Source organism: Kitasatospora sp. NPDC029367 (assembly GCF_055569135.1).
In genome coordinates, this window is sequence record NZ_JBVHYH010000042.1 from 1 (window position 1) to 57,671 (window position 57,671).

40 protein-coding genes and 2 pseudogenes (1 of these 42 running past the window's edge) are annotated in these 57,671 nt (G+C 72.3%); 18 read left to right on the forward strand and 24 right to left on the reverse strand.

Annotated features, from left to right (window positions below):
* Positions 1–141: 141 nt before the first annotated feature.
* Entirely contained in the window at positions 142–3,153 is a 3,012-nt protein-coding gene (uvrA, locus tag ACZ4W5_RS22320; RefSeq protein WP_465656418.1) for an excinuclease ABC subunit UvrA, read from the reverse strand.
* A gap of 268 nt (positions 3,154–3,421) precedes the next feature.
* Here uvrA and ACZ4W5_RS22325 point away from each other — a divergent pair, with 268 nt between their 5' ends.
* Both ACZ4W5_RS22325 and ACZ4W5_RS22330 read left to right on the forward strand, forming a co-directional pair.
* Positions 3,422–4,156, forward strand: a complete 735-nt coding sequence (locus ACZ4W5_RS22325; protein ID WP_465656420.1) for a maleylpyruvate isomerase family mycothiol-dependent enzyme — start codon at positions 3,422–3,424, stop codon at positions 4,154–4,156.
* Between the two features lie 57 nt (positions 4,157–4,213).
* A complete protein-coding gene (locus ACZ4W5_RS22330; protein WP_465656422.1) occupies positions 4,214–4,867 on the forward strand; it encodes an MBL fold metallo-hydrolase in 654 nt (217 codons plus the stop codon).
* Positions 4,868–4,938: 71 nt separating this feature from the next.
* Here the strand turns inward: ACZ4W5_RS22330 and ACZ4W5_RS22335 are convergent, their stop codons facing one another.
* From ACZ4W5_RS22335 to zapE, 5 genes are all read right to left on the reverse strand, one after another.
* The gene (locus tag ACZ4W5_RS22335; protein WP_360236076.1) at positions 4,939–5,919 is read right to left on the reverse strand and encodes a TerC family protein; all 981 of its coding nucleotides are present in this window, start codon (positions 5,917–5,919) and stop codon (positions 4,939–4,941) included.
* A 191-nt stretch (positions 5,920–6,110) separates the two neighbouring features.
* Positions 6,111–6,689: a TerD family protein gene (locus ACZ4W5_RS22340; RefSeq protein ID WP_360236073.1), complete on the reverse strand. Its 579-nt coding sequence runs from the start codon at positions 6,687–6,689 to the stop codon at positions 6,111–6,113.
* A 247-nt stretch (positions 6,690–6,936) separates the two neighbouring features.
* Positions 6,937–9,027 (reverse strand): excinuclease ABC subunit UvrB, encoded by a 2,091-nt coding sequence (uvrB, locus tag ACZ4W5_RS22345; protein ID WP_465656424.1) that lies wholly within the window; start codon positions 9,025–9,027, stop codon positions 6,937–6,939.
* A gap of 30 nt (positions 9,028–9,057) precedes the next feature.
* Entirely contained in the window at positions 9,058–9,513 is a 456-nt protein-coding gene (locus tag ACZ4W5_RS22350; RefSeq protein WP_465656426.1) for a hypothetical protein, read from the reverse strand.
* A 2-nt stretch (positions 9,514–9,515) separates the two neighbouring features.
* A complete protein-coding gene (zapE, locus tag ACZ4W5_RS22355; protein ID WP_465656458.1) occupies positions 9,516–10,559 on the reverse strand; it encodes a cell division protein ZapE in 1,044 nt (347 codons plus the stop codon).
* A gap of 175 nt (positions 10,560–10,734) precedes the next feature.
* Between zapE and ACZ4W5_RS22360 the strand changes: the two genes are divergently transcribed.
* The 4 genes from ACZ4W5_RS22360 to msrB all read left to right on the forward strand — a co-directional run bounded on the left by ACZ4W5_RS22360 (position 10,735) and on the right by msrB (position 13,985).
* Positions 10,735–11,526, forward strand: a complete 792-nt coding sequence (locus ACZ4W5_RS22360; protein ID WP_360236064.1) for a pyrimidine reductase family protein — start codon at positions 10,735–10,737, stop codon at positions 11,524–11,526.
* 51 nt (positions 11,527–11,577) lie between these two features.
* Positions 11,578–12,039, forward strand: coding sequence for an indole-3-glycerol phosphate synthase (locus tag ACZ4W5_RS22365; protein ID WP_360236061.1), 462 nt, complete (start codon positions 11,578–11,580; stop codon positions 12,037–12,039).
* A 124-nt stretch (positions 12,040–12,163) separates the two neighbouring features.
* Positions 12,164–13,552, forward strand: coding sequence for a UDP-N-acetylmuramate--L-alanine ligase (gene murC, locus ACZ4W5_RS22370; RefSeq protein ID WP_360236400.1), 1,389 nt, complete (start codon positions 12,164–12,166; stop codon positions 13,550–13,552).
* A gap of 22 nt (positions 13,553–13,574) precedes the next feature.
* The gene (msrB, locus tag ACZ4W5_RS22375) at positions 13,575–13,985 is read left to right on the forward strand and encodes a peptide-methionine (R)-S-oxide reductase MsrB (protein WP_360236058.1); all 411 of its coding nucleotides are present in this window, start codon (positions 13,575–13,577) and stop codon (positions 13,983–13,985) included.
* Positions 13,986–14,047: 62 nt separating this feature from the next.
* Here msrB and ACZ4W5_RS22380 read toward each other — a convergent pair whose 3' ends face one another.
* The 8 genes from ACZ4W5_RS22380 to ACZ4W5_RS22415 all read right to left on the reverse strand — a co-directional run bounded on the left by ACZ4W5_RS22380 (position 14,048) and on the right by ACZ4W5_RS22415 (position 21,829).
* Positions 14,048–15,241 (reverse strand): cytochrome P450, encoded by a 1,194-nt coding sequence (locus ACZ4W5_RS22380; RefSeq protein ID WP_465656429.1) that lies wholly within the window; start codon positions 15,239–15,241, stop codon positions 14,048–14,050.
* Positions 15,238–15,798: a GTP-binding protein gene (locus ACZ4W5_RS22385; RefSeq protein WP_360236397.1), complete on the reverse strand. Its 561-nt coding sequence runs from the start codon at positions 15,796–15,798 to the stop codon at positions 15,238–15,240. Before ACZ4W5_RS22385 ends, ACZ4W5_RS22380 begins: the two co-directional genes overlap by 4 nt.
* 190 nt (positions 15,799–15,988) lie before the next feature.
* Positions 15,989–16,342 (reverse strand): DUF742 domain-containing protein, encoded by a 354-nt coding sequence (locus ACZ4W5_RS22390; protein ID WP_360236052.1) that lies wholly within the window; start codon positions 16,340–16,342, stop codon positions 15,989–15,991.
* A complete protein-coding gene (locus ACZ4W5_RS22395) occupies positions 16,339–16,785 on the reverse strand; it encodes a roadblock/LC7 domain-containing protein (RefSeq protein WP_360236049.1) in 447 nt (148 codons plus the stop codon). The genes ACZ4W5_RS22390 and ACZ4W5_RS22395 overlap by 4 nt, the downstream gene beginning before the upstream one ends.
* Positions 16,782–18,641, reverse strand: coding sequence for an ATP-binding protein (locus tag ACZ4W5_RS22400; protein ID WP_360236046.1), 1,860 nt, complete (start codon positions 18,639–18,641; stop codon positions 16,782–16,784). Before ACZ4W5_RS22400 ends, ACZ4W5_RS22395 begins: the two co-directional genes overlap by 4 nt.
* 209 nt (positions 18,642–18,850) lie before the next feature.
* Positions 18,851–19,861, reverse strand: coding sequence for an MBL fold metallo-hydrolase (locus ACZ4W5_RS22405; RefSeq protein ID WP_360236043.1), 1,011 nt, complete (start codon positions 19,859–19,861; stop codon positions 18,851–18,853).
* Between the two features lie 121 nt (positions 19,862–19,982).
* Positions 19,983–20,786: a hypothetical protein gene (locus ACZ4W5_RS22410; RefSeq protein ID WP_360236040.1), complete on the reverse strand. Its 804-nt coding sequence runs from the start codon at positions 20,784–20,786 to the stop codon at positions 19,983–19,985.
* 116 nt (positions 20,787–20,902) lie between these two features.
* Positions 20,903–21,829, reverse strand: a complete 927-nt coding sequence (locus tag ACZ4W5_RS22415; RefSeq protein ID WP_360236037.1) for a GNAT family N-acetyltransferase — start codon at positions 21,827–21,829, stop codon at positions 20,903–20,905.
* 309 nt (positions 21,830–22,138) lie between these two features.
* On the opposite strand from ACZ4W5_RS22415, the pseudogene ACZ4W5_RS22420 reads away from it, so the two are divergent.
* The 3 genes and pseudogenes from ACZ4W5_RS22420 (at position 22,139) to ACZ4W5_RS22430 (ending at position 25,438) form a co-directional block, all read left to right on the forward strand.
* Positions 22,139–23,466: pseudogene (locus tag ACZ4W5_RS22420) on the forward strand (MbnB/TglH/ChrH family RiPP precursor modification enzyme).
* A 28-nt stretch (positions 23,467–23,494) separates the two neighbouring features.
* Positions 23,495–24,586 carry a TIGR04222 domain-containing membrane protein gene (locus ACZ4W5_RS22425; protein WP_360236034.1) on the forward strand — a complete coding sequence of 364 codons (1,092 nt, stop codon included), beginning with the start codon at positions 23,495–23,497 and terminating at the stop codon, positions 24,584–24,586.
* Positions 24,587–24,655: 69 nt separating this feature from the next.
* Positions 24,656–25,438 carry a TIGR04222 domain-containing membrane protein gene (locus tag ACZ4W5_RS22430; RefSeq protein ID WP_360236031.1) on the forward strand — a complete coding sequence of 261 codons (783 nt, stop codon included), beginning with the start codon at positions 24,656–24,658 and terminating at the stop codon, positions 25,436–25,438.
* Between the two features lie 78 nt (positions 25,439–25,516).
* Here ACZ4W5_RS22430 and hemQ read toward each other — a convergent pair whose 3' ends face one another.
* The 3 genes from hemQ to ACZ4W5_RS22445 are packed head-to-tail and all read right to left on the reverse strand — an operon-like array spanning position 25,517 to position 28,308.
* Positions 25,517–26,242, reverse strand: coding sequence for a hydrogen peroxide-dependent heme synthase (hemQ, locus tag ACZ4W5_RS22435; RefSeq protein ID WP_350509318.1), 726 nt, complete (start codon positions 26,240–26,242; stop codon positions 25,517–25,519).
* The gene (gene hemG, locus ACZ4W5_RS22440) at positions 26,239–27,681 is read right to left on the reverse strand and encodes a protoporphyrinogen oxidase (protein WP_465656434.1); all 1,443 of its coding nucleotides are present in this window, start codon (positions 27,679–27,681) and stop codon (positions 26,239–26,241) included. The genes hemQ and hemG overlap by 4 nt, the downstream gene beginning before the upstream one ends.
* A 33-nt stretch (positions 27,682–27,714) precedes the next feature.
* Positions 27,715–28,308, reverse strand: a complete 594-nt coding sequence (locus ACZ4W5_RS22445; RefSeq protein WP_360236025.1) for a Uma2 family endonuclease — start codon at positions 28,306–28,308, stop codon at positions 27,715–27,717.
* Positions 28,309–28,363: 55 nt separating this feature from the next.
* On the opposite strand from ACZ4W5_RS22445, the pseudogene ACZ4W5_RS22450 reads away from it, so the two are divergent.
* A pseudogene (locus ACZ4W5_RS22450) lies at positions 28,364–28,615 on the forward strand (2-thiouracil desulfurase family protein); the annotation flags it as partial.
* A gap of 45 nt (positions 28,616–28,660) precedes the next feature.
* Here ACZ4W5_RS22450 and hemE read toward each other — a convergent pair.
* Positions 28,661–29,764 (reverse strand): uroporphyrinogen decarboxylase, encoded by a 1,104-nt coding sequence (gene hemE, locus ACZ4W5_RS22455; RefSeq protein WP_465656436.1) that lies wholly within the window; start codon positions 29,762–29,764, stop codon positions 28,661–28,663.
* Between the two features lie 145 nt (positions 29,765–29,909).
* On the opposite strand from hemE, the gene ACZ4W5_RS22460 reads away from it, so the two are divergent.
* From ACZ4W5_RS22460 to ACZ4W5_RS22480, 5 genes are all read left to right on the forward strand, one after another.
* Positions 29,910–30,569 carry a DUF3000 domain-containing protein gene (locus ACZ4W5_RS22460; RefSeq protein WP_360236022.1) on the forward strand — a complete coding sequence of 220 codons (660 nt, stop codon included), beginning with the start codon at positions 29,910–29,912 and terminating at the stop codon, positions 30,567–30,569.
* Between the two features lie 319 nt (positions 30,570–30,888).
* Positions 30,889–31,605 carry a response regulator transcription factor gene (locus ACZ4W5_RS22465; RefSeq protein ID WP_350511717.1) on the forward strand — a complete coding sequence of 239 codons (717 nt, stop codon included), beginning with the start codon at positions 30,889–30,891 and terminating at the stop codon, positions 31,603–31,605.
* A gap of 243 nt (positions 31,606–31,848) precedes the next feature.
* Entirely contained in the window at positions 31,849–33,111 is a 1,263-nt protein-coding gene (locus ACZ4W5_RS22470) for an HRDC domain-containing protein (RefSeq protein WP_465656438.1), read from the forward strand.
* Between the two features lie 276 nt (positions 33,112–33,387).
* A complete protein-coding gene (locus tag ACZ4W5_RS22475; RefSeq protein ID WP_360243902.1) occupies positions 33,388–34,632 on the forward strand; it encodes a thiolase family protein in 1,245 nt (414 codons plus the stop codon).
* A 2-nt stretch (positions 34,633–34,634) separates the two neighbouring features.
* Complete coding sequence (locus ACZ4W5_RS22480) at positions 34,635–36,782, forward strand: 3-hydroxyacyl-CoA dehydrogenase NAD-binding domain-containing protein (protein WP_360243905.1); 2,148 nt, start codon at positions 34,635–34,637, stop codon at positions 36,780–36,782.
* 99 nt (positions 36,783–36,881) lie between these two features.
* Here the strand turns inward: ACZ4W5_RS22480 and ACZ4W5_RS22485 are convergent, their stop codons facing one another.
* From ACZ4W5_RS22485 to ACZ4W5_RS22495, 3 genes are all read right to left on the reverse strand, one after another.
* Positions 36,882–38,408, reverse strand: coding sequence for an ArnT family glycosyltransferase (locus ACZ4W5_RS22485; RefSeq protein WP_360243908.1), 1,527 nt, complete (start codon positions 38,406–38,408; stop codon positions 36,882–36,884).
* A gap of 181 nt (positions 38,409–38,589) precedes the next feature.
* Entirely contained in the window at positions 38,590–40,494 is a 1,905-nt protein-coding gene (dxs, locus tag ACZ4W5_RS22490) for a 1-deoxy-D-xylulose-5-phosphate synthase (RefSeq protein ID WP_360243911.1), read from the reverse strand.
* Between the two features lie 289 nt (positions 40,495–40,783).
* Positions 40,784–41,962: an ROK family transcriptional regulator gene (locus ACZ4W5_RS22495; protein WP_360243914.1), complete on the reverse strand. Its 1,179-nt coding sequence runs from the start codon at positions 41,960–41,962 to the stop codon at positions 40,784–40,786.
* 601 nt (positions 41,963–42,563) lie between these two features.
* Here ACZ4W5_RS22495 and ACZ4W5_RS22500 point away from each other — a divergent pair.
* Positions 42,564–44,096: an outer membrane protein assembly factor BamB family protein gene (locus ACZ4W5_RS22500; protein ID WP_465656441.1), complete on the forward strand. Its 1,533-nt coding sequence runs from the start codon at positions 42,564–42,566 to the stop codon at positions 44,094–44,096.
* Positions 44,097–44,270: 174 nt separating this feature from the next.
* Positions 44,271–46,853, forward strand: a complete 2,583-nt coding sequence (gene pepN / locus ACZ4W5_RS22505; protein ID WP_465656443.1) for an aminopeptidase N — start codon at positions 44,271–44,273, stop codon at positions 46,851–46,853.
* Between the two features lie 131 nt (positions 46,854–46,984).
* Here pepN and ACZ4W5_RS22510 read toward each other — a convergent pair whose 3' ends face one another.
* From ACZ4W5_RS22510 to ACZ4W5_RS22520, 3 genes are all read right to left on the reverse strand, one after another.
* On the reverse strand, positions 46,985–47,209 hold the full coding sequence (locus ACZ4W5_RS22510; RefSeq protein ID WP_360243922.1) for a hypothetical protein: 225 nt from the start codon (positions 47,207–47,209) through the stop codon (positions 46,985–46,987).
* An 82-nt stretch (positions 47,210–47,291) separates the two neighbouring features.
* The gene (gene malQ, locus ACZ4W5_RS22515) at positions 47,292–49,442 is read right to left on the reverse strand and encodes a 4-alpha-glucanotransferase (protein WP_465656445.1); all 2,151 of its coding nucleotides are present in this window, start codon (positions 49,440–49,442) and stop codon (positions 47,292–47,294) included.
* Positions 49,443–49,923: 481 nt separating this feature from the next.
* Entirely contained in the window at positions 49,924–57,219 is a 7,296-nt protein-coding gene (locus ACZ4W5_RS22520) for an RHS repeat-associated core domain-containing protein (RefSeq protein ID WP_465656447.1), read from the reverse strand.
* A gap of 379 nt (positions 57,220–57,598) precedes the next feature.
* On the opposite strand from ACZ4W5_RS22520, the gene ACZ4W5_RS22525 reads away from it, so the two are divergent.
* Positions 57,599–57,671, forward strand: the 5' end (the start) of a protein-coding gene (locus ACZ4W5_RS22525; RefSeq protein ID WP_465656449.1) for a ricin-type beta-trefoil lectin domain protein. The gene runs 4,286 nt beyond the window's last position; the window shows 73 of its 4,359 coding nt (coding positions 1–73); its start codon is at positions 57,599–57,601; the stop codon falls past the right edge of the window.

Below are 57,671 nucleotides of genomic sequence, written 5' to 3' on the forward strand. Positions count from 1 at the left end.
TGGGGGGCGTTGGGGGGTTGGGCTGTTCTGGGGGGTTGCTGTGGTGGGGGGGGCCCGGGGCTTCTCCTCCCCCCCCCCCCCCCCTGTTGGTGGCGTGCCGGGAGCCGTCGTCAGGTCCGGGAGCGGCGGGGCGGCTCGGGCCTACTTCTTCGCCGCGGCGGCCCGCTTGGCCGGGGCCTTCTTGGCGGCCGCCGTCCTGGCGGGCGCCTTGGCGGCCGTCGTCTTCGCGTCCGTCGTCTTCGCGGCGGGCGCGGTGGCGGCCTTCTTGGCGGGTGCCTTCCTGGCGGGAGCCGCGACCGGGGCGTCGGCGAAGTCGCCCGGCAGGATGTCCCGCAGGAACTTGCCGGTGTGGCTCTCCGGGACGGCCGCGATCTGCTCCGGGGTGCCCTCGGCGACCACCGTGCCGCCGCCGGAGCCGCCCTCGGGGCCCATGTCGACGACCCAGTCGGCGGTCTTGATCACGTCGAGGTTGTGCTCGATCACGATCACCGTGTTGCCCTTGTCGACCAGCCCGCTGAGCACCTTGATCAGCTTGCTGATGTCCTCGAAGTGCAGGCCGGTGGTGGGCTCGTCCAGCACGTAGACCGTCCGCCCGGTGGAGCGCTTCTGCAGCTCGGAGGCGAGCTTGACGCGCTGCGCCTCGCCGCCCGAGAGCGTCGGCGCGGACTGGCCGAGCCGGACGTAGCCGAGGCCGACGTCGTTGAGCGTCCGCAGGTGGCGGGCGATCGCCGGGACGGCCTCGAAGAAGGCCAGCCCCTCCTCGATCGGCATGTCCAGCACCTCGGCGATGGACTTGCCCTTGTAGTGGACCTCCAGCGTCTCCCGGTTGTACCGGGCGCCGTGGCACACCTCGCACGGGACGTAGACGTCCGGCAGGAAGTTCATCTCGATCTTGATGGTGCCGTCACCGGTGCAGTTCTCGCAGCGGCCGCCCTTGACGTTGAAGGAGAACCGGCCGGGCAGGTAGCCCCGGACCTTGGCCTCCTGGGTCTCCGCGAAGAGCCGGCGGACGTGGTCGAACACCCCGGTGTAGGTGGCCGGGTTGGAGCGCGGGGTGCGGCCGATCGGCGACTGGTCGACGTGCACCACCTTGTCCACCAGGTCGGTGCCGGTGATCCGGGTGTGCCGGCCGGGCACGCTGCGGGCGCCGTTCAGCTCCCGGGCGAGGTGGGTGTAGAGGATGTCGTTGACCAGCGTCGACTTGCCGGAGCCGGAGACGCCGGTGATCGCCGTGAAGGTGCCGAGCGGGAAGCCGACCGTGACGTCCTTGAGGTTGTGCTCGCGGGCGCCGTGCACCGTCAGCTGGCGCTTCCTGTCCCGGTCGCGGCGGGCGGCCGGGATCGGGATGGAGCGCCTGCCGGAGAGGTACTGCCCGGTCAGCGACTCCTTGTTGGCCAACAGCCCCTTCAACGCGCCGGAGTGCACGACCTTGCCGCCGTGCTCACCGGCGCCCGGGCCGATGTCCACCACCCAGTCCGCGGTCTTGATGGTGTCCTCGTCGTGCTCGACCACGATCAGGGTGTTGCCGATGTCGCGCAGCCGCACCAGCGTCTCGATCAGCCGGTGGTTGTCCCGCTGGTGCAGGCCGATGGACGGCTCGTCCAGCACGTACAGCACGCCGACCAGGCCGGAGCCGATCTGCGTGGCCAGCCGGATGCGCTGGGCCTCGCCGCCGGACAGGGTGCCGGCCGCGCGGTCCAGCGAGAGGTAGTCCAGGCCGACGTCGACCAGGAAGCGCAGCCGCTCGTTGACCTCCTTGAGGACCCGCTCGGCGATCTGCTTGTCCCGGTCGTTGAGCTTCATCGCGCCCAGGAACTCGGCGCAGTCGCTGATCGACATCGAGGAGACGTCGGCGATCGACCTGTCCTCGACGGTGACCGCGAGCACCACCGGCTTGAGCCGGGTGCCCTGGCAGGTCGGGCAGGGCACCTCGCGCATGTAGCCCTCGAAGCGCTCGCGGCTGCTGTCGCTCTCCGCCTCGGTGTGCCGGCGCTGGATGAACGGGACGGCGCCCTCGAAGCCGGTGCTGTACGAGCGCTCGCGGCCGAAGCGGTTGCGGTAGCGGACCTGCACCTGGTGCTTGTGCCCGTACATCAGCGCCTTCTTGGCGCGGGCGGGCAGCCCGGCCCAGGGGATGTCGGTGCGGAAGCCGAGTTCCTCGCCGAGCGCGTCGATCAGGCGCTGGAAGTACTCCTTGGCGTGCCCGGCCGACCACGGGTGGATCGCGCCCTCGTCGAGCGAGCGCTCGACGTCCGGCACGACCAGCTCCGGGTCCACCTCCATCCGGTTGCCCAGGCCCGAGCAGTCCGGGCAGGCGCCGAACGGCGAGTTGAAGGAGAACGAGCGCGGCTCCAGCTCCTCGAACGACACGTCGTCGTACGGGCAGTAGAGGTGCTCGGAGTACATCCGCTCGCGCTCCGGGTCGCCCTCGGGGAGGTCGACGAAGTCGAGCACGACCATGCCGCCGGACAGCCGCAGGGCCGTCTCCACCGAGTCGGTGAGCCGCCGCTTGGCGCTCTCCTTGACGGTCAGGCGGTCGACGACCACCTCGACGGTGTGCTTCTCCTGTTTCTTGAGCTTCGGCGGCTCGGCGAGCTGGATCGTCTCGCCGTCGACCCGGGCGCGCGAGTAGCCCTTGGACTGGAGGTCGGCGAAGAGGTCGACGAACTCGCCCTTGCGCTCGCGCACCACCGGGCTGAGCACCTGGAACCGGGTGCCCTCGGTGAGCTCCAGCACCTTGTCGACGATCGCCTGCGGCGACTGCTTGGCGATCGGGCGGCCGCAGTGCGGGCAGTGCGGCTTGCCGATCCGGGCGAACAGCAGGCGCAGGTAGTCGTAGACCTCGGTGATGGTGCCGACGGTCGAGCGGGGGTTGCGGTTGGTCGACTTCTGGTCGATCGAGACGGCCGGGGAGAGGCCTTCGATGAAGTCGACGTCGGGCTTGTCCATCTGCCCGAGGAACTGCCGGGCGTACGAGGACAGCGACTCGACGTAGCGGCGCTGGCCCTCGGCGAAGATCGTGTCGAAGGCGAGCGAGGACTTGCCGGAGCCGGAGAGGCCCGTGAAGACGATGAGGGAGTCGCGGGGCAGGTCGAGCGAGACGTTCTTGAGGTTGTGCTCGCGAGCACCGCGGACGATGAGGCGGTCGGCCACTGCTTCTGGCGCCTTTCTCCGGACGAGAGGGCTTGCGGTGTGTGGGGTGTTCTTCTTCCAGGATGCGGCAGCCAGCCTATAGCTCAGACGTTCGAATCTCGACTTCGTCCAGCGGAGTCCACCCGAACGAGTGAGAGCGCCCGCCGGGCCGTCCGTATCCGGACCGAAAAACCCCTGCTCAGGGCCGGGGACCGGGCGGTAGCGTCGGCTGGTCAACGAGCGAGGCCCCCTCCGGGCAACGCACCGCCCCGTACAGAAGGCAGATCCGATGACCGACCCGCAGTCCGCAGCCGCGATCGCCGCCGAGCACCTGGCCCTGGTGGAGGACGGCACCCGGGCACTGCTGGAGACCGTCGCCGGGCTGGCGCCCGAGGCCCTCGCCGAGCCCTCCGCGCTCCCCGGCTGGACCCGCGGCCATGTGCTCGCCCACGTCTCCCGCAACGCCGACTCCCTGGTCAACCTGCTGACCGGCGCCCGCACCGGCACCGACATCCCGCAGTACGCCAGCGAGCACGCCCGCGAGGACGGCATCCAGGAGGGCGCCGGCCGCCCGCTGGAGGCCCAGCTCGCCGACCTGCGCGAGTCCCACCAGCGCTTCCTCGCGGCCGCCGCGCTGATGGCCTCCGAGGACTGGGCCGCCGAGGTGCGCCACCGCTCGGGCGCGGTCTTCCCGGCCTGCGACCTGGTCTGGAAGCGCCTCGGCGAGCTGGAGTACCACCTGGTCGACCTGGACGGCGGCTACGGCCCCGCCGAGTGGCCGGAGCTCTTCGCCGTCACCGAGTTCCGCAAGCTCGCCACCAAGCTGGCCGGGGCCGACCTGCCCGCCGTCGAGCTGGTCGCCGAGGACACCGGGGACAAGGGCCTGATCGGCACCGGAGCGGCCGCCCTCACCGTCCGCGGCCCCGTCCGCGCCCTGCTCGCCTGGCTCTCCGGCCGCTCCGCCGGCACCGACCTGGCCCGCACCCCCGACACCGCCCTCCCCCAGCTTCCCCCGCTGGGCTGAGGGCGCGAGGATGATCCCGAACCCTGTTTCAGTCGGACCCTGACGAGGAGCGGACGGATGACGTACCACGGAGCGGTCAAGGTCGGCGGGCCGCCGGACGTGCGCGAACTGGCCCACCTGATCATCACCAAGGTGGCCGTGGGCCCGTACGACAACAACGCGTACCTGCTGCGCTGCCGGGCCACCGACGAGCAGCTGCTGATCGACGCGGCCGCCGACGCGCCGGTGCTGCTGGAGACGGTCGGCGACGACCTGGCGACCGTGGTCACCACCCACCGGCACCACGACCACTGGGGCGCGCTGGCCGAGGTGGTCGCCACCACCGGGGCCCGCACCGCCGCCGGGGAGCACGACGCCGAGGGCATCGACGTGCCGACCGAGCTGCGGCTCGCGGACGGCGACACCCTGCGGGTCGGCGAGGTCGGGCTCACCGTCCGGCACCTGGTCGGGCACACCCCCGGCGCGATCGTGCTCATCTACGACGACCCCCAGGGCCACCCGCACGTCTTCACCGGCGACTGCCTCTTCCCGGGCGGCGTCGGCAACACCTGGGGCGACCCGGAGGCCTTCAAGACCCTCTTCCGGGACGTCAACGAGAAGATCTTCGACGCCCTGCCGGACGAGGCCTGGGTCTACCCCGGCCACGGCAACGACACCACCCTCGGCACCGAGCGCCCACACCTCGACGAGTGGCGCGAGCGCGGCTGGTAGCCCTCCCCCGGACGCGGCGGGGCCCCGCGACGCAGTGCGCGTCGCGGGGCCCCTTCGCGTCGTTCGACGGGTCAGGCGTCCAGCTTCTCGGGCTCGCGCTCGGCCTGCTCCTGCTTCTTGGAGGCCATCAGGCTGGTCACCGTGGTGACTGCCAGCACCACCACGATGAAGCCCAGGGAGAACGGGATGCCGATCTCCGGGACGTTCGCACCGGCCTCGTGGGCGGCGTGCAGGACCAGCTTCACGCCGATGAAGCCGAGGATCACCGACAGGCCGTAGCTCAGGTGGACCAGCTTCTTGAGCAGGCCACCGATCAGGAAGTACAGCTGGCGCAGCCCCATCAGGGCGAAGGCGTTGGCGGTGAAGACCACGTACGGGTCCTGGGTGAGGCCGAAGATGGCCGGGATCGAGTCCAGGGCGAACAGCACGTCCGTCGTACCGATCGCCAGCATCACGATCAGCATCGGGGTGATCAGCCGGCGGCCGTGCTCCCGGACGAACAGCTTGGTGCCGCGGTAGTCGTCGGTGGCCGGGAAGCGCCGGGTGATCGACTTGAGCAGCCGGTTCTCCTCGAACTCCTCCTCTTCCTCGTCGGCCCTGGCCTCCTTGATCAGCTTCCAGGCCGTCCAGATCAGGAAGGCGCCGAAGATGAAGAACACCCAGGAGAACTGCGTCACCAGCGCCGCACCACCGGCGATGAACACCGCCCGCAGCACCAGCGCGATGATCACACCGAACATCAGCACACGCTGCTGGTAGATCCGGGGCACCGCGAACTTGCCCATGATCAGGATGAACACGAAGAGGTTGTCGACACTGAGCGACTTCTCGGTGATGTACCCCGCGAAGAACTCACCGGCCGGCTGCGCGCCGGAGTGCCACCAGAGGAAACCGCCGAAGAGCAGCGCCAGCACGACCCAGACGGCCGTCCAGATCCCGGCCTCCTTGATCGAGACCTCGTGCGGCTTGCGCCCCCCGATGAAGAAGTCCGCCACGATCAGTGCGATCAGCACACCGATCGTGGTGACCCACATGGTGATGGAAACGTCCACTACTGCTCCTCCGGCAGGTAGGCGAGACAGTCATCGTCACTGCCGGAGGTCTCTTCCGCCCTTCGGGCCAGCGCCCCGGGGTGCCACGACGGGCATCCGTGATGACGGGGTCGGCTGTCGAGGAATACTCCCCTCCGCTGCCATCGAGAGTAACAGGAGAGGCAAGGAAAGGTAAAGAAGGTAAAGAACCGTCAGAGGAACGGCTCGATCGCCGGCAGCAGGTCCTGGAAGGTCCGCCCCTTCGCCGGGGCGCCGATCGCCTGCATCTCCCAGCCGCCGTTGCCGTCCCGGACCACCTTCGCCATGATCTGCCCGGTGTGCGGCCCGCCACCCGCCAACTCGTACCGGGCCAGCTCCACCCCGGTCGCCTCGTCCACCAGTCGGCAGTGCGCCTGGCTCACCTCGGCGAAGGTCTGCCCGGTGTACGAGCTGACCGTGAACACCACCTGGGTGATGTGCGGCGGCACGTGCAGCAGGTCGACCAGGATCGCCTCGTCGTCCTCGTCCCCGGAGCCGCCCTCCAGGTTGTCCCCGGTGTGCCGCACCGAGCCGTCGGTGGACTCCAGGTGCTGGAAGAACACCACGTCGGACGGGGTCCGCTCGGCGTACAGCAGGGCGGAGGCGTCCAGGTCGATCTTCCTGGTCCGGCTGCCGAACAGGCCCCGCTTGGGCGCGGCCTGCCAGCCCAGCCCCATCCGCACCACGGTCAGGGCCGCGCCCGCCCCCTTCTGGAGGCTGACCCGCTGCCCCTTGGCAAGGTTCACCGACACGACGTTGTCCTCTCTGCCGGCCGCGCGGTCGCTGCCGCACGGCTCCCCGGTGGAACACCCCGTCGCCGTCCCCCGGCTGAGGCCCCCTCTGCTTCCGGCCCGCGACCCCGTCCCGAGGGCGCGATGCCGCAGGCCAGCCTAGGGCCTGCGGCACCCGCGACTCCTCCGGGTTACCCGGTTTGTGGCAAGGATGAGACACCGCGGGGCTTGACCGGTGCCGAACCGGCCAAGCCCCGTACGGCGGGCCTCAGGCCACGCCCGCCTCGCGCATCTGCCGCAGCTCCTTCTTCAACTCCTTGACCTCGTCGCGCAGCCGCGCCGCGACCTCGAACTGGAGGTCCGCGGCGGCCGTGTGCATCCGGTCCGTCATCTCCTGGATCAGCTCCGCCAGCTCGGCGGCCGGCAGCGACTTGGCCGGCTTGCGCCCCGCGCCCAGCGCCGGCACCGGGGCCTTGCCCTTGCCCTGGCCCCGGTAGCCGCTGGAGAGCAGCTCGTCGGTGTCCACGTCCTCCCGGGCGAGGGTGTCCAGGATGTCGCCGATCTTCTTCCGCAGCGGCTGCGGGTCGATCCCGTGCTCCTTGTTGTAGGACTGCTGCACGGCCCGGCGCCGGTTGGTCTCGTCGATCGCCTTCTCCATCGACGGGGTGATCCGGTCCGCGTACATGTGCACCTGGCCGGAGACGTTGCGGGCCGCGCGGCCGATCGTCTGGATGAGCGAGGTGCCGGAGCGCAGGAAGCCCTCCTTGTCCGCGTCCAGGATCGCCACCAGCGACACCTCGGGCAGGTCCAGGCCCTCCCGCAGCAGGTTGATGCCGACCAGCACGTCGTACTTGCCCGCCCGCAGCTCGCGCAGCAGCTCCACCCGGCGCAGGGTGTCCACGTCGCTGTGCAGGTACCGGACCCGGATGTCCAGGCCCAGCATGTAGTCGGTGAGGTCCTCGGCCATCTTCTTGGTCAGCGTGGTGACCAGGACGCGCTCGTCCCGCTCGACCCGCTTGCGGACCTCGTGCACCAGGTCGTCGATCTGGCCCTCGGTCGGCTTGACGATCACCTCGGGGTCGATCAGCCCGGTCGGGCGGATGATCTGCTCGACCTGGCCGTCGCCGCGCGACAGCTCGTACGCGCCGGGCGTCGCCGACAGGTACACCGTCTGCCCGATCCGCCCCAGGAACTCCTCCCACTTGAGCGGGCGGTTGTCCATCGCCGAGGGCAGCCGGAACCCGTGCTCGACCAGCGTGCGCTTGCGCGAGGCGTCGCCCTCGTACATCGCGCCGATCTGCGGGACGGTGACGTGCGACTCGTCGATGACCAGGAGGAAGTCCTCCGGGAAGTAGTCCAGCAGGGTGTTCGGCGGGGAGCCGGGCTCGCGGCCGTCGAAGTGCATCGAGTAGTTCTCGACGCCCGAGCAGGTGCCGATCTGGCGCAGCATCTCGATGTCGTAGGTGGTGCGCATGCGCAGCCGCTGGGCCTCCAGCAGCTTGCCCTGCTTCTCCAGCCTCCCGAGCGTCTGCTCCAGCTCCTGCTCGATGCCGGTGATCGCCCGCTCCATGCGCTCGGGGCCGGCCACGTAGTGCGAGGCGGGGAAGACGTAGATCTGCTCGTCCTGGCTGATGATCTCGCCGGTGAGCGGGTGCAGGGTGTAGAGCGACTCGATCTCGTCGCCGAACATCTCGATCCGGACGGCGAGCTCCTCGTAGACCGGGAAGATCTCGATGGTGTCGCCGCGGACCCGGAAGGTGCCGCGGGTGAAGGCCACGTCGTTGCGGGCGTACTGGATGTCGACGAAGCGGCGCAGCAGAACGTCGCGGTCGATCTCCTGGCCGACCTTGAGCGGGACCATCCGGTCCACGTACTCCTGCGGGGTGCCGAGGCCGTAGATGCAGGAGACGGAAGCGACCACGATCACGTCACGGCGGGTGAGCAGCGAGTTGGTGGCCGAGTGGCGCAGCCGCTCGACCTCCTCGTTGATCGAGGAGTCCTTCTCGATGTAGGTGTCCGTCTGCGGGACGTACGCCTCCGGCTGGTAGTAGTCGTAGTACGAGACGAAGTACTCGACCGCGTTGTTCGGCAGCAGCTCGCGGAACTCGTTCGCCAGCTGCGCGGCCAGCGTCTTGTTCGGCGCCATCACCAGGGTGGGGCGCTGCAGCTTCTCGATCATCCAGGCCGTGGTGGCCGACTTGCCGGTACCGGTGGCACCGAGCAGCACGACGTCCTTCTCCCCCGCCCTGATCCGCCGTTCCAGTTCGGCGATCGCCGCCGGCTGGTCACCGTTGGGTTGGTAGGGGCTGACGACCTCGAAGGGCGCCACGGACCGCTCAATACTCGTGATGGGACGCACGCCTCCACCGTACGACCCACCAGTGACAAATCAGTCCCGTCCGCAGAAGACGCAGGCCGGATACCAGGGCAGGGGGGTCAGGACGCGGTGGCGGCGGCAGGTGGCGGCCATGAACTCGGTGGGAGGCGCCGGGCGGGGGCGGGTGTGTTCGAGCATTCGGCGGAAGGCGCGCAGGTAGCCCTCGGCGTACGGGGGGTCGTAGCCCAGTTCGTCCCAGCGATGGCGGGTGAGCGCCAGATCGACGACGGCGAGCGCGAAGGCCCGGTTGCGGTCGGGGTCGGCGCCCCAGTACAGCTCGTCCAGGTCGAGGCCGACCATGCCGCGGCCCATCAGGTTCTGGTCCTGGCGGACGAGCTCGGCGGCGAAGGCGTGGTGCCAGTCCTCCCGGGCCAGAGCGGTGACCGCGAGCATCAGGACCTCGACCAGCACCTCGGTGGCGCCGTTGCGCAGGTCCAGTTCGTGGCCGCCGCCCGTGAAGAGGTTCACCGCTACTTGGCGCTGTCGCGGGCCAGGGCGACCAGGCGGGAGATGGCGCGCAGGTACTTCTTGCGGTAGCCGCCGCGCAGCATGTCCTCCGGGAAGACCTGGTCGAAGGGCAGGCCGGAGGCGGTGATGGGCAGCTCGCGGTCGTACATCCGGTCGGCGAGGACGACCAGGCGCAGCGCGGTGGACTGGTCGTCGACCTGGCGCACGCCCCGCAGGCAGACCGCGCTGACGTCGTCCAGCAGCGCGCCGTAGCGGCTGGGGTGGACGGCGGAGAGGTGGGCGAGCAGGGCGTCGAAGTCGTCCAGCGAGGCGCCGGGGGTGCGGGCGGCGACGGCCTCGACGGTGTCGTCGGGGTACGGCGGCGGGGCGTCGGGCAGGCCGCGGTGGCGGTAGTCCTGGCCGTCGATCCGCATCGGGCGGAAGTGGGCGGACAGGCCCTGGATCTCGCGCAGGAAGTCGGCGGCGGCGAAGCGGCCCTCGCCGAGCTTCTCCGGCAGGGTGTTCGAGGTGGCGCACAGCTTGACGCCGTTCTCGACCAGCCGGCCGAGCAGGGTGGAGACCAGCACGGTGTCGCCCGGGTCGTCCAGTTCGAACTCGTCGATGCAGAGCAGGGTGTGCCCGGAGAGGGTCCGGACGGCCTGCTGGAAGCCGAGCGCGCCGACCAGGTGGGTCAGCTCGACGAAGGTGCCGAAGGCCTTGGGGCCGGGGGCGGCGTGCCAGAGCGAGGCGAGCAGGTGGGTCTTGCCGACGCCGTAGCCACCGTCGAGGTAGACCCCGGCCGGGCCGGTGGGCGCGGGGGCGGAGCGGCGGAACCAGCTGCGCTTGGGCGCGGAACCGTTTCCTCCCCCGAGGGTGCCCGCGAACTGCTCCAGGACCTGGACGGCCTCGTACTGGCTGGGCTGGCTCGGGTCCGGGAGGTACGTCCCGAAGCTCACCGCGGCGAACCGGGGCGGCGGGACCATCTCGGCGACCAGCCGCTCGGCGGGCACGACGGGGCGGCGTTCGGTGAGTGCGATCGGGGCGCCGGCCGGGCTCTCGGCGGCTATCGACTCGGTCGCGGGGGCGGGGTGGGAGGCTGCGGGCACGTTAGTAGAGGGTACGCCTGGTGCCCGCGCCCTCCGAACCCGCTCCCGGCCCGTTCCGGCCGGCCCGCGCCGGCCGCTCCCGGCCGCTCCCCGCAGCACCCGGCCCCGGCCGGCCCCGCGGTGGAAGACTGGGGACATGCAACAGTTGATCAGCCCGCTGGGCGCTCGGGTCGCCGATCCGTCCGACCTGGAATCGCTCGCCGCCGTCTACGCGTACCCCGACCAGGTGAATCGGGGGCGCCCGTGGCTGCGGGCCAACATGGTGGCGGGGCTGGACGGCGGTGCGCGGCTCGACGGCCTGTCCGAGGGCCTGTCCGGGGACGCCGACAAGCGGATCTTCGGCGTGCTGCGGGCCCTGTCCGACGTGGTGCTGGTGGGCGCCGAGACGGTCCGGGCGGAGGGCTACCGGCCGGCCCGGGCCCGGGCGGAGTTCGCGGCCGCGCGGGCCGCGGCGGGGCAGTCCCCGGCCCCGGCGATCGCGATCGTGAGCCGCTCGCTGGACCTCGACCTGGCCGCGCCGCTGTTCACGGAACCGCTGGTCAGGACGGTGGTGATCACCGTCGAGGACGCCCCGCAGGAGCGCCGCCGGGCGGTCGCCGAGGTGGCCGACCTGGTGCTCGCCGGGCGCGGCTCGGTGGACCTGCGGGCGGGCGTGGCGGCCCTGGTGGAGCGGGGCTGGACCCGGCTGCTGACCGAGGGCGGCCCGCGGTTGCTGGGGCAGCTGGCGGCGGCGGGCCTGCTGGACGAGCTGTGCCTGTCGCTGGCCCCGCTGGTCACCGGCGGCGACGCGCCGCGCATCGTCCGCGATGCGGAAATGCCGGACGTGCAGCGGATGCGGCTGGTCTCATTGATCGAGCAGAAAGGATTCCTCTTCACTCGCTACCTGCGTCACCTGGGTTCGGATGACCCCGTGACCCCCCGATCGTGATCCCGTTATGCGATGCCGGGGCCCGGGGGCCGGCCACTGGAAGGGACTCACGTGTTCAAGACGGTACTGATGATCGAAAAGGCGCTCTCGGACGCGGACGTGGAGCTCGTCACCACGCTCCACAGCGACGAGAAGGTGTCCTTCGTCGTCCTGATGCAGCCGCGCGGCAAGCAGGACGAACTGCTGCGGGCGCTCGACGACGTCGCCCTCGGCCACCTCGACAAGGTGGTGCACGAGCACGACGAGTCCGAGAACGCCCCCACGGTGGCCGGCGAATCGCTGGAGCACAGCCTGCGCCACCTGCGCGCGGCCGGGGCGGAGGCGATCGGCGAACTGGTCGAGGAGAAGCCGCTGGACCGGCTGCGCGCGGCGGTCGGGGAACACCGGGCGGACGAGGTGGTGGTGCTCACCTCGCCGCACTTCGTCGAGGAGCTCTTCCACCGCGACTGGGCCTCCCAGGCCCGCCACAAGGTGGGGGTGCCGGTGCTCAGGCTCTTCGCCAGCGACTCCTGACTCCGCCCGCCGGTGGTGCAGAATCGTCCTTGCGGTCCGCCCGCGAGGACGATTCGCATCCCGTCCGCCTGCCCACCAGATCCCGCCCGTACGGAGCCACGCCTTGAACGACGCCGCGCACGACCTGCACGCCCCGCACTTCATCGGCATCGGCGGCGCCGGGATGTCCGGCCTGGCGAAGATCCTCGCGGTGCGCGGTGCCAGCGTCTCCGGCAGTGACTCCAAGGAGTCCGAGACCGTCCTCGCGCTGCGCGCCCTGGGCGCCACCGTGCACGTCGGCCACGCCGCCGAGCACGTGCCGGACGGCGCCAGCAGCATCGTGGTCTCCAGCGCGATCCGCGCCGACAACCCCGAGCTGGTCACCGCCCGCGAGCGCGGCATCCCGGTGGTGCACCGCTCCGACGCGCTGGCCGCGCTGATGGGCGGCCGCCGGGCGCTGGCGGTGGCCGGCACCCACGGCAAGACCACCACCACCAGCATGCTCGCCGTCGCCCTCGGCGAGCTGGGCCTGGAGCCGTCCTACGCGATCGGCGGCGACCTGGACGCGCCCGGCTCCAACGCCCAGCACGGCACCGGCGAGATCTTCGTCGCCGAGGCCGACGAGAGCGACCGCAGCTTCCACAAGTACGCGCCCGAGGTGGCGATCGTGCTCAACGTGGAGCTGGACCACCACGCCAACTACGCCTCGATCGACGAGATCTACGAGTCCTTCGAGACCTTCGTCGGCCGGATCACCCCCGGCGGCACCCTGGTCGTCTCCGCCGACCACGACGGCGCCCGCGAACTGACCTCCCGGGTGGCCGCCCGCGAGGGCCTCAACGTGGTCACCGTCGGCGCCGCCGAGGACGCCGACCTGCGCGTCCTCTCGGTGGTCGCCCACGGCATGACCAGCGAGGTCACCGTCCTGCTGGACGGCGAGGAGCTGACCTTCACCGTGTCGGTGCCCGGCCGGCACTACGCCCACAACGCGGTGGCCGCGCTGGCCGCCGGCGTCGCCCTGGGCGTCCCGGCCGCCGACCTGGCCAAGGCGCTCGGCGCCTACACCGGCGTGCGCCGCCGGCTCCAGCTCAAGGGCGAGGCGGCCGGCGTCCAGGTGATCGACTCCTACGCCCACCACCCCACCGAGATGACCGCCGACCTGGAGGCGATCCGGGAGGGCCTGGAGGGCGGGGGCCGCGTCCTGGTGGTCTTCCAGCCGCACCTGTTCAGCCGCACCCAGCAGCTCGCCGAGGAGATGGGCCAGGCCCTGGCGCTGGCCGACGCCTCGGTGGTGCTGGACATCTACCCGGCCCGCGAGGACCCGATCCCCGGGGTCACCAGCGAGCTGATCCTCGACGCCGCCCGCCGGGCCGGCGCCGACGTCACCCCCGAGCACGACTTCGCCGCCGCCCCCGCCCTGCTGGCCGGCCTGGCCCGCCCGGGCGACCTGCTGCTCACCATGGGCGCCGGCGACGTCACCAACCTGGGGCCCGAAATTCTCCGGCACCTCGCGAACGTTGCTTCCAACGTCTGACGTACGCCGAGCGGGAGTCGTGATGAGCTACGAGATCGAGAAGACCGAGGCCGAGTGGCGCGCCCAGCTCAGCCCCGAGGAGTACCACGTGCTCCGCGAGGCGGGCACCGAGCGGCCCTTCGTCGGCGAGTACACCGACACCAAGACGGTCGGCGTGTACGCCTGCCGGGCCTGCGGGGCGGAGCTGTTCAGCTCCGAGACCAAGTTCGACAGCCACTGCGGCTGGCCCTCGTACTACGCGCCGCTGGCCGGGGACCGGGTCGAGTACATCGAGGACACCTCGCTCGGCATGCGCCGGGTCGAGGTGCGCTGCGCCCGCTGCGGCGGGCACCTGGGGCACGTCTTCGAGGGCGAGGGCTACGGCACGCCGACGGACCAGCGCTACTGCATCAACAGCGTCTCGCTGACGCTGCGGCCGGCCGAGGAGGGCTGACCGCCGCCCCCGAGGGCCCGGACCGCTGCGGCGGCCGGGCCCTCGGTGCTGTCCGACCCCGGCTAGCCGGCGACCGGCGCGAAGCGGACCGGCAGGTGTACCAGGGCGCGGTGGAACGGGCCCGGGCGCCAGAGCAACTCCCCTGCCGGGGTGGCCAGTTCGAGGTCACTGAGCCGGCTGGTGAGCTGCTCGATGGCGGTGATCGCGATCAGCAGGGCCGGGTCCCGGGCCGGGCAGGCGTGCGGGCCGGCCGCCCAGGCCAGGTGGGCGCTCTCGCCGCTGCGCAGCTCGCCGCCGTCGGTGGCCGGCGCCGCCTGGGAGTTGGCGGCCGCGTACGAGACCAGCACCAGCGAGCCGGCCGCGATCTCGCGGCCGTGGAAGGTGATGTCGTACCGCGGGTAGTGGGCCGAGAGGTTGGCCAGCGGCGGTTCGTGCCACAGCACCTCGTCGATCGCCTGGTGGGCGGTCATCGCGCCGCCGAACAGCGAGCCGGCGTAGCGGGCGTCGGTGAGCAGGCGCAGCAGGGCGTTGCCGATCAGGTTGGTGGTCGGCTCGTGCCCGGCGATCATGGTCAGGGTGATCTGCCGGATCACCTCGTCGTCGTCCAGTCCGACCGGGTGGGTGACGAACCAGGAGGCCAGGTCGTGCCGGGGGCGCTCGCGGCGCTCGGCGACCATCGCGGTGACCACCGCGACGAGCTTGCCGTACGCGGCGCCGGCCCGGGCGCCCGACTCGATCAGCCCGGTGATCGCGGCCACCACCTCGGTGTGCTCCTCCTCCGGCACGCCGAACCCGGTGGTCAGCACGAAGGCGGGCAGCTGGCGGGCGTACTCGGCGATCAGGTCGGCGCTGCCGACCGCGGCGAAGCGGTCGATCAGCCGGTGGGCGACCTCGGCGATCTGGCGCTGCAGCCGGTGCGGTTCGAGCAGGGCCAGGCCGTCGGTGATCACCGCGCGGTAGCGGGCGTGCGTCGCGCCGTCGCTGAACAGCGCGGTGGGGCGGTAGCCGAGCACCGGCAGCAACGGGGAGTCCGGCGGGAGGGTCGCCTGCCAGGCGCGGGAGTCCTTGGAGAAGGTGTCGGTGTCGCGCAGCAGGTCCAGCGCGGCCTGGTAGCCGGTGACCAGCAGGGCCTCGACACCGGGGGCGATCTCGACCGGGGCGACGGCGCCGTGGCGGCGCAGCCGCTCGTACGCCAGCTGGGGGTCGGCGGCGAAGACCGGGCCGTAGATCGGGGTCGGTCGGGTCTCGACGGTCACGGGCGTTCCTGGGGATCGGTGACGGTGACGGGCAGGGTGTCCAGGACGTGCTCGGCCAGGGCGATCAGCGCGTCGAGGCTGCTGCCGCGCTCGCGCGCGTCGCACAGCAGCAGCGGGGTCGCGGCGTGCAGGTCCAGGTGGGCGCGCAGCACCTCGGGCGGGTGCTCCGGGGAGTCCGGGAAGGTGTTGACGGCGACGGCGTACGGCAGGCCCTGCTCCTCGACCATGTCCATGATCTCGAAGGAGTCGGCCAGCCGGCGGGTGTCGGCGAGCACCAGCGCGCCCAGGGCGCCGCGGGCGATGTCCTGCCAGAGCGGGAAGAAGCGGCGCTGGCCGGGGGTGCCGAACAGGTAGAGCACCGTGTTGCCGGGCAGGGTGAGCCGGCCGAAGTCCACCGCGACCGTGGTTGTGGTCTTCTCCGGCAGGCCCGCCAGGTCGTCCACCGGCCGGCCGGTCTCGGTCATCGCCTCCTCGGTGTGCAGGGTGGCGATCTCGGAGAGGGTGCGGATGAGCGTGGTCTTGCCGACCCCGAACGGGCCGGCGACCACCAGTTTCATCAGCAGTTGGTCCCGGTCGGGCAGGTAGCCCACCCGGCTCGACCGCCCGGCCGGGAGGCCGTGGTCGGAACCGGGGACCTGGCTGAGGCCGGGGCCGGGGACCTGGCCGGGGCCGGGGCCGGGGACCTGGCCGGGGCCGGGGCCGGGGACCTGGCCGGGGCCGGGGACCTTGCCGGGGCCGGAACCGGGGTCACCGGAGCGCACGGAGTCCAACGAGGAGCCTCTCGACGATGGAGCGGTCGGTCTGCTGGGCGCGCGGGATCGGCGCGCGGGCGCGCAGGCAGCCCGCCTCGACCAGGTCGGCCGCGAGGAAGACGGTGGCGCTGACCGGCAGGCGCAGGTGCGCGGCGGCCTCCATCACGGTCAGCGCGCCGGGGCGCAGCAGTTCCCAGAGCCGGCGGTGCTCCGGGTCGAGGTCGGCGGGCGGTTCGGCGCGGTCCGCGAACAGGACGGTCAGCCGCTCGAAGCCGTCGGTGCCGGGGCGGCTGCGGCCGCCGGTGGCCAGGTAGGCGGGCACCATCCGCCTGCGGGGGACGGCGCTCATGACCCGGTCGGGGTGCCCTGCGCGCCGGCCTCCTGCTGCCGGGACGGGCTGGCCAGGGCCCGGCCGAGGGCGGCGACCTGGAGCTGCATCTGGTAGGCCACGTTGCCGAGTTGGGCGTCCGGGGCGGTGAACACGGCGAGCGAGGTGTTCTCCCCGGCGGGGACCACGATGGCGTAGCCGAGGTCGGACTCCACCACGGTCTGGGCCAGTCGGGGCCGCTCGACGTCGGTGAAGGCGGTGGTGAAGGCGCGGGCCGCGGCGTGCACGGTGGCGGTCATCGCGGCGACCCGCTCGGCGGAGGCCCGGCCGAGGCTGTCGGAGGCGGCCTCGACGAGGCCGTCACCGGTGGCGACCACCGCGTGCAGCACCCCCGGGAGCTCCAGCAGCGGGTTCAGCACCCAGGAGATCTCTTCGGTGGCGGTCGGGCTGGGCGAGCTGCTCACTGCTCGGCTCCTTCTAAGGTCGGTCCGGTGGTGTGGTCACCGGTGTCGCGGCCGGCGGTGGTGTCGCCGGTGCTGCGGGTCTCGCCGGTACTGCGGGTGTCGCCGGTGCTGCCGGTCCCGTCGGTGCTGGGGGTGTCGCCGGTCGCCGTGCTGCCGGGGGTGCCCGGGGCGGCCTGGGCCGCCGCGGCCCGGCCGGAGTCGGTGCCGCGCTGCAGGGCCTGCCAGTGGGCGGCGGCCCGCTCGGGGGTGCGGACGTACGGTGCGGGCTGCTCCCCCGGGCCGCCCGCGGCCCCGGCGGCGGGTGCCCCGGCGGACGCTCCCCCGGCGGCCGGTGCCCCGGGCGCCGACCCCCGTTCCTCGCCGCCGCGCGGGCGGCGGCGGCGCCGACTGGGCAGGCCGCTGCCGTCCCCGTCGGGGGTGGCCCCCGCCTCCGGGTCGGGCACCACGTGGATGGCCGGCGCCGGGTGCGGCCCGGGCTGGTTGTGGCGGTCGGCGAGCACCGGCGGGCCCTGCTCGTCGGCGTCGCGCATCGGCGGGACGGCCGCGACGGTGGGCGCCGGCGCCGGGCCGCCGCCGGCCCGCAGCGGCAGCGGGGTGAGCACGGACAGCGGCTGCTCGTCGTCCACCGTGGTCACCAGCGCGGCCGGGATGCGCAGGAGGGTCCGCATACCGCCGTACGGCGAGGGCTCGATGTGGCAGGTGAAGCCGTACTGGCGGGCCAGCTTGCCGACCACCGCGAAGCCGGTCTTGGGCGGGTTGCCCAGCTCGGTGAGCAGCACGTCCGCCGGGCCGGCCAGCAGTCGGCGGGCCCGGCGCAGCTGGTCCTCGTCCATGCCGATGCCGCTGTCGTCGACGATCACCAGCGCGCCGCGGCCGCCCTGCTGGACGGTGACCGGGACGTCGGTCTCCGGGTGGGAGTAGGCGGTGGCGTTGGCGAGCAGTTCGGCGATGGCGATGGCGATCGGCTCGGCGGCCCGGGCGACCACGGCCAGCCGCTGCTCGCGCAGGTGGTTGGCGACCTTGATCCGGGCGTAGCCGGGCACCCGGGAGAGCGCGCCGACGACCACCTCGGCGAGCGGGGAGTCGGTCCGGGCCAGGCCCGGCCAGGCCTCGCAGAGCACGGCGACGGTCTGGATCCGGCGCAGCGCGACCTCGTTGCGGAAGTCGACCTCCAGCAGCCGGGGGTCGTCGTTGTCGTGCTGGAGCTGCTGGACCAGGCTCTGGATCTGGTAGAGCAGGGTCTGGATCCGGGAGGTGGCGCCGCGCATGGCGGCCCGGGCGGCGGCGTCGACCCGCTCGCGCTCGTCGGCGAGGGCCGCGGTGGTGGCGTCCAGCACGGACTGCAGCGCCCGGACGCCCTCGGGGCCGACGGCCTGCGGGTCCAGCGGGCCGACCGCCGGGGCGTTGGTGTGGGTCAGCCGGACGGCCGTGGCGACGACCCGTTCCTGGGCGAGGTGGCCGATCTCGGCCAGCAGCGCGGCGGCGGCGCGGTCCGCGGCGGCCAGCCGGGCCTCGGCGGCCGCGGCGCGGGCGTTCGCCTCCCCGATGCCGGCGTTCGCCTCCTTGGCCCGGGCGTTGGCGGCGGCGCCCCGCTGGTCGGCGGCCCGGGTGTGCTCCTCGGCCCGCCTGGTCTGCTCGGCGGCGTTCCGTACGGCCTCCTGGGCCTCGTCCCGCTGGCGTTCCGCGCGGGCGAGTTTGGCCTCGGCGGCGCGGGCCTGCTGCGCGCTCTGGCCGAGCGCGGCCTCGGCGGCCACCGCCCGGCGGACGGCCGCGGCCCGGCCGCGGGCGAGCACGACCGCGGCCGCGGTGGCGGCCAGCGCCAGGACGATCAGCGCGATCAGCGCGATCTGCGTCATCGGGGTCCTCGGGTGTCCTTGCTGCTCGGCCCGGGCCTGCGCCCGGGGTGCGGTTCCGGGCGGAGCTCGGGAGCGGGGTGCGCGCGGGTGCGCTGGTGCGGGTGCGGGAGTGCGGGTGCCGGGCGCGCGCGGGGTCCGGCCGGGGTTGCGGCCGGTGTCCCGGCGGTCGGTACCCGGCGGCCGGTGCCCCGGCGGTCAGTTCCCCGCGGTCAGTTCCCGGCGGAGCGCGGACGCGGGATCCGGGCCGAGTCCTCGGCCAGTTCGCGGGCCACCAGGGCGACCTGGCCCATGGCGTCCAGGATGCCGGGCAGCTCGGAGCCGTCCAGGTGCCGGTACTCGGCCGCGACGGTGAGCACCAGCCGTTCGGGCAGGCCGAGTTCGGGGTGGCGCTGCTCGGCGATCACCCGCCGGGCGGCGTCCAGCGCGGGTATCCCGGCGGCGTGCAGGGTGTGGGCGCGCTCGCGGACGTACGCCAGGTAGCCGATGTGCTCCTGGACGCCCTCGCGGTCGAGCACCGGGCCGTGGCCGGGGACGAAGATCTCCGCGCCGGTGTCCAGGGCCTGTTCGCAGGCGCCGATGACGTTCTCCAGCGGGCCGGCCCAGTGCGAGGGGTGGTCGCCGGGCTGCTCGGGGGTCGAGGAGAAGATCACGTCGCCGGTGAACACGACGCGCTGGTGCGGCAGGTGGACCATCAGGTCGCCGCCGGTGTGGGCGGCGGGCAGGCTGGTGATCCGCACCGGGTAGCGGCCCACCTTGAGCTCCAGCTCGCCGGTGAAGACGGTGTCCGGGTGCACCGGCTCGGTGGTGGACCAGTCGAAGCCCCCGAAGTGCTCGCGGAGGTAGCCGCCGAGCGGGGAGTCCGGGTCGCTGTTGGTGAGCAGGGCGTGCTGCTGCTGGGGGGTGGGCTCCCAGTGGATGTGCTCCAGCGCCTCGCGGGTGGCTATCACCTCGGCGTCGGGGAGCACTCCGGCGCCCCACAGGTGGTCGCCGTTGGCGTGGGTGACGACCACCCGGTCGATCTCGACCCCGGTCGGCAGCAGGCGCCGACTGGCGGCCAGGAACTCCCCGGCCAGTGAGGGGTCGTACGGGGTGTCGATCCAGAGCGCGGTGGTCTCGGAGGCCAGCAGGCCGCAGTTGGCCAGGCCCCAGCCCCGCTTCGGGGGGAGCCACACGTACAGGTCCTCGGCAATCGCGCTCACGTTCGCACGGTTGATCGTCATGCGCGCGATTATGCCCATGTTGTGTCAGGGATGGGGCAAAAGCTGTACGACTAGCTGGAGTTAGTGCCCCGTTCCCTCCCGCACTGTCCGGATTCGCACCACGTGGTCGAGACCAATCGTCTCACGGCTCGGGACGACTCGTGGACACCTCACCCCGGAACCCCGACGGGACGTCGGACCGCTGGGCGGGCAGCACCCGGCAGACCTCGACCGTGACGTCCACCGTGTCCAGCCCGATCACCCGCCCCTCCACCGCGACGAATCCTTTCTCCCCCGAGCGGAACAGCGCCGCCAGCGGGGAACTCCGGTTCGCCGAGGTCAGGGCCTCCACCGCCATCGCCGAACCGAAGGCGAACACCCCGCAGAGCACGACGCAGGGCGCGTGCCGGGGCGTACGGGTGACGAAGATGAAGCCGTGGTCGCGGATCAGCTCCCCGGCCGGGTTGTACAGCGCCTCGAAGGTCATCCCGCCCCAGCGGGCGCGGGCCTCGTCCGGGTACTCGACCGCGAAGTCCGGGAACACCGCGTCCAGCACGCCGCCGGAGTAGGAGTTGACGCCCGGCCCGCCGATCGAGAAGGTCGGCATCCGCGGGTCCTGCGCCCCCGCCACCACCAGCTCGATCGTCGCCTTGCGGTTGACCTTCCGCAGCAGGTCGGTCAGCTCCGCTATCGCCCTGGCCTCGGCCATCGGCACGAACAGCACGTTCTTCGGCCCGCGGCTGGTCAGTTGGCAGCCGTCCGAGGTGAAGGCGAACTCCGCCACCTCCAGGCTCGGGATGACGATCTGCACCCGCCCGTACGGCGCCAGCAGCGCCCGCAGGAAGCCGTAGCGGAGGAACAGCATGGTGCGGGCGAGGGAACGGGCCGCGAGGAAACCGATCACGGCCGGAACCGATGCGATCAGCACCTGGAGCAGGATCTCCATATGATCCCCCGGGGGAAGACTCGACCACGAACTGTGCGCCCTGGTCATGTCCCCGTCCGTGGCCGGAAATACCCCCCTTCGCGGCAAATCGGGGGCTCGGGCCCGCGCGCCCCCCGTCACCCCAGGCGCTTGATCCCCCTGCGCTCCCCCGCGCAGCGCTCGTACCCCAGCCAGGCGTTGATCGCCAGCATCGGCGCGTTGGTGGCGTCGTTGCTGGTGTACGCGCGGCGGTGGCCCGCCGCGGCCGCGCGCCGCAGCGACTCCAGCTTGGCCAGCTTGGCCAGCCCGCGGCCGCGGAACTCCCGGCGGCAGGCGGTGAACCCGGACCAGTAGCGGTCCACCCCGTCGGTCTGCGCCAAGGTGAGGGCCGCCGGCTCGCCGTCCACCACGGCGACCACCGTCAGCCCGAGGTCGAGGTCCGGCCGGGCCCAGTCGCCCCGCAGCCACTCCTCGTAGTCCAGGGCGTCCATCACCACCTCGCCGGGCTCGTCCCGGATCGCGTCCGCCTCCACCAGGAACAGCGGGCGCGGATCGTCCGCCCAGTCGGTGGCCGGGCGCAGCTCGACGCCGGCCGGGCGCGCCGGCGCCGGCGGCAGCGGGAGGGTCAGGTCCCGCCCGCCGAAGTGGGCTTCGCGCCCCAGCTGGTAGCCCCGGGCGGTGCCGAAGGCCAGGGCGGCGGGCTCGTCGTCCAGCCAGGTGTGCAGTTCGGCCACCCCGTGGGCGGTCAGGTGCCGCTCGGCCGCGGCCAGCAAGGCGGTGGCCGCGCCGCGCCGCCGGAACTCCGGCAGCACGCTGCCGTTGGCGTAGCCGACGCCGGTGGTCGTCGTCCCGAGCACCAGTCCGCAGCGCACCGCGCCGACCACCCGGCCGTCCAACTCGGCGACGAAGGTGCGGAAGTGCTCCTCGGGATTGGTCCGGGCGTTCATCCAGAGCAGCGCCTCGGCGCTCATCACCAGGTGCTCGCGGCCGGCCCGGTGGGCGGCCGCCACCGCCTCGGCGTCGGCGGGGCGGAAGTCTCGGATCGTCAGTTCGGTATCAGTCATGGATTCGCACGCTATCCGCGCCCGCCCTCGGCCGCCTCCGAATTTCCCGCCGACGGGCCGCCCGCCTGTGGAGTCGCCCCGGGCGGGGGCCGGAGTCCTCGATCGCCGGGACGGCAAGCTCAAATAATGCTCTGAGAAGACCGGGTGAGGCTTGGCAGCCACCCCGCCCGGGGACATCCTCAGCAACACGGCCACGCGGTCCTGGCGACGACGCCCGCACCGTCCGACGGCCTCCCCACCCGGCCCTCCGAAGGGGGCGAACCGATGACCTCCCCTGCCCTGGACCTGCCCGGCTCCGCCGCCGCCACGGTGGACACCGCCGCTACGGACACCACTGCTACGGACACCGCCTCGCCCCGGCTCGGCGTCGGCCTCGGCTGGCGCAGCGAGATCGACACCGTGGTCGAGCGCCAGCCCGGCCTGGACTGGGTCGAGGTGGTCGCCGAGAACGTCTGCGCCGACCACCTGCCCACCTCGCTCACCGTCCTGCGCGAACGCGGCGTCACCGTCGTCCCGCACGGCGTCGGCCTCGGCCTCGGCGGCGCCGACCGGCCGGACCGGGGCCGGCTCGACAGGCTCGCCGGAACGGCGCTCGCGCTCGGCTCCCCGCTGGTCACCGAGCACCTGGCCTTCGTCCGGGCCGACGGCCTGGAGGCCGGCCACCTGCTGCCCGTCCCGCGTACCCGGGACTCGCTGCGGGTGATCGCCGAGAACGTCCGGATCGCCCAGGACCAGCTCCCGGTGCCGCTCGCCCTGGAGAACATCGCCGCCCAACTCGCCTGGCCCGACGACGAGTTCACCGAGGGCGAGTTCCTCGCCGAACTCGTCGAGCGGACCGGCGTCCGACTGCTGATCGACGTGGCCAACCTGCACACCAACCGGGTCAACCTCGGCACCGACCCGGCCGCCGAGCTCGACCGCCTGCCGCTGGAGGCGCTCGCCTACGTGCACGTCGCCGGCGGCACCCTGGTCGACGGCGTGTGGCACGACACCCACGCCCACCCCGTCACCGAACCGGTGCTGGAGGTCCTGGCCGAACTCTGCGCGCGGGTCGAACCGCCCGGCGTCCTGCTGGAACGGGACGCCGACTTCCCGCCGCCCTCCGAACTGGCCGGTGAACTGGACGCCATCCGTCGGGTGCTGGAGGGGAGCACCCGATGACGCCCGACCTGGACCGCGTCGAGCCGACCCGGCCCGCAGGCGCCGAGGACGCGACCGGTGACCGCACCGAGTGCGCCACCGGCAGCGCCCGGGAGCGCCTGGCCCGGCGCCAGACGGAACTGCTGGCCGCCCTGGTGGCCGGCGGGCCCGTCCCGCCCGGCTTCGACCCGGACCAGGTCCGCGCCCAGTCCACCGGCCTCGCCGCCAAGCGGCGCGACACCACCGCGAAGGTCGCTCCCGACCTGCCCCGCCTGCTCGGGGCGCAGTACGGGCCGCTCTTCCTCGCCTACGCCCGCACCCACCCGCAGACCGGCGGCTACCACGCCGACGCCCGGGCCTTCGCCGCGTGGGTGCTCACCGACGGCGGCCCGTCCGCCGCCGACCACCGCCGCGCCCTGGAGCAGTGGCTCCACCCGGCGCCCGAGCCGCCGCCCGGCCCACTCGCCAGGCTGCGCCGGGCCCTGCGCGGCCACTGATCCGACGTCTCACTCGGGGGAACCGCCCATGTGGCACAACAGCTACTTCCTGATCCCGGCCCTCCTGCTGGTCGCGGCCGCGCTGTACGCCTCCCAGGCCCGGCAGCGGGTCACCCACGTGCCCCGCCCGCAGGGCCTGCCCGGCCGCGGCCTGCCGCTGCTGGACACCGCCTTCCTGGCCGGCGGCCCGGGCCGGGTCTTCGACACCGCGCTGATCCGGATGCACCTCGGCGAGCAGGTCGTGATCAACCGCGCCGGACTGGTCACCCTCACCGGCGCCCGGCCGTACGACGCGGTCGACCAGGCCGTGCACGACGCGGTCGGCCCGACCGGCAGCCGGGAACTCGGTGCGCTGCGCCGCACGGTGACGCGCTCCGCCGCCGTCCAGGAGATCGGCGACCGGCTCGCCGACCGCGGCCTGATGCGCCGTCCGGAACGGCTGCACCGGGCTCGCATGGCACGGCGGCTGCTCTGGCTGGCGATGCTCGACGTCGTGGTCTTCGCCGGGCTCGCCCTGCTGCTGGACGACGGCGCCGCCCTCTACGACCGCCCCAACCTCTGGTACCCGGGCCTGCTGCTGTTCCTCGGCGCCGTCACCCTGCTCGCCACCCGCCCGGCCGACGGCCGGGTCACCCCGGCCGGGCACCGCCAGCTCGCGCTGATGCGGGGCGGCACCCCGTGGACGCCCGGCTCCGGCGTCTCCCCCCGGCTGACGGGCGGCGCGATGCTGGGCGCGGTCGCCCTCGGCGGCCTGGCCGCGGCCGCGCTGGACAACCAGGAGCTGGAGGCCGCGATGCTGGCCGCGGCGGCCGAGGACGAGGCGCTGCGACAGGCCCAGGCGTCCTCGTCCTTCTTCTCCTCGTCGTCCTCGTCGAGCGGGTCCTCGGCCGGCAACTCCTCGTCGAGCGACTCCTCGTGGAGCGGTTCCTCCTGCGGCGCCGCCGCCACCGCCTCGTGCGGCTCCGCCGGCTCCGGCTCCACCCACCACCACTCCTGCGGCTCCTCGCACCACTCCTCGTGCGGTTCCTCGCACTCCAGCAGCTGCGGCTCCTCGCACTCCAGCTGCGGTTCCTCCTCCAGCTGCGGGTCGAGCTGCGGGAGCAGCTGCGGCGGCTCCTGACGTCACAGTTCGGTATCGCGCCCCGGGAAGCCGTTCCCCGCGCCGGGGCGCCAGGCATAGAACAAGCCCATGTGGTTGCTGTTCCTGATACCGGCCTGTGTCGCGGCGGTGCTGTCCTGCCTCCGGCTGGTGCGGATGACCGCCACCGCCGATGCCCTCGCCGACCAGGACGGGCTGCGCCCGCCGGAGGCCGTCGGCATCGGACTGTACGAGACGGCCTACCTGGCCGGCGGCCCGGACCGGGTGGTCGAACTCGCCCTCGTCCTGATGGCCGGCCGCGGCCGCCTGCACCTCGCCCACACCGGCTGGACCACCGTGGTCGACCCCAGGGGCCGCAGCCGGCTGGAACGGGCGGTGATCGCCACCGTCGGCCCCGAGGGCCAGTGCCGTACCGACGAGCTGCGCCGGGCGATGGGCGAGCACCCCACCGTGCTGGAGATCGGCGCCCGGCTGGCGCTGGCCGGCCTGGCCACCCCGGCCCTGGTCCAGCGCAACACCGTGGTGGCGGTGCGCCAGGTCCGGCACGCGATGCTGCTGACGGTGGTGCTGCTGGCCGCCGCGGTCTCGCTCAGCGGCTTCACCGGCGGTGACACCCTCGCCCCGTTCGCCTGGTTCGCGCTGCCGCTGGTGCTCACCGCGGGCACCCTGCTGATGGCCCGGGTCGACGTCTACCCGTACACCCGCTGGGCCTCCCCGACCGGCCAGGAGGTGCTGCGCGAGGTCCGCCCGGCCCGCCAGCACGGCCTCGCCGACGACGAGGAGCGCGAACTGCTCACCGCCGTCGCGATGAACGGCCCCGCCGTGCTCCCCGACGCCCGCCTGCGCGCCGCCCTGCGCCCGCACCGCGGCTGAACCGCGGCCGAACCGCACGAACGCCGGAGGCCGGCTCCCCGCCCGAGCGGGGGGAGCCGGCCTCCGGTGCAACGCGGGTCAGACCAGGCCGTTCAGCAGCTCGCTCACCGGCTTGCGGCGGCCGGTGAAGAACGGCACCTCCTCGCGGACGTGCAGCCGGGCCCGGGAGGGGCGCAGGTCGCGCATCAGGTCGACGATCCGGTGCAGCTCGTCCGCCTCGAAGGCGAGCAGCCACTCGTAGTCGCCGAGCGCGAACGAGGCCACCGTGTTGGCCCGCACGTCCGGGTAGCCGCGGGCCATCTGGCCGTGCTCGGCGAGCATCGCGCGCCGCTCGGCGTCCGGCAGCAGGTACCACTCGTAGGAGCGGACGAAGGGGTACACGCAGACGTAGTCGCGCGGGCGCTCGTCGGCGAGGAAGGCCGGGATGTGCGACTTGTTGAACTCGGCCGGGCGGTGCAGCGCCATGTTGGACCAGACCGGCTCCAGCTGGCGGCCCAGGCCGGTACGGCGGAAGCGGTTGTACGCCTCCTGGAGGTCGTCCGAGTCCTCGGCGTGCCACCAGATCATCAGGTCGGCGTCCGCGCGCAGCCCGGACACGTCGTAGGTGCCCCGGATCGTCACGTCCTTGGCGTCCAGCTGCGCGAACAGCTCGTCCACCTCGGCGGCGAGGGCGGTGCGGTCCTCGGGCAGGGCGCCCTTGAGCTTGAACACCGACCACATGGTGTAGCGGATGACCTGGTTCAGGTCGCGTGCCTTCTTCTTCTCGGGCCGCTGCTCGGGCTCCCGCTCAACGCTCTCAGTCATGCGCCCATTGTCCTCTCCGTGGAACCGTCCCCGGTCGCCGGGGTCGACGGTCTGTCGATGTGCTCGCCGACGGCCGCCACCGCGGCGGCCGCCGAAGCGATGCAGGCCGGGATCCCCACCCCGTCGTACGCGGCGCCGCACAGCGCCAGGCCGCCCACCGCCCGCACCGCCGCCCGCACCCGGGCCACCCGGTCCGGGTGGCCCACCGGGTACTGCGGCAGGCCCGCCGTGAAGCGCGACACGAAGGTGTCGTACGGCCGGGCGGTCAGGCCGACCGCCTCCTCCAGGTCCGCCAGCGAGCGGGCCACCAGCTCCTCGTCCGGCAGCTCCAGCACCTGGTCCTCGCGGTGGCGGCCCAGCGAGGTGCGCAGCAGGAAGGCGTCCGGGGCGGAACGGTCCAGCCAGCCCCACTTGTTGGAGGAGAAGGTCGAGGCCTTGATCCGGCGGCCGTCCACCGGCGGCACCAGGAAGCCGCTGCCGGCCGGCGGCCCGGGCAGGTCGGCGCGGCGGAACGCCAGCGTCACCAGGGCCATGCCCGCGTACTCGACGGTGTCCAGCTCGGCGGCCGCCGTCGGGGCGTCCGCCCGCAGCAGCCGGGCCGCGGCCGGCGCCGGGACGGCCAGCACCACGGCGTCGGCGGTCAGCACCTTGCCGCCGGCCACCACCCGCCAGCCCTCGGGGGTGCGGCGCAGCTCCTCCACCGGGGTGTCGGTACGCAGGTCCACGCCCGCCCGCACACAGGCCGCGGCCACCGCCTCCGGCAGGGTGCCGAGGCCGCCGCGCAGGCCCTGGAACACCGGGGTGCCGACCACCTGCGGCCGGGACGCCAGCGCGTGCACCCCCTCGACCAGCGAGCCGCCGCCCTGGGCGATCGGCAGCAGCTGCGGCACGGCGGCGCGCAGCGAGATCTCCTCGGCGCGACCGGCGTAGACGCCGCCCAGCAGCGGCTCCACCAGCCGGTCCACCACCTCCTGGCCCAGCCGGTCGGCGACGTAGCGGCCGATCGCGACGTCCTCCCCGACCTCGCCGGCCCGCTCGTGCCGGGCCCGCTCCAGCCCCTCGGCGCTGAGCACCCCGGAGGCGGCCAGCGCCTCCAGGTCGCCCGGGACGCCCATCACCTGCCCGCCCGGCAGCGGTCGCAGCGCGCCCCTGGTCCAGATCGCCGCCTTCGCGCCGGTCGGCGGCTCCAGCTGTTCCCCCAGCCCGACGGCCCGGGCCAGCTCGACCGCCTCCGGCCGCCGCGCCAGCACCGACTCGGCCCCGAGGTCCACCCGGACCCCGCCAACCTCGCCGCCCCACAGCTTCCCGCCGACCCGCCCCGACGCCTCGAGCAACGTCACCCGCGCCCGCGCCGGCCCCCCGGCCGCCCCGCTCAGGAAGGCGGCCGCAGCCAGCCCCGCGATCCCACCACCGACGACGACGACCTGTGCATCCGACATGCTCGCAGTCTCGCAGGTCTTTACGCCGGAGCCTCAATCCGCTGCACGCTCGGGCTTCGCCGGTACCAAGCCGTCCAGGTCGATCGAGATCGGGAACGGCACCGGCCGCTCCAGCGTGCTCCGGAAGATCCCGGCCGGGACGTACGAGGAGGTCACCCGCTCCAGCTCGAAGACGTGGACGACGGGCAAGCCGTCCTCCTCCTCGACGATCCAGTAGTGCGGGATACCGGCCTCTGCGTACTTGCGGACCTTGACCGTACGGTCGCGGTGCGCGGACTCCGGCGAGACGACCTCGACGACGAGCGCCACCTCATCAGGGACGAACTGGGTGCGATCGGCATCGAATTCGGCCTTGACGACGAGCACATCCGGCTCGGGGCGATTTCGTTTGTCGAGCTTGATCGTCATCTCCCGCCCGACCCGGTACCCCTCCGGCGTCTGGGGCCGCAGGGCGTACACGAGGTCCGTGACGACATCACCGTGCCACCACCGCTGGGGGGACATCATGAAGACCAGTGCTCCGTCGATCAGTTCGGTGTGACGTGGCGCCTGCGGCAGGTGGTCGAGGTCATCGGCGAACCAGCCCTCGGCTCTGGGCGCGTACATCCAGTCCGGCAGCTCACTCATGCCCCCAAGATAGCGAGTCCCGAGGCGCGGAGAGCCGCTGCTTGGTCTGTGCGCCATGGAACCGATCGTGGTGAGTGCGTGCCTGGCCGGAATCCCCTGCCGCTACGACGGGCGGGCGAAGTCGTCCGTGTCCGGTGCCCGGGCAGCGCCGGCGGCGGCCGAGGTGGCAGGCGCGCGGCGGGCGCTGCTGATGGCGCGCAGTCCGTCGTGCGGCTGCGGGCAGGTGTACGACGGGACGTTCACCGGGGAGCTGCGGCGCGGGGACGGGGTGACGGCGGCGCTGCTGCGGCGGGCGGGGATCGAGGTCACCACCGGATGGCCCGGGTCCGGCCCGCCGCCGCAGCCCGACGCGTCAGCGCGCGCTGGCCTCGTGCACGAAGGAGACCAGGCGGCTGAGCGCGTCCGGGTCCATGGACGGCATCACGCCGTGGCCGAGGTTGAAGATGTGGCCGCTGGTGCCGAGCGCCTGGGCGGCGTGCAGCACCTCGCGGGCCTTGGTCTCGACGACCTTGGTGGGCGCGTACAGCACCGCCGGGTCGAGGTTGCCCTGGAGGCCCTTGCCGGGGCCGACCCGCTCGGCGGCGACGTTCAGCGGCACCCGCCAGTCGACGCCGACGATGTCCGCGCCGGCCTGGCCCATCAGCCCGAGCAGCTCGCCGGTGCCGACGCCGAAGTGGATCCGCGGCACGCCGTAGTGGGCGACGGCGTCGAAGACCTTGGTGCTGGCGGGCATCACCGAGCGGCGGTAGTCGTCCGGGGCGAGCGCGCCGACCCAGGAGTCGAACAGCTGGACCGCGGAGGCGCCGGCCTCGATCTGCACCTTGAGGAAGGCGGAGGTGATGTCGGCGAGGCGGTCCAGCAGGGCGGCCCAGAGCTCGGGCTGCCCGTACATCATGGCCTTGGTGTTCTCGTGGTTCTTGGAGGGACCGCCCTCGATCAGGTAGCTGGCGAGCGTGTACGGCGCACCGGCGAAGCCGATCAGCGGGGTCCCGCCGAGCTCGTCGACCAGCAGGCCGACGGCCTCGGTGACGTAGGGGACGTCGTCGGGCTCCAACGGGCGCAGCCGGTTGAGGTCCTCGAAGGTGCGGATCGGGTCGGCGATGACCGGGCCGATGCCGGGCTTGATGTCCACGTCGACGCCGACGGCCTTGAGCGGCACCACGATGTCGCTGAAGAAGATCGCCGCGTCCACCTTGTGCCGGCGCACCGGCTGGAGGGTGATCTCCTTGACCAGCTCGGGCCGCATGCAGGACTCCAGCATGGGGATGCCCTCGCGGACCTTCAGGTACTCGGGCAGCGAGCGGCCCGCCTGGCGCATGAACCACACCGGCGTGTGCGGCACCGGCTCGTGCCGGCAGGCGCGCAGGAACGCGGAGTCGTGCGCGGCGCCGCGGCGCGCGGGGGTGCTTCGGCCGTCGAGGGTGGCCGCCGTCGGGTCTGCCGTAGTCTCGCTCACGGGTCAAATCTTCGCATGCGCCCGGGGGCGCACTTCCCGGGCGGTCTCGTCGGTTCCTCCAAGATCTGGCCGGTTTGCCGTTCCGGCACGCCGCTCGGACGGAAGTTGCGGCGATAACCCGGGTCTTCGACCTAGTCTTCGGGGCATGGCAGCGGTCGGCGGGCACCCCGCACAGGGTGGCGGAACAGGTGGCGGAACGGGTCGGGAGGGGGCGCCGAGCGAGTTCCGGGCCGCCGTGGAGGCCCTCGACGGGGCGCGGCTGCGGCCGGAGCTCCAGCTCTCCCCCGCACCGGCCCCGCGCCGGCTGGCCCCGTACGCCTTCGCGCTGACCGCCACCGTGGAGGTGGACGACGAGGAGCTGGCCGACGGCCGGCTGGTCCTGCTGTACGACCCGGCCGGGCAGGAGGCCTGGAACGGGGAGTTCCGGGTGGTCACGATGACCCGGGCGGAGCTGGAGCCGGAGATGGCCGGCGACCCGATGCTCTCCGAGGTCGGCTGGGCCTGGCTGCTGGACGCGCTGCAGGCGCACGGCGCCGGGTACGCGGAGCCGTCCGGCACGGTGACCCGCTGCGCCTCGCAGTACTTCGGCGGCCTGGCGGACCGCCCCGCCGCGACCGAGATCGAGATCCGGGCCTCCTGGACGCCGGCCGACGGCCGGTTCGAGCGGCACCTGGCGGCCTGGGGCGACCTGCTCTGCATCAGCGCCGGGCTGCCGCCGGCCAACCCGTCCCCGCCGCCGGCCGAGGTCACGTCACTCGGTGGAGTGGTCCCGATGCCCGCCCGGCGACGCCCCCGGTCGCACTGAAGGGTGGCGTCCGAGCCGGAGGGCACCGCCTGCCCCGACGCCACCCCCAGGACTGACGGAGTGTGACTTCGGCCCCGCTCTGCGTCAATTACCTGTTCAAAGTCGATCGATCTGTCACGGATCTGATCGATTTTGTACGAATTCCAGGCATGTCGCATCAGTCATATGCGCGATTTGTCCGTATTGTTACTCACTAGATCGTGATCTTTCGCTAAAGCCGGGCACGGTAGCTGCCGAAGCAGACTGTGACCCTTTCCGAACGCGGAACACTCCGACCGCCCCCTCGGGGTTCCGTCCGCCACTCCCCGCAGGAGGCCTGGTGTCGGTCCTTCTTGAGCACCCCGCAAACGTGGTCGCCTACCGCCCGACCAAGCCCACCGCCATGGTGGTCATCGCCGATCCCCGCGTCCGAAACACCGTCACCCGCCACCTCTGGGCGCTCGGCGTCCGCGACGTGATCGAGGTGTCCTCGATCGCCGAGGCCCGCCCCCGGGTCTCCACCCCGCGCGACATCTGCGTCGCCGACGTCCACCTGCCGGACGGCTCCGGCCTGACCATCCTCGCCGAGACCCGCGCCGCCGGCTGGCCCAACGGCCTGGCCCTGTCCGCCGCCGACGACATCGGCGCGGTCCGCAGCGCGCTCGCGGGCGGCGTCAAGGGCTACGTGGTCACCGGCACCCGCACCAACGTCGCGATGCCCGGCCGCCCGGGCCTGCCGCTCGGTGCCGCCGGGCTGGCCGGCCGGATGCGCCGCCCCGGGATGCCGGGCATGCCGGGCGCCGCCGGAGCCCCGGGCGCACCGGGTGCCCCCGGGGCGCCGGGCCCGCAGCAGACCGCCTACCGCGAGCTGTCCGGCCGCGAGGTCGAGGTGCTGCGGCTGGTCGCCGAGGGCCAGTCGAACAAGGCGATCGGCGTCGCGATGGGCCTGTCCGCGCTCACCGTGAAGAGCCACCTGGCCCGGATCGCCCGCAAGCTCGGCACCGGCGACCGCGCCGGGATGGTCGCGGTCGCGCTGCGCACCGGCATCATCCACTGAGCCGGGTGGGGCCGGACGGCTCCGCGAACCGTCGGCGGCCCAGGAGGAACGTTCCTCCTGGGCCGCCGCACGCTCGTCCGGCGGCACCCGGGTGCCGGGCCCGGCGGTCCGTCAGCCGGGCGCCCGGGCAGCCGGTCGGGTGGCCGGGCGGGTGGCTGGGCGGACGACTGGGCGGGCGGGCGATCAGCAGTCTGACCAGTCCGACAACACTCCCAGTTCCGGTGACCGTCGTACCCTTGGTGGGTGACCGACGCCGTAGCAGCCATCCCAGAAGAAGCAGCCCCGGTCCCGCTCCTCGAACCGAAGGAGGGGATCCCGCCCGTCGTGGCGGACGAGCAGGCGCTGGCAGCCGTCGTCGCCGCCTTCGCCGCGGGCACCGGACCTGTCGCCGTCGACGCCGAGCGCGCCTCCGGTTACCGCTACGGGCAACGGGCGTACCTCATCCAGCTGCGCCGCGCGGGCGCCGGCTCGGCGCTGATCGACCCGATCGCCTGCCCCGACCTCAGCGGACTGGGCGCCGCCATCGCGGACGCCGAGTGGGTGGTGCACGCCGCGACCCAGGACCTGCCCTGCCTCGCCGAGGTGGGCATGAGACCGACCCGTCTGTTCGACACCGAGCTGGCCGGGCGGATCGCCGGCTTCGCCCGGGTCGGCCTGGGGCCGATGACCGAGAACGTGCTCGGGCTGAGCCTGGCCAAGGAGCACTCGGCGGTCGACTGGTCCACCCGCCCGCTGCCCGAGCCCTGGCTGCGCTACGCCGCTCTGGACGTCGAGGTGCTGGTCGAGCTGCGTGACGCACTCGAACAGGAGCTGGACGCCCAGGGCAAGCTCGACTGGGCCCTGGAGGAGTTCGCCGCGATCGCCGCCGCGCCCCGCCCGGCCCCGCGCACCGACCCGTGGCGGCGCACCTCGCAGCTGCACAAGGTCCGCCGGCGCCGCCAGCTGGCCGTGGTGCGCGAGCTGTGGCTGACCCGCGACCGGATGGCCCAGGAGCGCGACGTCTCCCCCGGCCGGGTGCTCTCGGACGCCGCGATCGTCAACGCCGCGCTGGCCATGCCGCTGAACATCGCCGCGCTCCAGGCCGTCCAGGGCTTCGGCCCGCGGCTGCACCGGCGCCAGCTGGACCAGTGGCTGGCGGCCGTGCAGCGCGGCCGGGAGGTCCCGGAGAACCAGCTGCCCCCGGCCGCCGCCCCGCACGACGGGCCGCCGCCGCCGCGGGCCTGGGCGGAGAAGGACCCGGTCGCGGCCGCCCGGCTCTCCGGTGCCCGCGCCGCGGTCAGCGAGCTGGCCGAGCGCCACCGCCTGCCCGCCGAGAACCTGATCACCCCGGATCTGGTGCGCCGGGTCTCCTGGGAGCCGCCGGCCGACCTGAGCGGCGACGGCGTGGCCGCCGCGCTGCGCCGGCTCGGCGCCCGGCAGTGGCAGGTCGACCTGGTGGCACCGGTGGTGGCCGCCGCCTTCGCCGCGGCCGCCACGGCCGGCACCGCCGCCACCGCCGAGGCCTGATCCGGCCGGAGCGCCCGGGCCCGCCCGCGCGGCCCCGCCGCCCGTCTCCCGTGAGGGGGCGCCGTCCGCACGGACGGCGCCCCCTCACCGCGTTCCCGGGGAGCCTTCCTGGTCGCAGTGGTGCCGGACGTGTCGCGGGACACATGGTCAGAACCCTCCGAGGGGCCTGGGCAGGTTGGTTACCGACCGGTAGCATGACTCTGACGCGGCGCCGCTCGGGATCTTCCGGCGGCAGCCTGCACACCCGAAATGTTGGTCCCTGGGAGGAGAGCCCCCGTGCCTCGTACCGCGAGGGACGTCGTCTTCGTCGATGGCGTCCGCACCCCGTTCGGCAAGGCCGGCCCGAAGGGCATCTACCACGAGACCCGCGCCGACGACCTCGTCGTCAAGTGCATCCGGGAGCTCGTGCGCCGTAACCCGAACCTGCCCGTCGAGCGCATCGACGAGGTCGCCATCGCGGCCACCACGCAGATCGGCGACCAGGGTCTGACCATCGGGCGCACCGCCGCCCTGCTGTCCGGCCTGCCGAAGTCCGTCCCGGGTTACGCGATCGACCGCATGTGCGCCGGCGCCCTGACCGCCGTGACCACCACCGCCGGCGGCATCGCCTTCGGCGCGTACGACGTGGTCGTGGCCGGCGGCGTCGAGCACATGGGCCGCCACCCGATGGGCGAGGGCGTGGACCCGAACCCGCGCTTCGTCTCGGAGAAGCTGGTCGACGAGTCCGCCCTGTTCATGGGCATGACCGCGGAGAACCTGCACGACCGCTTCCCGCACATCACCAAGGAGCGCTGCGACGCCTACGCCGTGCGCTCCCAGGAGAAGGCCGCCAAGGCGTACGCCAACGGCGACATCCAGCCCGACCTGGTGCCGATCACGATCCGCAACACCAACCCCGAGGTCGGCGAGACCGGCTGGGGCCTGGCCACCGTGGACGAGCCGCTGCGCCCGGGCACCACGATGGAGTCGCTGGCCGGCCTCAAGACCCCGTTCCGCCCGCACGGCAACATCACCGCGGGCAACTCGGCCGGTCTGAACGACGGTGCCACCGCCTCGCTGCTGGCCGCCGAGGACGTCGCCGAGGAGCTCGGCCTCCCGGTCAAGATGCGCCTGGTCTCCTACGCCTTCGCGGGCGTCGAGCCCGAGGTCATGGGCATCGGCCCGGTGCCGGCCACCGAGAAGGCGCTGGCCAAGGCCGGTCTGACCATCGACGACATCCAGGCCTTCGAGGTCAACGAGGCCTTCGCCGTCCAGGTGCTGTCCTTCCTGGACCACTACGGCATCGCGGACGACGACGAGCGGGTCAACCCGTTCGGCGGCGCGATCGCCTTCGGCCACCCGCTGGCCTCCTCGGGCGTGCGCCTGATGAACCAGCTGGCCCGCCGCTTCGAGCAGCGCCCGGACGTCCGCTACGGCCTGACCACCATGTGCATCGGCTTCGGCATGGGCGGCACCGTCATCTGGGAGAACCCGCATTGGAGCGGAGCGGAAAAGTCGTCTCAGGTCGAGGGTGGTAAGTGAGCATGAGCAACACCACTGAGCTGCTCCAGCAGGGCGCCGAGCTGTTCCCGGGCGAGGTCGTCACGACCGCCCACGTGCGCCACCTGGACCTGCCGCTGCAGGCCGGCAAGCTGGCCATGATCACCCTCGACAACGGCTTCGACCACACCAAGCCGACCACCTTCGGCCCGGGCTCGCTGCTCAAGCTGTCCGAGGCGCTGGACCAGGTCGAGGCCGAGGCGGCCGAGGGCAAGATCGTCGGCGCCGCGATCACCGGCAAGCCGTTCATCTTCGCCGTGGGCGCCGACCTCAAGGGCGTCGAGCTGCTCAAGCAGCACGCCGACGCGCTGGCCATCGGCAAGGGCGGCCACGAGGTCTTCAAGCGGATCGCCGCGCTGCCCGTCCCGACCTTCGCCTTCTACAACGGCGCGGCCATGGGCGGCGGCGTCGAGGTCGGCCTGCACTGCGACTACCGCACGGTGTCCGCGGGCGTTCCGGCCTTCTCGCTGCCCGAGGTCTTCCTCGGCCTCGTCCCCGGCTGGGGCGGCTGCACCATCCTGCCGAACCTGATCGGTGCCGGTAAGGCCGTCAAGGTCATCATCGAGAACTCGATGAACCAGAACAAGCAGCTCAAGGGCAAGGACGTGTTCGAGCTGGGGATCGCCGACGCGATCTTCGAGCCGGCCGACTTCCTGGAGCAGTCGCTGCTGTGGGCCGCCAAGGTCCTCAAGGGCGACGTCGTCGTCGAGCGCGAGGCGATCGACCGCGGCAAGGCCTGGGACGACGCCGTCCTCTGGGGCCGCATGGTCGCCGACGGCAAGGTGCACGGCGCCGCCCCGGCCGCCTACAAGGCGCTGGACATCATCGCCGCCGTCAAGGACGCCGACCTCGCCGACAAGGCCAGCCTCCAGGCCGGCTTCGACGCCGAGGACGCGGCCCTGGCCGACCTCATCATGAGCGGCGAGCTGCGCAGCGGCATCTACGCCTTCAACCTGGTGCAGCGCCGGGCCAAGCGCCCGTTCGGCGCGCCGGACAAGTCGCTGGCCCGCCCGGTCAACAAGGTCGGCATCGTCGGCGCCGGCCTGATGGCCTCGCAGCTGGCGCTGCTGTTCGCCCGCCGTCTGGAGGTGCCGGTGGTCCTCACCGACATCGACCAGGAGCGCATCGACAAGGGCGTCGGCTACGTCCACGCCGAGATCGACAAGCTGCTCGGCAAGGGCCGGATCGGCCAGGACAAGGCCAACCGCCTCAAGGGCCTGGTCAGCGGCTCGCTGGACAAGGCCGTGGCCTTCGGCGACGCGGACTTCGTGATCGAGGCCGTGTTCGAGGAGATGGGCGTCAAGCAGACCGTCTTCGCGGACCTGGAGGCCGTGGTCTCGCCGACCTGCGTGCTGGCGACCAACACCTCCTCGCTGTCGGTCACCGAGATGGCCTCGAAGCTCCAGCACCCCGAGCGGGTCGTCGGCTTCCACTTCTTCAACCCGGTCGCGATCCTGCCGCTGCTGGAGATCGTCCGCGGCGAGCGGACCGACGACGCGTCGCTGGCCACCGCCTTCGCCGTGTCGAAGAAGCTCAAGAAGACCTCGGTGCTCTGCAAGGACGCCCCGGCGTTCGTGGTGAACCGGATCCTGACCCGCTTCATGGGCGAGATCCAGAACATCATCGACGAGGGCACCCCGATCGCCAGCGTCGAGAAGGCCGTCGAGCCGCTCGGCCTGCCGATGTCCCCGATCGTGCTGCTGGAGCTGGTCGGCCCGGCCATCGCCCTGCACGTCTCGGAGACCCTGGCCGGCGCCTTCCCGGAGCGGTTCACCGTCTCCGAGAACCTCGGCAAGGTGGTCAAGGCCGGCAAGCGCGGCTTCTACACCTGGGTGGACGGCAAGCAGGTGCTGGACCCCGAGGTGCTGGAGCTGCTGACCTTCGGCGACACGGTGCTCACCGAGGAGCAGGTCCTGAACCGCTCCCTGGAGGCCGTGGCCCAGGAGATCGGCCTGATGCTGGAGGAGGGTGTCGTCGGCGAGGCCCAGGACATCGACCTCTGCATGATCACCGGTGCCGGCTGGCCCTTCCACCTGGGCGGGATCACCCCGTACCTGGACCGTGAGGGCGTCTCGGAGCGGGTGAACGGCAAGAAGTTCCTCGCCCCCGGCGTGGCCTCGGTGCCCGCGTAAGGCGTAGCGGTACGAGCGGAGCCCCCGGCGACCTGGTCGCCGGGGGCTCCTGCGTTGCGTGCCTGGCCTCGGGTGCAAGGCGGTGGACGGCGGCGGGCCTCAGTGCTTGAGGCGGTAGACGACGGTGTCGCCGATGACGCCGATCATCTCGTAGTGGGTGTCCAGCAGGTTCTCGATCCGCGGGACCAGCACCGGCTGGTACGGGGCGACGCCGGAGTCGTCCACGAAGACCTCGGGCAGGCCGTTGGCGAGCTCCTTGTCGAAGGTCTGCCAGGCGTTGTTGACGCTGAACTGCTCGCCGACGTTGCCGCTGCCGTCCTTGCCGCCGCTGTAGTTGGTGAGGAAGCCGGCGGTCAGGTAGCGGCTCGCGGGCTTGCGGTCGGCCAGCCAGTACAGCTCGGGGTGCATGCCCCAGACCAGCACGGTGTCCTTGGGGGTGGTCTGGGCGGCGACCGCGGTGGCGACCTCGGTGTTGCGGCTCATCTGCTCCCCCGGCCAGGCCAGCGCCAGGCCCCAGAAGACCGTGGCGGCGGCCGTGGTGTACACCAGGACGGGCTTCCAGCGGATCGCCGAGGTGGCGACCGCCCCGGTGCCCAGCAGCACCAGCGGGGGCATCAGCTGGAGGTAGTAGTGGCCGAAGAAGTGGAAGCCCACGCTGACCGCGACGGCCGAGGAGAGCAGCCAGACCCACAGGTCGGTGGTCGAGCCGTGCTCCTCGCCGGCCACCGGCAGCGGGCGGTGGCGGTACCTGAACCAGAGCCGGCGGCCGACCGGGAACAGGAAGCCGAGGCCAGCCGCGGCCAGGATGCCGAGGTTGCCGAAGGCCCGGCCGAGCATCTGCAGCCAGGCGCCGCCGAAGGAGGCGTAGTCCCCGCTGCCGGTGACCACCCAGAAGAGGAAGCCCTTGGGCTTGGTGAGGATGACCGCCACCAGCGCTATCGGCACCGCGAAGCCGAACCCGATCTTGAACAGGGCGGGCGGCCAGCGCACCCCGCGCCGGCGGGCGTCCTGGAGGAGCATCCAGAGCACCGGCAGCAGCACCGCGCCGCCGGTCTGCTTGGTCAGCGAGCAGAGCGCGACCGCGATGCCCGCGGCCAGCCAGCGGCGGCGCTCGGCGTACCGGAAGGCGGCCACCATCGCGGGCAGCATGAAGACCTCGAAGGTCGCCGCCTGGGTGTCCTCCGGGGAGAGCCCGATGGAGACCAGCAGGTAGAGCAGTCCGGCGCCGGCCCCGGCCCGGTTGCCCCAGCGGCCGCGGGCGATCGAGGCCAGCAGGATCGCGGTGACCAGGTGGGCCCCCACCGCGAGGGTGCGCAGCGGCCACAGCGAGGCGGAGCCGAAGACGGCGAAGCAGGCCTGGTAGAGCCAGGGGAGCAGCGGCGGCTTGCGGTCCACCACGGTGTCGTAGAGCACCCCGCCGTCCGCGAGCATCCGGGCCTGGGTGGCCAGGAAGCCCTCGTCCGGGCTCCAGACGGGCCGGGCGAAGGACGGGATGTGGGTGGCCACCGCGACCAGGGTGAGCAGCGGCACCAGCCTCGTCCAGTACCCCTGCCGGATGTGGGTACGGGCGCGCGCGGGCAGGCGGTCGACCAGTCCGTCGAGGCGGAGGCGGGTGGGGGTGGGCACGGTTGACAACCTACCGGGCGGGAACGGCGCGGAGAGCGCCGGTCCCGCCATTCAGTGCGATTGTCAGCTCGTCCCGCGACGAACTGTTACGTCGTTACGACAATCGGTCGTCGGGCGGTACGACAATCGGTCGTCGGCGGAACGGGGCAGCGGGCGGCCGGCCCGTTCCGCCGGGGGCGTCTCAGGCCTCGACCGGCGCCGGCTCCAGCTTGGCGACCAGGGCGCCCACCTTCTCGGCGATGGCGGGGGCGGTCAGGCCGATCTCGGCCAGGATCTCGTTCCGGCTGGCGTGGTCCAGGAACTCCTGCGGGATGCCGAAGTCGCGCACCGGCAGGTCCACGTCCGCGTCCCGCAGCGCCTGGGCGACGGCCGCGCCGACGCCGCCCACCCGGCCGTTGTCCTCGATCGTGACGACCACCCGGTGCTCGGCGGCCAGGCCCGGCAGGGCCGGGTCCACCGGCTTGACCCAGCGCGGGTCCACCACGGTGGCGGTGACGCCCCGGGCGGCCAGCAGGTCGGCCACCTCCAGGCTGGTCGGGGCCATCGCGCCGACCGAGACGATCAGCACGTCCGCGCGGTGGGCGCCGGAGGGCTCCCCGGCGGCGCGCAGCACGTCCATGCCGCCGACCCGGCCGACCGCGGCGACGGCGGGGCCGACCGAGCCCTTGGAGTAGCGCACCACCGTCGGGGCGTCCTTGACCTGGACGGCCTCGCGCAGCTGGGCGCGGACCTGGTCGGCGTCGCGCGGGGCGGCCAGCCGCAGGCCCGGGACGACCTGGAGGATCGACATGTCCCACATGCCGTTGTGCGAGGCGCCGTCCGTGCCGGTGACCCCGGCCCGGTCCAGCACGAAGGTGACGCCCAGCTTGTGCAGCGCGACGTCCATCAGGACCTGGTCGAAGGCCCGGTTCAGGAAGGTCGCGTAGACCGCGAACACCGGGTGCAGCCCGTTGGTGGCCAGGCCGGCGGCGCTGGTGACGGCGTGCTGCTCGGCGATGCCGACGTCGAAGATGCGGTCCGGGAACTCCTTGGCGAACGGCGCCAGGCCGACCGGGTGGAGCATCGCGGCGGTGATCGCCACAATGTCCTCGCGCTCGTGGCCGAGCGCGACCATCTCCTCGCCGAAGACCGAGGTCCAGTCCTTGCCCGAGTTCTTGACCGGCAGGCCGGTGTCCGGGTGGATCACGCCGACGGCGTGGAAGCGGTCCTCGTCGTTGTTCTCGGCGGCGTGGTAGCCGCGGCCCTTCTCGGTGAGGCAGTGCACGATCACCGGGCCGCCGAAGCCGCGCGCCTTGGTCAGCGCGGACTCCAGGGCGGTCAGGTCGTGGCCGTCGATCGGGCCGATGTACTTGAGACCGAGGTCCTCGAACATGCCCTGCGGGGCGATGAAGTCCTTGAGGCCCTTCTTGGCGCCGTGCAGCGTCTCGAACAGCTGCTGGCCGACCACCGGGGTGCGCTGGAGGGCGTCCTTGCCCCAGGACAGGAAGCGCTCGTAGCCCTGGGTGGTGCGCAGGGTGGCGAGGTGGTTGGCGAGGCCGCCGATGGTCGGCGAGTAGGAGCGCTCGTTGTCGTTGACGACGATGACGACGGGCAGGTCCTTGGCGTCGGCGATGTTGTTCAGCGCCTCCCAGGCCATGCCGCCGGTGAGCGCGCCGTCACCGATCACGGCGACGACCGGGTCCGTCCTGCCCTGGATCTTGTTGGCCTTGGCCAGGCCGTCCGCGTACGAGAGGACCGTGGAGGCGTGCGAGTTCTCGATCACGTCGTGCTCGGACTCGGCGCGCGAGGGGTAGCCGGACAGGCCGCCGCTCATCTTCAACCGGGAGAAGTCCTGGCGGCCGGTGAGCAGCTTGTGGACGTAGCTCTGGTGGCCGGTGTCGAAGAGGATGCGGTCGCGCGGGGAGTCGAAGACCCGGTGCAGCGCCATGGTCAGCTCGACCACGCCGAGGTTGGGGCCGAGGTGGCCGCCCGTCTTGGAGACCTCGGTCACCAGGAAGGTCCGGATCTCCTGGGCCAGTGCGGCCAGCTGTCCGGGCGTGAGCCGGTCGAGATCGCGCGGTCCCCGAATGCGGGTCAGCAGGGCCACCCGTTCCTCCTCGTTCAGTGTTCGCGGACCACGGACGGTCCGACGGGCGTCGCTGCCCGGTCCGGCGGCAGGCCGGTGGTCGCGGCCGGTACCGACCGGTCGAGTCTAATGTCCGCTACACGGACGCCGAGCGGCGCGCCCGGTGCCGTCGACCGGTTACCGCCATTCCGGGAGGTCGGTCGGGGGACACGGGTCAATCCTCATTGACGAACGGATGTTCGCCGCCGGTTGCGGCCGGACGGGCGAACGGGCCGGGCGGCGGTCGGTGCCGGCCCCGGGCCGGGCGGCCTCAGTGCCGGCCGAGGGCCCCGGACTCACCCATCTCGCTCATCACCAGGGCCAGCGCGCCCAGCACCTCGGCGCGGCCGCCCAGGGTGCCGGGGACCACCGACAGCTGACGGGCCGCGCTGGGGATCGCGTACCGGGCCACCGAGTCGCGGATCGGGGCCAGCACCAGCTCACCGGCCTCGGCGAGGTCGCCGCCCAGGATCACCCGGCGCGGGTTGAGCAGGTTGCACAGGGTCGCCACGCCCGTACCGATCTGGCGGCCGGCGTCGGCGATCACCCGGCGGCAGCCCAGGTCGCCCTGGTGGGCCAGCTCCACCACCCGGGGCAGGGTGAGGTCCGGGCCGAGGGTCGAGGTGAGCAGCGACAGCAGGTAGCGGGAGCCGACGAAGGTCTCCAGGCAGCCCCGGTTGCCGCAGCGGCAGACCGGGCCCGCCTCGTCCAGGGTGATGTGCCCGATCTCACCCGCGGTGCCGCCCGGCCCCCGGTAGATCTGGCCGTTGACCACCAGCCCGGCGCCGACCCCGCTGGCGATCTTGATGTACGCGAGGTCGCTCAGGCCGCGGCCGGCCCCCCAGACCAGCTCGCCCAGCGCGCCCAGGTTGGCGTCGTTGTCCACGTGCACCGGCATGCCGAGCCGCTCCCCCAGCTCCCGGCCCGGGGCGATGCCCGTCCAGCCCGGCAGGATCGCGGTCGAGCCCAGCGCGCCGGTCTCCACGTCGATCGGGCCGGGGACGCCGAGGCCCACGCCGATCACCTTCTCGGGCCGGAAGCCGGCCTGGGCGAGGAGGCGCGCCACCATCGCCTCGGCGCGGTCGAAGCCCTGCGCGGCCGAGACGTCCACGTCGATCGGGGCGCTCTCCTCGGCCAGCACCCGGTGGGCGAGGTTGCCGACGGCCACCCGGAGGTGGGTGTGGCCGAAGTCGATGCCGACCACGATGCCCGCGTCACCGCTGAGCGAGACGCTGCGGGCGCGGCGGCCGCCGGAGGAGGTGTCGGCGACCACGACGGTGCCGCTCTCCTTCAGTTCCCGCACGATGTTGGAGACGGTGGCCGCGGAGAGGCCGGTGCCGCGGGCGATCTCGGCCTGGGTGAGCGAACCGGCCATCCGTACCGCGCGGAGCACCCGTTCCAGGTTCGCCCGGTGCAGGGACGACTGTGAGCCCGGTGTGTCCGTCGACATGATCCACCCTCCCAGGGTGGGGAACCCTCCGCCGGGTGTCCCCTTCAACTCCTGAAGGGTACGGGTCGGGGGGTGCCAGGGTGGGGGTGCCGGGTGGGGGGTGCCGGGTGGGGGCCGGGGTGGCCGCTGCGCGGGCCCGGGGCGGGCGGGGGCGTGGGGGCCGGGTGACCGGAGGGTGAAGGTGTTGCGCGGTGCGGGGGCGGGGGCCCGGATCGGGCGGTCCTGGGAGCGGGCGAAAACCGGCCGCCACTAGCATGGTGCCCAATCTCACCCGTCCCACCGGGCCGCGGTCGGTACCGGCAGGGGGACGCATCCAGACATGACGGGGAATCAGATGGCAGGGGATCACCCTACGCCGGGTGCAGGCGATGCATCCGGCAGCGGCCCGCAGGGCAATCGGGGCGTTTCGTTCGGGCGGCCGGCGGGCGGTGTGGACCCCGCCGCCGTCGCGGACCAGATGACCCAGCTCGACGGCTCGGCGGTTCCGGGGCAGGGCGGGCCGCCGGCCCAGCCTCCGATGCCCCCGGCACCCCCGGCGCCCCCGGCCCAGCCCCCCGCGGGTGGAGCCGACTACGCCGCGTACGCGCCGACGGCGGCCGGAATGCCGGCCCAGCCTCCGGCGGGTGCGCCGGTCGGCCCGTACGACCCGGTGCCCGGTGGGGGCTACCCCGGGGCGGACGCGGGGCAGGGCTACGGCGGCGGCTACAACTACCAGCAGCAGCCGGGCTACTACCCCGGTGCGCCCGTGCCGGCGCCTCCGAAGCAGCGCAACCCCGTCATGCTCTGGGGCGGGATCATCGGCGGTGTGCTGGCGATCGCCATCGTGATCGGGCTGGTCGTGCTGCTCAAGCCCGACCCCAAGCCGGACCCGGGCCCCGGCCCGGTGGCGAACTCGGGCGGCACCAGCACCGTCGGCGGCGACAACGGCGACAACGGCGGGAACAGCGTCGCGCCGGTGCCCGCGCCGGACGGCAAGGCCACGTTCAACGTCGCCTGGAACGCCCCGACGCCCTCCAACACCGATGCCACCAACCAGCTGCTCGGCATCTGGGGCACCGACAAGTACGCCGTCCGCGTCGACAGCGACGGCGTCAAGGCCTACAACCTGACCGACGGCAAGCAGGCCTGGAACATCCCGGTGCCGTCCGGCAGCAAGGAGGTGTGCAGCGCCTCGTACTCCTCCAACTCCAAGAACGTCGCCGCCGTCGCCTTCAACACCGGTGACTACGACTGCTCCACCATCGGCGCCGTGGACCTCACCTCGGGCAAGCTGCTGTGGACCGTCAAGGCCACCGCCGACCGGCTGTCCCAGCCGACCCTGAGCGTCACCGAGAACGTCGTCGCCGTCGGCGGCAACGCGGTGGCCGGGCTGAACATCTCCAACGGCCAGCCCGCCTGGCAGTACCAGCCCCGGGACAAGGACTGCACCATGCGGGCCCGCGCGGCCGGCGACCAGATCGCGATCAGCGACCGCTGCTACATGACCAGCGGCCCGAAGTCGCAACTGGTCATCGTGAACGCCGACTCCGGCAAGACCGTGAGCTCCCCGGTCACCCTGACCGGCACGATCGAGGAGGTCGACTCGGTCATCCAGGACAAGCCGCTGGTCCTGCTGATCACCAACGGCCCGAACGGCGACTACATCCTGCCGTTCGACAAGGACAACAAGCCGGGCAACCAGATGTCCGTCAAGGAGGCCGGCTCGGACAGCCTGCGCCTCTCCGGCCAGGACACCGCCTTCACCCGCAACGTGGTGAGCGGCAGCACCCTGTACGTCCAGGTCAACCCGACCAAGCCGGCCATCAACGCCTACGACCTGAACACCGGCAAGCGCCTGTGGGCGGCCAGCCCCGGTTCGGGCAGCGGCAGCGACATCCGGCTCGTCACCGGCACCGACAAGGCCGGCAAGGTGCGCGCCCTGGTCTCGCAGGGCTACGACAAGCCGTCCCGGCTGGTGACGCTCTCGCCGACCGACGGGTCGATGACCGACATCGGCACCGTCGCGAACGCGAACGGGAAGTTCGACATCAGCATGAGCACCTCGGTGTACTTCGTCTCGGGCGACGGCAACGCGGTGTACGCGTTCCGCCGGTACACCAACACCGACGGTCCGCTGACCAAGTGGCGGAAGTGACGCACTCCGGTCGGTGAGGGTGGGGCGGGGCGGGGCGGGGCGAGTCGGGGCCGGTGGGCCCGGGCCCGCCCCGCCCCCGTTCTGCGGTCGGGATTTCCGGTCCGGATTTCCGGTCGGGCCGCTCGTCGGGCATGCGAGGATTCGGTCCATCAGCCTGACGAAGGAGCGCAGCGAGTGCCCGGCACCAACCTGACCCGCGACGAGGCCCGCACCCGGGCCGACCTCATCCGGGTGGACGCGTACGACATCGAGCTCGACCTCGGCTCGGCCCGCGAGGGCGGTACCTTCCGGTCCACGACCGTGGTCCGGTTCTCCGCGACGACCCCCGGCGCCGACAGCTTCATCGACCTCGTCGCCCCGAGCGTCGAGGAGATCACCCTCAACGGCACGGCCCTCGACCCGGCGAGCTTCGCCGACAGCCGCATCCCGCTGCCCGGCCTGGCGGCCGAGAACGAGCTGCGGGTCGTCGCCGACTGCGCCTACAGCAACACCGGCGAGGGCCTGCACCGGTTCGTCGACCCGGTCGACGGCGAGACCTACCTCTACACCCAGTTCGAGGTGCCGGACGCCCGGCGGGTCTACGCGAACTTCGAACAGCCCGACCTCAAGGCCACGTTCAGGTTCACCGTGACGGCCCCCACCGGCTGGGTCGTGGTGTCCAACTCGCCCACCCCCGAGCCGGTCGGCGAAGGCGCCACCCAGGTCTGGGAGTTCGAGCCCACCGGCCGGATCTCCAGCTACATCACCGCGCTCGTGGCCGGCCCGTACGTCGGGGTCTTCGACACCTACGAGAACGGCGAGCAGCGCGTGCCGCTGGCCGTGTACTGCCGCCCCTCGCTGCGCGAGTTCCTGGACGCCGAGGCGATCTTCGAGGTCACCAAGCAGGGCTTCGACTACTTCCAGGCGAAGTTCGACTTCCCGTACCCGTTCCCCAAGTACGACCAGCTCTTCGTCCCGGAGTTCAACGCCGGCGCGATGGAGAACGCGGGCGCCGTCACCCTGCGCGACCAGTACGTGTTCCGCTCCAAGGTCACCGACGCCGCGTACGAGGCGCGCGCCGCGACGATCCTGCACGAGCTCGCCCACATGTGGTTCGGCGACCTCGTCACCATGGAGTGGTGGAACGACCTCTGGCTCAACGAGTCCTTCGCGACCTTCGCCGAGGCCGTCTGCCAGGCCGAGGCCCCCGGCTCCAAGTGGCCGCAGTCCTGGACCACCTTCGCCAACCAGATGAAGACCTGGGCCTACCGGCAGGACCAGCTGCCCTCGACCCACCCGATCATGGCGGAGATCAACGACCTGGAGGACGTCCAGGTCAACTTCGACGGCATCACCTACGCCAAGGGCGCCTCGGTGCTCAAGCAGCTGGTGGCGTACGTCGGCCAGGACGCCTTCTTCGAGGGCGTGCGCGCCTACTTCAAGCAGCACGCCTGGGGCAACACGCGTTTGAGCGACCTGCTCGGGGCGCTGGAGGAGGCCAGCGGGCGCGACCTCAAGGCATGGTCCAAGTCCTGGCTGGAGACGGCCGGCATCAACGTGCTGCGGCCGTCGGTGGTGCTGAACACGGACGGTGAGATCGAGTCCTTCACCGTGCTGCAGGAGGCGCCCGCGCTGCCGGCCGGCGCCAAGGGCGAGGCCGTGCTGCGGCCGCACCGGATCGCGATCGGGTTCTACGAGCTGGTCGACGGTTCGCTGGTGCGGACGGACCGGATCGAGCTGGACGTCGACGGCCCGCGCACCGAGGTGCCGGAGCTGGTCGGCCGCCACCGCCCGGCCGTCGTGCTGCTCAACGACGACGACCTGTCGTACGCCAAGATCCGGCTGGACGAGGACTCGATGGCCGTCGTCACCGAGCACCTCGGCGGCTTCACCGAGTCGCTGCCGCGCGCGCTGTGCTGGGCCTCCGCCTGGGACATGACCCGCGACGGCGAACTGGCCGCCCGTGACTACCTGTCGCTGGCGCTCTCCGGCATCGGCCGGGAGAGCGACATCGGCGTCGTCCAGTCCGTGCAGCGCCAGGTCAAGCTGGCCCTGGACTCCTACACCGACCCGGACTGGCGCGAGCAGGGCCTGCTCCGCTGGGCCGCCGCCGCCGAGGAGCACCTGCGCGCCGCCGCGCCCGGCAGCGACCACCAGCTGGCCTGGGCCCGCACCTTCGCCTCGGTCGCCCGTACGGACGCTCAGCTCGACCTGCTGGCCGGGCTGCTGGACGGCTCGGTCGAGCTCAAGGGCCTGGCCGTGGACACCGAGCTGCGCTGGGCGCTGCTCGCCCGGCTGTCCGCCACCGGCCGCGCCGACGAGGCCGCGATCGTCGCGGAGCTGGAGCGGGACAACACCGCGGCCGGCCAGGAGCACGCGGCCAGCTGCCGCTCCGCCCGCCCGACCGCGGAGGCCAAGGCCGCGGCCTGGGCCTCGGTGGTGGAGTCGGACAAGCTCACCAACTACGTGCAGGAGGCCGTGATCGCGGGCTTCCAGCAGTCGGACCAGCGGGAGCTGCTGGCGCCGTACGCGGAGAAGTACTTCGCCGCGGTGAAGGGCATCTGGGAGACCCGTAGCCACGAGATCTCGCAGCAGATCATCGTCGGGCTGTACCCGGCGCTCCAGGTGTCGGAGGAGACGCTCGCCGCCACGGACGCCTGGCTGGCCTCGGCCGAGCCGGCGCCGGCGCTGCGCCGTCAGGTCGTCGAGTCGCGGGCCGGGATCGAGCGCGCGCTCAAGGCCCAGGCGGTCGACAAGGCGGCCGGGGCGGCCCGCTGAGGCCGGGGCTCGCTGCCTGCCGCTGAATGCCCGAAGGGGCGCCGGACGGATCGTCCGGCGCCCCTTCGGGGTTCCTGCGGGTCCTGGTGGACCTGTTGCCTGTCCTCGGTGGACGCGGCGGTTCCTCGCGGTTACTTCTTCTTCTTGCCGTACGGCAGACCCGCGAAGGCCGCGATGACGACGAACACGGCGAGCGGGATCAGCACGTACAGGCCGATGGTCTGGCCGGCGCTCAGGCCGGTACCCGGGTCGTCGCCGTCGTCCCTGGTGAGGGCCATGGCGGGCGACGACAGCAGCATCATCAGCGTGACCGTTGCGGAGACCGCGCCGGCTCGCAAAGCGTTCCTCTTGTCCACGATTCCAACTTACCCGCCGCTTACGGGAGGGCGCGCGTCGGGGTGGTGCTGTGGGTTCCGCTTGCGGGATCCGGGTTCCTGGTCAGGGGGTCCTGGCGGTCGGGGGGCTGGGGGGCTGGGCGGCGGCCAGCAGCCGGCCGAGGAGGCGGGCGGTGGGGGCCGCGGCGAGGCGTTCCAGGGTGACCGGGGCGCCCGTGCCGTCGGCGACCGGCAGGCGCCAGTTCGGGTACTGGTCCCAGGTGCCGGGCAGGTTCTGCGGGCGCGGGTCGCCGACCAGGTCCGGCAGCCAGACGCCGACCAGCTCGGCCGGCGTCCGGCCGAGGAAGCGGTACAGGGCCGGCATGGTGAGCGGCTCGTCCGGGGCGAGCAGGCCGAGGGCGGTCAGTTCGGCCCGCCAGGCCGCCAGCTCGTCGGCGGCCTCCTGCTGCTCCTCCGCGAGCGGGCGGGCCAGCAGGCCCAGGCGGTGGCGCAGCTCGACGTGCTCGCCGGAGAGCCGGGCGGCGGTGCTGGGCAGGTCGTGGGTGGTGAGGGTGGCCAGGCAGCCGGGGCGCCAGCGGTCGGGGGGCAGGATGCCGCCGTCGGACTGCCAGTCCCGTTCGAACCAGAGCACGGAGGTGCCGAGGATGCCCCGGGCCGCCAGTTCCTCCCGTACGCCGGGCTCGACCGTGCCCAGGTCCTCGCCGATCACGGCGGTGCCGGCCCGGTGCGCCTCCAGGGCCAGCACGCCGAGCATCGCCTCGGCGTCGTAGCGGACGTAGGCGCCCTCGGTGGGGGGATGGCCCTCGGGCACCCACCAGAGGCGGAACAGGCCCATCACGTGGTCGATGCGGAGCGCGCCCGCGTGGCGGGCGGCGGCGCGCAGGAGTTCCGCGTACGGGGCGTAGCCGGCCTTCGCCAGGGCGTCCGGGCGCCAGGGCGGCAGGCCCCAGTCCTGGCCGTGGGCGTTGAAGGCGTCCGGCGGGGCGCCGGTCGAGATGCCGCCGGCCAGTACGTCCTGGAGCGCCCAGGCGTCGGCGCCGTCCGGGTGGACGCCGACGGCGAGGTCGTGGATCAGGCCGACCGGCATGCCCGCGTCGCGGGCGGCGCGCTGGGCGGCGGCGAGCTGCTGGTCGACCTGCCAGGCGAGCCAGCGGTGGAACTCGACGCTCGGTTCGAGCTCCTTGGCGACCTGGTCGATCTGTGGGCCGTTCGGGTGACGCAGGCCCTTCGGCCAGTGGTGCCAGTCGGCGCCGTGCACCTCGGCGATCGCGTTCCAGAGGGCGTGGCGGCGCAGCCACTCCCCCTCGCGGCGCTGGAACGCCTCGTAGCCGGCCTGGCGGCCGGGGCCGCGCGGGACTTCGTGGAGGAGCTGGAGGGCCTCGCGCTTGAGCGCCCAGACGGCGTCCCGGTCGACCAGGCCGTCGTGGGCGAGGACCTCGTCGCGCAGCCGGGCGGCGCGGTGGACGAGGTCGTCCGTTTCCGTCCGTTGTGCTGCCGTCAGGTAGGCGTACTCGGGGACGGCCTCGATCCGCAGGTGCACCGGGTCGGCGAAGCGGCGGGAGGAGGGGCGGTACGGGGACGGGTCGGAGGGGGTGCCGGGCGTCGCGGGCAGGGCCTGGTGCAGCGGGTTGAGCTGCACGAAGCCCGCGCCGAGTTCCGCGCCGGCCCACTGGGCGAGTTCGGCGAGGTCCCCGAGGTCGCCCATGCCCCAGGAGCGGTCGGACAGCACGGAGTACAGCTGGGTGAGGAACCCCCAGCTGCGGCCGGGGAGTCGGGGCAGCTGCTGGGGGGCGACGATCAGCGCGGACCGCTCCTTCCTGCTGTTGCTCTCCGCGGTGAGGGTGTGCCGACCGAGCGGCAGGTCGGCGGGCAGCCAGTGCGAGTGACCGCGCGACAGCTCCCAACTGCCGCCGTCCTCCAGCTCCACGTGCAGCCGGGCGTCGGCCGGCACGTCCAGCGCGGTGCGGCGGCCCTGCCGGACCACGACGCAGGGCGGCAGCAACCGCTCCCGCTGCTCGGCCCGGTGGCGCTCCAGGGCCTCCCGCACCTCCTCCGGCGACCCGGCCGCCACCCCCAGCGCCCCCAGCACGGCCACCAGCGTCCGCGCCCCCACCGTCTGCCCACCGGCCCCCGGGTACCGGGTGTCCACCCCGTACGCCCGTGCCAGCGCGACCAGTTCGGCGGGCGGCGGCGGCGCGTCCTGCGCCGGCACCTTCCGTCCGTCGGCTCCGTCACTGTCGTGGTAAGCGGCCACTCGCGGCTCCTGCGATGTCTCGGCAACGCCCGGGTAGGACAGCCCAGTCCTACCCGGGTGACGCTTCGATCACGCTGTGCGACACGGGGTGATGGTCGACACCGAAGGATCAACCGCTTGATCGAAATCGACAACCCGCGCCAGCGCCTAGAACTGAGGAATCATTCGCCGGAATTAACCGATACCACGGCGGTCTCATCCATCCTCGCTGCTGTCAAAAACTCATGGAGAGTCTCGACAGGACTCCCATCCCCATCGAGCAGAAGCGTGAACCCCGGAGCGGAATCACCGGATATCCGCACGAGGGAAACGACCCTGCCGGAATCGAGGCAAAACACGGCAACCGATATCTCCGCATGCTCCTCGAAGACGGACTCAATCACACCTCCCATGGCCTCGACATCCGCTCGGTCAACATTCAGCTGAGCACAGACTGTCACCGTGCGCGGTGCCCATCTATCAAATTGCAGAGATATCATCGCTACCTCACAGTCCTGGAAATGAGGACAGGAATGATGGCCCTATCTCCATGGTTTGCCGAAGTGACACCAGCCATATGAGCCGGCCACCAGGCCTGATTTCCAAGAGTAGCCCTTTCCTTATACGGGCGGACCGTGGTGTAGAACTCAAAACTTCCCGGCCCCGCCGTGTCCGGAAGCGGCCCCCTGTGAGCCTGAACAATTCCCTCTTCCGGCCAGAAAATCCTGGACGGATTCCCCCACAACTCGCCAGAAGACTCAACCAGATTTAGGGTTTCAACAGTCTGCGTACTGCTCCCGTTTGAAAGCCGATGAAACGGTCCATACAGCAGCTTCTCTTGAGATTCCTGCGCAGCCTCGTCACCAACATGGGCTACCTCATCGCCCGTTTCCCCACAGTTGTGTACGAGAACCGGCGCCGCCCCCGCGAGCACATAGTACGTGTGGAGCAGGCTGACGGTGAGGTTGTGGGTGGTGACGGCGTAGGGGTAGTTGCGGACGGACTGGATGGTGAGGGTGGTGCCGTCGGGCTGGCGGAGCTTTTCGCCCTGGGTGAGTTCGCCGGCGTCGACCCACTGCTGGCGGGTCTCGCTCCAGTAGGGGTGGTGGTGGGTGGAGGTGATCTTCGACTGGTCGGCGGCCGGGGGGCCGCGGGGGTTGGCGTCGTCGGTGAGGGTGAGGTCGGTGAAGTCCTTGTCGTCGGGGGTGGTGATGGTGGCGGTGACAGTTTCGGGGCGGGTCTCGCCGGTCTGGGGGTCGGTCGCCATGACGACGTCGCCCTCATGGATGTCCTCGATCGACTTGAGCGTCCCGTCGCCCATCAACACCTGGGTGCCGGTCGGGAAGCTGTTCCGACGGATCGGGCAACTGGCGCCCGCCGAGTCGTCGGCTTCCTTGGCTACGGACTTTTCCGAAGTTCCTGCCGCGTCGGCGGCTGATTCTTTTGCTGCTTTTTCTTCGGCTGCCTTGGCTGCTGCCGCTTCGGCCGCTCGGGCCTCCGATGCGGCGGTCTTGGCGGTGACGTAGGCGGCTTCGGCTTCCTTCGCCGCGCGTTCGCCGCCCCTGATGGCGTCGTAGATCCTGTTGATCTCCTTGTAGATCTTCAGGGCCTGGATGCCGACCTTGATGGCCTTGAAGATCTTGCCCCAGGGCAGGGTGTTGAGGGCGGTGTTGATGCAGGCCATCACGTCGCCCTTGGTGAAGCAGTCGCGGGCGTCGTTGAAGCCGATCAGGTCGCCGACGATGTCGACCACCTTGTGCACGAGTTCATCGCGCTTGCGCTTGTTCTCGTTGACGATCTTGTTCGCGTCGTCGAGGGCGTCCTTCGCGTGCTGCTCCGCCGGGGTGGGCGGTGCCGTGGGGAGCTTCCGCTTCGGGGCGACGTGGTCGATGTCGGTGAGGTTGCCGTTGGAGTCCCCGTACCAGCCGGTGCACTCCGTTTCCTGGTTGCAGTCGACGCGCAGGCCGTTCGCGTCGGACTTGTTGATGGGGCTGTTGTTGGCGTACGCGTAGGCGTTCCACTGCTGCGGATCGCCGGCGTCGGTGATGGGGTCGGGGCTGATGAAGCGGCCTGTCTTGGGGTCGTACTCGCGGGCGCCGAGGAGGGTGAAGCCGGTGGCCTTCTCCTTGGTGCCGCCGACGAAGCCCTTGTCGCCGGCCCAGACGCCTGCCGCGGGCTGGGTGCCGCGGTCGTTGCCGAACGGGTCGGTGGGGCGGCGGACGTGGGCGAGGGTCCCCGCGTCGAACTGGACGCCGTTGGTGCCGTGCGGGTCCGCGCTCTGGTAGGCGAGCGTCGACGATCCACTGCTGGTGGTACGGGTGATGGACAGACCGTTGGAGGCCGGGTAGCTGCGGACGTTGGTGACCACTCCGGAGTTGGTGTCCAGGGTGATCTGGTCCGCGCCCAGGTTGAGCGTGGTCTTGCCGGCGTCGCGGCGGATCAGCTGGTTGCCCGACACGTCGTACAGGTAGCTGGTGGCGCCGTTCTCGCCGGTTCCGGTGATCTGGTCGAGCTTGCCCTGGGCGTTCCAGGTCAGCGTCCTGGTGCCCGGGGAGTCGGTGATCGCGGTGGTGTTGCCGGCCGCGTCGTAGGCGTACGAGGTCACCGCGGTGCCGGCCGGGCCGGTCTGGGTGGACTTCATCAGCGCATGCGGACCGCCCGTGCCGCCGCCCGTCTTCGGGTCGGTGGACGGGGTGTTGGGGCCCGTGCCGAAGGTCTGGGTGGTGGTGACGTCCTTGGCGGTGTTACCGGTGACGTCCTTCTGGACCAGCTTGGTGCGGTTGCCGATGAGGTCGTACTCGTACTGCTGCCAGTACGGGGCCGGACCGCCGACGCTCGGCGCTGCTCCGATGGACGGGCCGTCGGAGTTGGTGCAGGCACCGACACCGGGAACGCTCGGCTGCGGCTTGGTGGTCTGGGTGCCGGTGTCGGTCCAGGCCTGGGTGAGGCGGCCGAGGTAGTCGTGGGTGAAGCACTGCAGGTCGGCGACCTGGCCGTCCTGCGCGTTGCGGGCCGAGGTGACCTGGCCCAGCGGGTTGTAGGTGTAGTCGACCGAGTCGACGTGGGCGGTGGTGGCGGTCTGCTTGTCGACGATCGAGCGGGTGACCCGCCCGGTGGCGTCGTCGATGACCATCGTGGCGACGACCTGGGTACCGGCGCCGCCCACCGTGGTGCGGAACGGCCGGCCATAGGGGTCGTAACGGACGTCGGCCACATAGGTCTTGGGCGCAGCCAGGCCGAAGGCACTGGACAGGCCGCCGAAGTTGCCGACGTCGTCGGGGGCGAACCTCAGCGTCTCCCGGGCCATCCCGGCCACGGCCGGAAGGACCGTGGCCGTCAGGCGGCCGCCCTCGTCGTAGGTGTTGTCGGTCTGGTAGACACCGGCCAGGCCGCCCTCGACCGCCGGGATGGTGGTCTTGGCGCCGAGTTCGCGGTAGCCGATGTCATAGCCGGTGATCTCCGACTTGTAGGCGGCACCGTTCACGCCACCGACATAGCGGGTCGTGGAGGTCGGCTTGCCCAGGGCGAGGTTGTCGTACGTCCAAGCGGCGACCTGCTTGGCCGGGTCGACCGCCCCGCCCTCGTAGGCCGCGGTGGTGCGGCCGAGCAGGTCGGTGACGGTGGTCGCGCTCTTGCCCCGCGAGTCCGTGGCCGTGACCAGGTTCTTGCTGTCGTCGTAGGAGGTCGTGCCGGTACCCGAGTCGGGGTCGGTGGTCTTCACCGGGCGGCCGAGCAGGTCGTACTCGTACGACCAGGTGTTGCCAGCCGCGTCCTTGCGCCAGAGCTCCTTGCCCTCCGGCGAGTAGCCGTAGGTGGTCTCGTCGTACGCGCCGGTCGGGGTGTTGGACTTGTACTGGCGCAGCGCCACGGTGTTGCCGCGGGCGTCCGACACGGTCGCGCTGGCGAAGCCACCGGCCGGTGGGGTCACTCGGACCTCGTCGGCGCCGACGAAGTCAGTGTGGGTGCGCCACTGCTCGACGCCGTACGACTGGAAGACGGAGTCGACGGTGCGGCCCATGCCGTCGAACTTCTGGACGGTCTGTGCGGGGACCTTGCTGTCCGGCTGCACCCCGCCGTTGGGCAGGAAGAGCTGTCCGCTGGGCTGGGCCTGGTCGTTGTAGTAGGCGGCGCTGGTCTTGGTCTGCCAGCCGTGCGAGTCGAACAGCGCGTCGGTGATCATGCGGCCGGTGGCGCCCGAGGGCGGGGTCGCCTGGGTCTGCCGGACGCGACCGAGGCCGTCGTAGATGGTGTAGCTGGAGGTGTAGAGCTTGAGGCTGCCCATCAGGGCCTGACTCAGCACCTGCGAGGGCGCGTTGGTGCCGTTGACCGCGTAGGAGAACTTGCGGTTCGGGCGGTCCGGGTTCTTGGTCCGGTCGTTGCCCGGGCTCCAGGCCGCGACCGCTCGGCCGAGGGCGTCGAAGTCCTGCTCGCTGATCCGGCCGTTCTCGTCCTTGATCTTCAGTGGCGAGCCACGACCGACGTCCAGGGTGCTGACGGTCTGCCAGCCCATCGGATTGGTGTGGGTGACCTGGTTCGGCAGCTGGCCGGTGGCCGGGGAGTAGGCGGTCTTGGTCTCGGCGCCGGTCTGGTGGGTGGCGTCGGTGCGGGTCGGGTCGATGGTGCTGATGACCCGGCCATAGGCGTCGAAGCTCGCCCGGCCGGTCGTCCGGTAGACCGGCTGGCCGTTGGCGTCGTACCGCTCCAGGACCTCGGTCGAGGTCTGCTCCGACTTGGCGCCCGCCTGGCCGAGCGGCAGGCCGTCGAAGTAGGCCCGGGTGTCGGAGACCGTGTTGTCCTTGTTCGCCGGCTGCCCGCAGGCGCCCTTGAGGACGAGGGTGTGCGAGGCAAGCTGCGTGGCGGCGCCGCCGGGGCGGGTGGCGTACTCGAAGGAGGTGCAGAGCAGTTGCTCGGGGTGGGCCAGATCCCCGTTGTCGTAGACCGTGAGCGGGCGGGCGAACGGCGTCGAGTCGTAGGTGGTGGAGCGCTCACGGGTGCGCCAGCCGTTGGCCAGCTTCTCGCGGTCGGTCACCTTGAGGGAGTTCACGGCCCTGGCGGTGATCGCGGGCATCCCGCCGGATTGGCTGCGGGTGGCCGTGATCGGTCCGATCCACGGGTCGGAGACCGTGGTGGAGAGGAGCTCTCCCGACTCACCGTTGTAGTTGGCGGAGTCGCGGATGTAGCCGGCCAGGACGTTCTCGTCCTTGATCGTTCCGCCGTGGACGTCCGTGACGGTCACCTGGCGGGTGGATCCGTTGGCGAGGACGTCGCCGTCCATGCCCCGGAGGAAGGTGGCCACCGACTTGGTACGCGGTGCCTCGACGTCGCTGCCGCTACCTGTGAGGGTGGTGACCGTGGCGTAGCCGCGGAACTGGTCCCAGGTGCGCGCCTTGGGGTTGGGCATCTCGGAGTCGTTGCGGTGCCAGGCCGCGCCGCCGCCGTAGACGTAGTTGGTGACGACCAGCGGGTTGCCGCCGGCGACCGAGTCCTCCTGGGTCACCGACTGCACGATGATCTTGTTGAACCAGTCGTTGACCGGGTCCGGATCACTCTGGCCGGGCAGGTACCACTTGACCGGCATGCAGGCCATCGTGTTGCTGTCCTCGGACGCCGGCATCGTGCCGCCGGCTTCCCTGGAGCACTCGGCGGGGCGGTAGACGACGTTGATCAGACCACCGGTCTCGGTGGTGATCTTCTGGATGCGCGGGCGGTTGTACGGCTCGATCGAGGCCGAGGTGCCGTCCGGGCGGACGATCTTGCCCGCCACGCGGTTGGCGATCTGCTGCGGCTGGAAGGACACCGCGGGCAGGGTGATGGGCGTGCGGTTGTTGGTACCGGTGCGCTGGACGGAGTCGAGCCACAGCGACGGCGAGGTGCCGTCACCCGGGTCCTGGAAGGACTGGTTGAGGGCGAAGGAGTCGACCTGGCGGTACGAGCCACCGGTCCAGACCTCGGTGTCGATCCTGGTGAGCCGCTTGGTGGTCCAGAAGGTGGGCGAGGAGACGGTGCAGTCGCCGGTCGCGTCGCAGTTCTGGTCGATCGGGGTGTCCGGCCAGCGCTTGGCGTTGGCCTTGTTCCGCTGGGACGGGTCGCAGGAGAAGGCGCTGTCCGGCAGGCAGCGCTCCGCCGTACGGAACCACACCTGGGCGGCCGGGTTGGCCTTGCCCTTGGCGGCGATCTGGTCGGGCAGGCGCTGGCCGTAACCGACCCAGGTCGGGTAACTGGCGCGCTGGTACTGGGTCCTGGGGCCGTTGCCGTTGTTCTGGCCGCCGCCCTGGACGTAGTAGTTCTGCTCCTGGTCGTACCGGTAGGTGATCAGGTTCTGGTGCGGGTCGACGACGTAGTCCAGCGACCACTGCCAGCCCATCTGGTTCCAGGTCTTGGTGGCCGGGGAGCCGTCCTTGAGGCACGGGTCCTGCCCGCCGGGCCAGTAGATCGGCACGGTGGAGACGGAGTTGCTGGCCTGGTCACTGCCGTCGCCGCCGGGCAGGTGGTTGGCGCCGAAGTAGTACTGGGTGCCGTCGCCGGTGGTGATCCGCCAGGCCTCGCCGTTCCAGGCGCCGTTGCTCTGGCCGGTCAGCCGCTCGACCTTGGTGCCGTCCTCGCCCTGGAGGTGCCACTCGCAGGACTTGTCGTCCTTGACCAGCTGGCCCGCGTGGCCCGCGAGCGAGAGCTGGAGCAGGTCACCGCCCCAGCACTGGTCGCCGGAGCCTTCGACCCCGGCGTCCTTGCAGCTCTTGTAGCCACGGACGATGGAACCCGGGTGCCACTCCCAGCCGTCGCCGATCCAGGACGGCTGGGCATTGGTGGAGGCGGTCTTGCCGTCCACGGCGGAGGAGTCGTAGCCCAGCGAGACCGCCGGCGCCGCACCCGCCAGCGCGGAGGGCAGCTCGACGGTGTAGCCGTAGGTGAAGTTGCCCGCGTTCGCACCGGCCTGCCAGGAGGCGGACGGGGTGATCGGCGATGCGGTGAAGTCACCGCTGCTGCCCTTGACGTCCGCCTCCACGGCGAGCGCGACGCTCGAGGAGGAACCGGCCGCCGGGCTGTCGAACGCCCCGGCGGAGAAGGACTTGGCAACGGAGGACTTGGTGGCGGTCGACTGCGGAACGTCGACCTCGACGGTCAGCCGGCCGGTGGCCTCGTCGTGCTGGGACCGGACCGGGGTACGGGTGGTGCAACCGGCGGCGCCGGGAGTGGTCAGCGCGCACCCGGGCAGCTGGACGATCCGGGCGCGGGAGCCCCAGTTGGCGCCCGCGTTCTTGGCCCAGGCCTGGATGTCGATCCCGATCTGCACCCGGTCGGCCCGGCTGCCCGCGCCGGTGTCGGTGAGGGCGAGCAGGGCGCCGTTGACGCCTGCGGCCTTGGTCCGGCCCTGGTCCGCCAGGTCGACCTGGAGGGTGGGCGCGGCGGCAGGGGCATCGTTCGCCGGAGCCGCGGCCGCGGACTTGGCGGCGGCGCTCTTGGCGCCCGCGACGGGCGCGATCCAGACCGGCAGGGAGCCCGCCTGGACCGGCTGGGAGGGCAGGGCGGTCGGCGACGCGTCGGCGGCCGCCGGTGCCATGGCGGCCTTGCCGGCGACTCCAGCGCCGCCGAGCACAGCGGTCGCTCTCCCCGATGGTGGACTGGAGTCGGCTGGTGGCGACCACTTCTTGCCCGGGTCGGGCGTGTGGCCCGCGGGCTTGCCGTTCGCGCCCTTCACCGGGTGGACGTCCGGCACCGGAGTGTTCGGCGGCACCCAGACCTCGGGCGGGGCGGCGGCCTTGGCGAACGCTTGAACCGACGGGAGCGTGACCACGGACATGCACACGGCCAGAGCGGCCGCCGTGGCGAGCCGGGAACTGCGTGTTCGGGTGAACAGACGGAAGCGACGCGGCACTTGATCCCCCCACGGATTGCCAAGCGTTTAAGCGGACCGACCCCAACGGCCCAAGCCCCCGGAACCTTAGGCGCATACGACCAACCCATGGCAGGGAAAGCCTAAAATCCCATCGCGTGACGAGAGTCACACGGAGAGCAATGTGGAACCAGCCCGACAACTCGGACGACCTGTCGACAAAAAGCTTTGACGGCGGAGCGATTGTGAAGGCAGCGTGCGGCTGACCTCTGCTCACACCTTCTTCTACGACGGGTTCTTCATGTCGAGGCCACAACCTCCCTCTTCTGCAATTCGCCGACGAACAGTGAGAAAGCGGACATTCGGCGCCGCCCTGCTCCCGCTCGCCTGCACCGCCGCACTCTCCCTCGGCGCGGGCC

Coding starts and splice junctions, on each gene's coding strand:
- ACZ4W5_RS22430 (WP_360236031.1), top strand. CDS start 24,656: ATGTGGTTGCTGTTCCTGATACCGGCCTGTGTCGCGGCGGTGCTGTCC.
- ACZ4W5_RS22500 (WP_465656441.1), top strand. CDS start 42,564: ATGCCGGCCCAGCCTCCGGCGGGTGCGCCGGTCGGCCCGTACGACCCG.
- ACZ4W5_RS22400 (WP_360236046.1), bottom strand. CDS start 18,641: ATGACGCAGATCGCGCTGATCGCGCTGATCGTCCTGGCGCTGGCCGCC.
- ACZ4W5_RS22325 (WP_465656420.1), top strand. CDS start 3,422: ATGACCGACCCGCAGTCCGCAGCCGCGATCGCCGCCGAGCACCTGGCC.
- msrB (WP_360236058.1), top strand. CDS start 13,575: ATGAGCTACGAGATCGAGAAGACCGAGGCCGAGTGGCGCGCCCAGCTC.
- ACZ4W5_RS22520 (WP_465656447.1), bottom strand. CDS start 57,219: ATGTCCGTGGTCACGCTCCCGTCGGTTCAAGCGTTCGCCAAGGCCGCC.
- ACZ4W5_RS22445 (WP_360236025.1), bottom strand. CDS start 28,308: ATGAGTGAGCTGCCGGACTGGATGTACGCGCCCAGAGCCGAGGGCTGG.
- ACZ4W5_RS22330 (WP_465656422.1), top strand. CDS start 4,214: ATGACGTACCACGGAGCGGTCAAGGTCGGCGGGCCGCCGGACGTGCGC.
- ACZ4W5_RS22415 (WP_360236037.1), bottom strand. CDS start 21,829: ATGACTGATACCGAACTGACGATCCGAGACTTCCGCCCCGCCGACGCC.
- ACZ4W5_RS22495 (WP_360243914.1), bottom strand. CDS start 41,962: ATGTCGACGGACACACCGGGCTCACAGTCGTCCCTGCACCGGGCGAAC.
- ACZ4W5_RS22410 (WP_360236040.1), bottom strand. CDS start 20,786: ATGGAGATCCTGCTCCAGGTGCTGATCGCATCGGTTCCGGCCGTGATC.
- ACZ4W5_RS22405 (WP_360236043.1), bottom strand. CDS start 19,861: ATGACGATCAACCGTGCGAACGTGAGCGCGATTGCCGAGGACCTGTAC.
- ACZ4W5_RS22390 (WP_360236052.1), bottom strand. CDS start 16,342: ATGAGCGCCGTCCCCCGCAGGCGGATGGTGCCCGCCTACCTGGCCACC.
- ACZ4W5_RS22480 (WP_360243905.1), top strand. CDS start 34,635: ATGAGCAACACCACTGAGCTGCTCCAGCAGGGCGCCGAGCTGTTCCCG.
- ACZ4W5_RS22425 (WP_360236034.1), top strand. CDS start 23,495: ATGTGGCACAACAGCTACTTCCTGATCCCGGCCCTCCTGCTGGTCGCG.
- ACZ4W5_RS22360 (WP_360236064.1), top strand. CDS start 10,735: ATGCAACAGTTGATCAGCCCGCTGGGCGCTCGGGTCGCCGATCCGTCC.
- ACZ4W5_RS22460 (WP_360236022.1), top strand. CDS start 29,910: ATGGCAGCGGTCGGCGGGCACCCCGCACAGGGTGGCGGAACAGGTGGC.
- hemG (WP_465656434.1), bottom strand. CDS start 27,681: ATGTCGGATGCACAGGTCGTCGTCGTCGGTGGTGGGATCGCGGGGCTG.
- ACZ4W5_RS22385 (WP_360236397.1), bottom strand. CDS start 15,798: ATGAAACTGGTGGTCGCCGGCCCGTTCGGGGTCGGCAAGACCACGCTC.
- hemQ (WP_350509318.1), bottom strand. CDS start 26,242: ATGACTGAGAGCGTTGAGCGGGAGCCCGAGCAGCGGCCCGAGAAGAAG.